Below are 45,435 nucleotides of genomic sequence, written 5' to 3'. Positions count from 1 at the left end.
ACCACGCCCCAGTACAGTACTCTACCTTTGTTTGGGCTGTGAAAAACAAGAAGAAATCCCCTACCAAGTGGTAAGGGATTTTGATAAGCAAGATTATACAAGGGATCTAAGCTACCCACCACAGTTTAGTTGTGAATCTTGCGGTGGGGTAATGCATCCACGTTATTACAAAGGGGTTCATGGATTTGAGTACCGACTTTCGGATGTGCTCAATACCAAAGGACCGCGTTAGCGGTTTTTCTTAATGTGGAATATTAGCTAACTTGACCGTATGGCGTATTCAGGGCAAACGTGAAGGCAAGCACCGCAGGTAGTACATAGGTCTAAGTCAATGAAAGCTTTATTATCATTTTCGTAGCTTATCGCTTCTGATGGACATACCAGGATGCACTTGCTACAAGTTCTACAGAGATACTTTAATACTGTTATTTTTTTTCGATGAGAAGGCGTTTGACTCTGCATAATATCACGTCCTAAGTTAAAACAATTATAATAATAGAAAGACAGTTCGATAGATTCGGGCGTTTCTCCTGTTGGAAACCCATTACTGACTATAAAAGGGTTTCTGATCCCTACATCCACACCAATGGTTCAACATTTGAAAATTAACAGTAACACACATGATATCAGAAGTATGATATAATATACAGACGAAGGTAGAACATTAGCCTCTCTGCAGTCATACTGCAGAAAATACAATAGAAAATCCCTAAGAGCACAGTTGGAATCTAGTCTTATATCATGCGGGTGTAGCTCAGTTGGTAGAGCATTAGCTTCCCAAGCTAAGGGTCGCGAGTTCGAATCTCGTCGTCCGCTCCATAAAAAAACCAGATTCCCAATAGGGACATCTGGTTTTTTTCCTGATAGAAAGTATAACTTTCTCCTGGATAAGGGCAACATCGGCTTCCGCTTTCGCCAAAGGCTCGGTGCAAGCCGTGTTTTCTTTATTAACTTTACACGAAAGCGGGCGTAGAATCGACGTGTTAAACAAGGTTTTTGTTTATGGAACTTTGAAACAAGGCTTCTGCAATCACGGCAAGATTCAGCCTTTCTGCAAAAGTATCCAAAGCGCAGTACTGCAAGGAATTCTATATGATTTACCATTTGGCTATCCAGGGGCGGTAGATGGTAATGGGCAAATTATTGGAGAAGTAATTGAATTAATTAACGCTGAACTCGCTTTGGTGGAGCTAGATCGACTTGAGGACTATTTTGGTCCGGGATGCGCTGATAATCTATATGAGCGGGTTGTTCGCGGAGTAAGCTTAGCCAATGGAGATATTGTTTCTACTTATGTTTACCTATGGAGTAAACCACAAGCCTTGATGCAATTAGGAAGGCTTAATCCTCAGGGTGAGTGGAGGTAATAGAACGGGACCAAAGATCTATTGACTATTATAGAATAATGGTTATTATTAGAGTATCTGATAAATGGAGGGAATACATATGATTATCGAAGGAGTCAAAGTTGTAGCAGAACCAGGAATTACAGAAGAAGAAATTCGGTCTATTGTTGAAGAAGAAATCCAGTTATGGGACCGGAAGGGAAAAGAGCTAGGAGAAGTACAGTTAAAGGTAGAGGGTGATGAGATCGTTGTTAAAGCGGCTGAGCGTTCACCTATCAAGCGGGTGCGCCGGATAACCGGTTATCTTAGTACGGAAGACCGGTTTAACTCGGCTAAGCAGGCAGAGTTGTCTGACAGACGTTCACATCTTTAAAAGATTAATGGTAGGATTAACCGTTAGATTTTAAATTTAAGTGTTGACTGCGTGAGCGATTCATTATAAAGTTAAACATATATATAAATATCGGATCTATTATTCCGCGGCAATAGAAGTGTAGGTTATTGCCGCGGATAGTTTGTTTCATATAGGGAGCGGAGAGTATGCTATTTAATATCCACCCTAGTAATTTAGTGAGTGCTTTATCCATTGCGTTGGAATTGTCAACAGACGGTTTATCCCGGCACCATTGGCGGACCGCGCTTATTGCCAACCGGATTGCCGAACAAATTAAGTTGGATGACTCTCAGCGTCAGGTACTAATATATGCCGCATTACTGCATGATATTGGTGCTGCGTCCAGCTGGTCTGAAAAAAAGAAGCTGCATATGTTCAAAGCCGGCGATGATATCTATCAGCACGCTGAAGCCGGCGACCTGCTGCTAAAAGACTCACCGCAATTCAGCATGCTGGCTGAAACCATCCGTCACCATCATGATAACTGGGATGGTTCTAATCCGCATAGACTTGCTGGCAAAGAGATTCCGCTAACCAGCCGGATCATAAACTTGGCAGACCGTTTGGAAATTCTGCTTAGGGATAAAGTTTACATATTTGAACAGCGTCCAGATATCTTATCAGCCATTAGAGAGTTGAGCGGCAGCTACTTCGATCCGGATTTGGTCAAGGCATTGCATGAGTTTGCCCGCCAAGAGAGCTTTTGGCTAGATTTGACTAATCCGCATTATTATCAAAATTTCTTTCGGCAGATTGATACTTATGGTCGCATGGTGTTTAATATTGATGATATTGTCAATATTGGTGAAATTTTCGCCACAATCATTGACCGGACTAGCCGCTTTACAGGCATGCATTCCCGGAGTGTCGCCTTGGTATCCGCGTTCTTGGCAAAGGCCAAAGGCTATGGCTCGGAAGAAGTAAAGTTGGTGAAAATCGCAGGCTTATTTCACGATTTAGGCAAACTATCTATACCTAATGATATACTGGAAAAGCCCGAAAAACTTACCGAAAGAGAGTTCTCAATAATCAAGCAGCATCCCTATTATACGTACAGGATACTTGAACAAATTGACGGCTTTTCTACGGTAGCCGAATGGGCGGCTTTTCACCATGAAACCATAGATGGTGCGGGATATCCCTTCCGCGTACCTGAGGCGTCGTTACGGTTAGGATCTAGGATAGTCAGCGTAGCAGATGTTTTTGTTGCTTTGAGTGAAAACAGGCCTTACCGCCGGCCACTCGCCGTGCGGGAGATTGAAAAGATTATGCGGGGAATGGTTGATAATCGTAAGATTGACGGCTGTGTTGTTACCGACTTATTTAGTGACAGAGCCGGCTTGGGGACACTAACTGATCGAATTGGCGAAATGAGCTGGTCAGCGGTGGGACCCAGCTAAAATTTCCCGATATATACAATGGCAAAGTCCGGATGAAACTCTGGGCTTTTTTTGTGCTGTTTTTTATCGGAAGCTGCAATTTTCCTGTGTTTCGGGTCGAGTTATTGGGAGGTTAAATTATAATGTTTTTTAGGCTGCTTTTTGGGAATTAGTAAGTGTATACTATTTATATAATTACCTAATGGAAGCTCTGTGTTATAATAAGAGAAACCAATTTTGGGAGAGATTGCTATGGATTCTATGGAACCCATTAGTTTAACGAAGGGAATGCCGGGCCAGCCTTGCCCCATAGCTAAGACACTTGATGTTATTGGTACTAAGTGGACATTTTTGATTATCAGAGATTTACTGATCGAAGGGACGATGCGGTTTAGGGATTTGCAGAAATCAATGGCTGGGATTAGTACGAAGACACTCTCATTACGGCTACGTGAATTGGAAGAGCAAGGTATTATAGTGAGAAGAGTGTACGCGGAAGTTCCTCCAAGGGTTGAATATTCGCTCACAGAGAAAGGCAAATGTTTAGAAAGTATTTTTATAGAACTAAAACGTTTTGGGTTGACACTATAGATTAATAAATCACAAAAAGGGCCTTGGGGCCTTTTTTGTTTATATCAACTTATTTCTCTGAAACATGTGCCAGAAAATACAATGCTTTATAATAGGTAACTATATGAAGTTTTTTACACTACTTTACATCGGAAAGTAATGGAGATACAATGACATCATCAGCTTAAAGCTGAAATAAAAACCTAAAAGATGTGGAGGAAGACAGATGAAAGTAGTTGGTATTAATGCTAGCCCGAGAAAAGATGGTAATACAGCAATTCTTATCAAAGCGGTGTTTGTGGAGTTGGAAAAGGCGGGAATAGAAACCGAGTTAATACAGTTTGCGGGACATTCTATTCGGGGCTGTACAGGGTGCGGAGCCTGTTATAAGAGTCAAGACAGGCAATGTGTCATAAAAGATGATGCCTTTAACGAATATATGAAAAAGCTAATAGATGCTGATGGCATAATATTGGGGTCACCAGTATATTTCTCTGACGTTACTGCCGAAATGAAAGCACTGATTGATCGTGCAGGAATGGTATCTAACGCAAATGGAGGACTGCTAAAACACAAGGCTGGTGCCGCAGTTATGGCAGTGCGCCGCGGGGGTGCTACCCATGCCTTTGATACAATGAATCACTTCTTGCACTACATGCAGATGTTTTTGGTGGGAGCCAGTTATTGGAACATGGTCTATGGGCGGGGCGTGGGTGAAGTAAACAATGATGAGGAAGGCATGCGCAACATGCAGGTTCTTGGAGAGAATATGGCTTGGCTTTTGGAACGAATAGGAAAGTAAAGGGAAATGGGCAGATATGGCTTGAGAACTGATCAGATATTAATTCGTAAATTTGGGTTAACATTCCGCATTACTAGTGATTAGTTCTCATAACATTATCTGTAGTATTTATGCTGTTTTATACACACTGCTTCGCTGCCTCTGTAGCCAAGGAAAAGAATAAATTAAAAGTGTTTACAAAGTCAATAATAGTGAGTGAGTGTTCAAGTGAGTTTCTTGACATTGTGCCAGTAGTAAGATAGAATAAAATTGTCAAAATTGCCGGTATAGCTCAGCTGGTAGAGCAACGCTTTCGTAAAGCGTGGGTCACAGGTTCGAATCCTGCTATCGGCTCCAGTGAATATCAAGGCTTTGCGGGTTTTTCCCGCAAGGCCTTTTTTCATGACTTCTAACATTCTTCTAACAAGCGCTACACCACGGAAGCAGAGGGCGATACTAACGTTATTAAGGAATAAATAAGAATAGGGCGCTCGCTACAAAGCGGCGCCCCATCTTACTAGGATGTATGGTATGGATGTAGTACAGATTGTGGGACAGGTCGGGTTTCCGATTGCCGTTGCCGCATACTTATTAGTCAAGTTTGAGGCCAAGCTAGAGGCCTTTGAACGCGCGGCCACAACATTATCGACACGGCTAGAGGTTCATACCGACCGGTGCATTAAATGCCGGGAGGGAAAGCCATGCAATACTGCGACAGGGAATAGTGAAAGGTGGTTTTGTATGGAGGTTCGTGAGTTGGCCATGGTGGTCGCCGCCCTCGAAGCTATTATGGCGGTGGCTCAAGGTAGTACCCCTGACCATCAGTATGACATACTTGTTAAGTCTCGGAACGCAATTAGCTTTTTTATTGGTATGAAAGTAAGTAGCTAGGATGCTGGCGGTGGCCAGTGTCCTTTTTATTTTAGAAAGCAGGGGTGTCTTTATGGCTTTATAGCTAGAAGTAGGGGAAATCTCTAATCATAAAAGTTTATTATTATAATAATAACAGATCGTAATTTCCTTCACCCCCTAAATGCCTATTATAATAATAGTTAGACTATAGGGGGGAAAACAATGAGAGCTTGTAGTCTAGTATGTATCATAGGCATAATGTTTTTACTCATTAACCAATTCTACAGCGGACTTGATTGGGGACAACTCTTTATAGGCGGTTTTGTTGTCGTTGCTATCTGGACCGATTGTGAACGATGGTTTCGCTACAAGATTAGAAGAAGAAAACATGGCTAAGCTGCATAGGACAAAAAAAGTATGGTATGCTGATAGTGGATAGGTAAAGACAGTTAGCCTTCCAAAACGCATTTGAGGAGGACTAATGGATATTCAATTATTCCGGACTTTCCTTTTGGTAGCTGAACTAAGAAACATCACTCAAGCTGCCGAGCAATTAAATTTTACTCAACCGGCAGTTACTGCCCAGATTCGGATGTTAGAAGAACAGTATGGAATTGCCCTATTCGAGCGGATTGGTAAAAAGCTTTATATTACTGAAGCCGGGCGTGAGCTAACCACACACGCGGAAAAGCTGCTGACTGCTTTCTACAACCTTAATACTGCAATGGAGAGTTTTTCTGATTCCAACACACCCATAAAATTAGGTGCATCGACTACAGCTGCTAGCTACTTCCTTTCTCTAGCACTATTAGAATTCCAAAATCGGGGCATAAAAGGCTCTGTCATTGTTGATATTTGCCCGAATCTACCTGCAACCGTAAAAGGACTTTTGGATAATAATTTTGATATAGCCATTGTGCATGACAAGATTAACAATAGTCAAATCATACAATTTGACTTATCACATGAAAAGTTAGTATGGGTAGTTAAGCGTGAATTGTTTGTAATGAATCATGATCATCAAGACATTAGCCATTATCCTTTCATAAATTTTAGGCCAGGCTGTGTGTACCGAAGTATATTTGAAGAAACATTGAAAGAAAGAGATGTTCACACCATTATCGAATATAGCGATGCAGAAGCTATTAAGCGAGCCGTATTGGATGGAGTTGGCGCAAGTATACTTCCATATGTACTAGTAGAATCACATTTAAGAGATGGATCTCTAATCGAATTAACTAATGCACCAGAACTCACATTTGTAATGTCGGTCGCCTTTCATAAAAATAAAATTATAACCCCGGCCATGAAAACGCTCCTTCTGATTTTTGCTGAACACGGTAATATCAAAAGCAATCTTTTAGACTATATCGGTGCCACTAAATAAAAGTTCATTATCAATACAATAAATACCTATAATTTCCATATTCCTTATAGGCGCGTTATGATATTAGCAGAGCATTTAAGATAAGGCGCCGAAAAGGAGGGAGCTAGAGTGGAAATGCTCGCATTTTTTATCGTTGCTATTCTTTTGCACAGATATGGGAGTGACTAACTTAATTTGCTTAAAATAAATATCGTAAAGACAGGATTAATTAAAGGTATAAGAGTGGTCTTGCGGTTAGCTAAAGTTGTTATTCCGACCATTATCTTCGTATCTTTTTTGCAGACGACAACTTTATTAAACACTATTGGCAAGCTATTTACCCCACTCATGCAGATGGTTGGTTTACCCGGCGAAGCAGCCATTCCATTCGTCATTGGTGTATTTACCAGTATTTATGGTGGTATTGGAGCCATGTTAGCTATACCCTTATCACCGGGAGAGTTAACCATCTTAAGTATCATGATTTCGATTTGTCATAGCGCCTTTTTGGAGTCCGCAGTGGTAACCGAGGGAGGTGTTAGTGCCACGCTAGTATTCGGCTTGCGTTTTATAGGTGCTTTTTTTGCTGCATGGCTAATTCATGTGTTGGGGGTTATTTAGGAGGATGCAAGCCCATTGTTATTTTTAGAAATTTTATATCAAGGGCTGATTGGCGGTCTCATAATTGTGGGCAAATTAGCTCTTAATTTTGCCACTAATGGTTCTGGTTGAGTTTGCCGACCATAATGGTTGGTTAGAAATGATTTCAAAAAGGTCAAAGTGGTTTACTAAATTCTTTCGTCTGCCGAGTTCTGCAGCTTTGCCAGCTTTTGCTGGCCTATTTATTGGAATAGTGTCTGGTAGTGGTGTTATTCTTCAAATATCTAAGGAAAACCATTATTCGCGTGCTACGCTTACCATTCTTTTTGTAATGGTTGGGATTTGTCACTCTTTGTTTGAGGAAACGGCCCTCTTTGTAGGGATAGGAGCAAATATATTTCTGATAGCAGGGGCCCGAATCTTTATAGCTCTGTTATTCGCTTTTGTCATTGGATGGCTAGTAGACCGCCAGCGGAACGGAGTTATGACGGAAAAAATAGTAGTGCGTCAACAATCCCAGGTAGGTGCGGGGTTAAAACAATAAATTTAATATGTGTGTTTTATGTTCGCCTAGACTTGTTTAGGGGGCATCAGTAATCTTGTACGGAAATATTTAATACAACTAGTGGGAATAACGGAAGACAACGGGGACGGTCCTTTTTTGTCGTAGAAATCGTGACAAAAAAAGGACCGTTCCTAAGTGGCTTCAAGTAGCAGTGTCTAGATGCTAAAGCTAGCTTATAAATTACGATATGGTGTAGGAATCAAGCATGCGGCCTCATCAATCAATCTTGAGTCGAAACCATAGAAAGTCCAATACCTTCCAGTCCATCTATAACCCGTAACTGCGCCATACTCTATGCTTGTTGGATAAAACCAAAATTGTCTTCCATTCTTCAACCATACATACGTGTAGTAGTACAAGCAATCAATGATATAAGAATATGATGGCTTTGGGGGAATAACTGTTGGTGGCGGAGAGGTCGGAGGTCCGTATTGTCTCATAAATAATAGCCCCCTTTCTTAAGCTCTATATAACATAATATGATGGAAAGTTAATTAATGCTCATCAGTCCTTCCATATCTATTCCTCTCCTTGAAATGTCCGAATAGGATATGAGATTTTGTGGGGCTTTTAGCATTGGAAGACAACGGTGGAAGACAACGGGGACGTTCCTTTTTTGTCATAGAAATCGTGACGAAAAGGGAACGTCCCTAAGTGTCTTCTATAGAAATCGTGACGAAAAAGGAACGTCCCTAAGTGCCTTCTAAGGAAGCTGCTTTGAAAGAGCGGGAACAGCGTTTGCAATGTGCTGTTGAAGCGTGTCTTCTAACTGGATGTAGATCCGGTTGCTCCGGTGCGTGATTTGTCACATTTAAATAGGCATTTTAAAAAAGTCTATGGAATAACGGCGTTAGAATTTATATCGCATTTAAATTAGGAGATAGCCATGAAAAAAACGGCAGTAGAAGCACTGCCGTTAAAACAAAATCCCTGAGTGACGTAACGGTTAAGTTACGTCGCTTTTATTTTGTATGGTTGTAATGTATTGAGGGTCGCGGCCAAGCGCGAAATAAGTGCCGCTATAAAGCCTTAAAATGGGTAGCACTAAAATCTTTAACGAACTTGATCAGAGCCCGTGATGCGTAGGAAAGATACTTATCCTGGCGCCAAGCTAAACCGACATTAACTATAAATGGTTCGGTCATAGGGCGAGTGACAACATCGGGAGTATTGAGGACTGCTGCGTCCAGCAGAAAGGAAAGGCCTACTCCCTTGGCCACTAGATCAATGTTTGTTTGTATTTGATTAGATGACAGTACGATATTAGGAGAAAAATTGCGTTTTGCGCATTCTTGCAAGATATGACGACGGTGATAGGAATCGTTTTTCATTAAGATTAAGGGTTCATGCCGCAAATCTTCCAAGTCAATCGTTTCCTTCTGTACCAAGTGGTGATTGCTTGGCATACAGAGTAAGTGTTGGCAGGTTACCAATGGCGATATTTCCAGCATGGGTGATGCATTGTCGGTTATGACAATGCCTAGATCAAGTTCCCCGGCCATCAGCCTAGAACGAATGCCCAAAGATCCTTCTTCAATGATAGCTAATTCCCTTTGGGGGTATAAGGTGCGAAAGTGTTTTAATATAGGGGCAAATATGAAGGAGCTAATCATGGGAGGGATTCCAAGAACAATTGTGCCACTGGTTTGCTGTTGACTGTCCTTAACTTCAGAGGTAGCATTGCGGATCATCCAGAGGGCTGGTTCTATGCGCTCAAGGTATAGCTTGCCTTCCGCGGTTAAGGAAAATTGCTTTTGCTTGCGTTCAAACAATTGGATCCCTAGTTCTTGCTCAAGTTTGCGTATAGACATTGTGATGTTGGGCTGCGAAACGAAGAGCTGCTCTGCTGCGCGTGTGATGTTTTCCAGTCGTCCGGTTGTCACGAAATATTCTAATTGTCGCAGATCCACATAAGTCACCACCATAAGTATTATTTATAGCGGCATCATTATAACATATTTCTGAATCTTGTACAAAACTGATATCATCTAGATAGACCCAAGAAATTAAGGAGGCCAGACAATGAGTAGAATCCTAAACACTGAAGTCCTTGTTCCCGTATTAGAAAGACTTGTCAAGAAAGCATGCTACGAACTGAATGACAATGTAATGGACGCATTGCGTGCTGCGTATGAAGTAGAAGAATCGCCGATCGGCAAAGAAACGATTAAAATCCTAGTTGAAAATGGAGATTTTGCCAAGAAAGAGCAGTTGCCATGCTGTCACGATACCGGTGCTGCCGTGGTCTTTATGGAAATTGGTCAAGATGTCTGCTGGGAAGGCAAACCGCTAAAAGAGCAGATTAATGAAGGCGTTCGCCAAGGATATGATAAAGGATACCTGAGAAAATCCATGGTTGCTGATCCGCTGGAACGTGTCAACACAGGTGACAATACGCCTGCTATTGTGCATACGGAAATTATCCCGGGAGACAAAGTGACTATTCACGTTATGCCCAAGGGCGGCGGCAGTGAAAACATGGGTGCATTTAAAGTCCTGTTACCAGGAGACGGATTGCAGGGAGTCAAAGATTTTGTACTGGAAACGGTCAGACGTGTTGGCGGTAACCCTTGTCCGCCTTACATTATTGGCGTCGGTGTTGGCGGAACGATGGATCATTGCGCTTGGATGGCGAAAAGAGCGCTGTTCCGCCCAATTGGCGAGCGGAACGCCAAACCACTGTATGCCGAGCTGGAAAAAGACATTCTTAAGGCTGTCAATGACACCGGTGTAGGGCCGCTTGGCATGGGTGGTCGCGTGACCGCACTTGACGTGCATATCGATTATTATCCTGTTCATATTACAGCTCTGCCGGTTGCGATCAATTTTGCATGTAATTCGGCCCGTCAAGCGACGGAAACCATCTAATATAAGGATAAGGAGTGGAAAACATGGAAATGGAAATAACACTGCCATTGACGAAAGAGAAGGCCAAAACACTAAGGGTCGGAGATGTACTATACTTGACAGGCTACATTTATACCTGCCGCGATGCCGCTCATAAATTGATTGAGGAAGCGTTGGAACGGGGAGAAGAATCGCCAATTGACTGGAAGGATCAAATTACTTACTATGCGGGTCCCTGTCCGGCGCGCCCGGGTATGGTGTTTGGTGCCAATGGACCGACGACAGCAGCGCGAATGGATCCGTTTGTTGAAATGATGTTTAAACTTGGCATGACCGGGATGCTAGGAAAAGGAGACCGTGCGGACTACATTGCTGATTTGTGCAAAAAGTATGGCGGCGTCTCCTTGCTGGGCATTGGCGGCGCATCGGCAATCAATGCAGATCGCGTCAAGTCGGTAGAAATTGTTGCATATCCGGAATTGGGAACAGAGTCCATTAAGAAATTGTATTTTGATCGTTTCCGAGTAATTGTTGGCACTGATTCGGAAGGTAACGTGCTGCAAAAACAGGAAGTGGCAAAGTATAAAAGATAAGTAATGTAATCTTTGAGGGACGTCCGCTTATAGCGGCCGTTCCGTTCCTTATAGCTTCCATACATCACATTATAAGGAGGCACCATCATGAATGACAAAGTCATGAAGGGGTTAGGCGTTCTAGTTGTCGGAGCTGCCATATGGTTTATTCCCGTTCCTATTGGACTTAAACCAGTGGCATGGAAATTATTCGCTATTTTCGTGGCAACTATTTTAGGATTTATTTTACAGCCTTTACCTATCGGTTCAATTGCTTTTATCAGTATAACCTTTACGGCATTAGCTGGTGTTCTGAAGCCGGCAGAAGCATTGTCAGGCTTTAGCAATGGCACCATTTGGCTTATAGTGTCTGCATTCCTGTTTGCCAAAGGCTTTATCAAGACTGGTTTGGGTCGACGGATAGCTTATATGCTTATCAAAAAGATGGGCGATAGTACCCTTAAATTGGGTTATACCATCGTCCTTAGCGACCTTATTATTAGCCCTGCTACACCGTCAAATGCTGCCCGGGCCGGCGGCATCATCTTTCCTATTGTACGTAGTTTAGCTTCCGCATTTGACTCGGAGCCGGGCCCGTCAGCTCGGCGTGTGGGTTCTTTCTTAATGCAGGTTGGCTATCAAGGAAATACCATTACTTCTGCAATGTTCATGACGTCTATGGCGGGGAATCCTCTGATTGCCTTATTAGCACTCCAGGCACTTAATATCAATATTACCTGGGGACAATGGGCTCTTGCCGCTCTTGCTCCTGGTCTGTTATCACTCCTCGTTATTCCATATTTCCTTTATAAAGTTTATCCGCCGGAACTTAAAGAGACACCTGAAGCGAAAGTGCTTGCAACAAAAGAGCTGGAAACCATGGGTGCTATGTCCATTGGTGAGAAGATCGTGGCCGGAATATTTGTAGGGGCATTAGTATTATGGAGTACATCACAGTACACAAAACTTGATGCCACTGTTGTCGCCATGCTTGCTGTATCCGTCATGATGATTGCCAGAGTTTTGGAATGGAAGGATGTCTTAGAAGAAAAAGGCGCTTGGGATACCTTGATCTGGATGGGGGCATTGGTTGGCTTGGCTGACTACCTGTCTAAGCTCGGTTTTATCCCCTGGTTTTCCAAGGTAGTTAGCGCCAGCATAGTGGGAATTCCATGGCTTCAAGCCTTTATGGTGTTGCTAGTCATCTACATGTATGCACATTACGGCTTTGCCAGCCTGACCGCTCACATTACCGCGATGTACTCGGCCTTTGTCACGGTGGCGGCGGCAGCGGGAGCCCCAGTGTATCTGGCGGCCCTGGCGTTGGCCTTCATGTCCAATCTTTGCATGTCCCTTACTCATTACGCTGCGGCGCCTGCACCCATTTACTTCGGCGCAGGCTATATAAGCCAGGGAACATGGTGGAAACTTGGCTTTTGGATTTCTGTTATCAACATGATTATTTGGGTAGGACTGGGTTCTCTATGGTGGAAAGTCCTCGGCCTGTGGTAAGCAAGAAGGTCGAGATACCAGAAGGTTAGATTGGCCAGGATAGTGTTCTAGTGATTGGCCGTGTTGCACCGATACGGATTTTATAAAATCAATAATTGAATAGTTTTTTAGATACGGATTACGGATCGCCTCCACCATACAAATCTCGATTTTTTTTTGGAAATAATTTAAAGACAGGGAAATCGCTATTTATCTGCACATTTACGGATGAATAGCGGTTTTTTATTTGGATTTTTCTTCATAATGTAATTCTGATTAGTATAATAGAGTTAAACAGATTGTTGGAGAGTGGAGGATTTATGAAACTTTTTGTCTGGGTCCATGATCGCACCTTTCACAGTTGGAGCATGATAGACGAACCATGCTTGCATACGTCCATGTATGGCAAGGCAACTGCCATGGTATTGGCTGAGACGGAAGAGCAGGCCATTTCGTTATTGGTAGAAAAAGACGAGGGCTGGCGGCAGGAAGACCTTCAACAGCTGCGACCCAGGGTATTTGATTTACATAGCCCGTCGGTTGTCTATCATGACATACAGTCCTTATAAAGTTAACACTACAGCCTCAAATTGGACATGGTCACTGGTAATAACCAGTGGCTTTTTGCATTTCAAAACTTGTTTCATTTCGCTGGGATGCAACTTTTTAAAACAAGATGTAAAAACCCGCCTAAAACTTGTGTTTTAAACGGGTTTTTTGGGGCTAGTTTTCAAATTATCTTCCTAAGAGGTGTATTCTCATACTCTATCCAATTCTAAATCGATAAATTTTATAGAATAGCCGAAAAAGTATCCAGACGATAGCATAAGCGATGCTTATGCTTCACTTTTGTCTGGCGTGACACTCTTTTGCTGTTTTTGTTTTAAACTTTTTGCCGCTTGTTTGGCAATAAAGAATTGGGAACTTTTGACCGCGGTTTTCATGTTTTTGTAGCTACTCTTATCAGAAATCTTCCCCATACAATCACCTCCATATGTAAAGTATTTCCCTGCACCGATTTGATTAATCTATAAATGTGCCGTTGGTTTCATTTAGGATACTATGTTACTATACTACGATACTAGGTAAGGTTGCTACTTATATCTGAGAGAAAGGTACTAATATCTGAGGGAGAGGTACTAATATCCCAATCAGTGGAGAGCCACGTGTGCCGTGGATAAACTATATAAGGAACCCGTAAACCCACTAAGGTTAGGATTTACGGGTTCCTTACTTATTCTTCCGTCACTTCTGAAAAGTGGATCACAGTAACGGTATCGTCAACATGGATTTGTTTCTCATATACCGATTCGAATATACGAATTAGTTCGTCTACCGTTGTGATATCGGGATTTTGATGAGTCAACTCTTTGGTAGTTAAGTCACAGAATTTCTTAGTGAGTGCTCTGTCTACTATCGCTTTATACAGTTTTCTTTTCGGGCCATATTTACTTCCAAATGTAATCCAGACAATGGAATTCTCGGGATAAGTATCCCTTATATCTCCTAAACGAATCGTAGCGCTTTTCTGACGAGCAATCAATAATTTTTCATTATGCGGCGATATAAAGTTAAGTGCAAACATAGTAACCCCTCCTCGTTTTCCGGTTGTGTGGATCACACCTACTTCACATGTTCTGTATCTTATATACAAAATCCTGCAAGTTCTGTACTAATAACTGGTAGGAATGCTCTGGAGTTTTATTCTCGCTAGGTCCTGTCGGTGTTGAAGCGACAAGAAAACCTATCCATATATTCAAAATATTGGGTTAATTTCTACATGGACACGCATACAAACAGCCAATATGAATATAGATTAGTGAAAAACCGGTGGTTCGGAACAGACTTAGTCCTTCGAACTAGATGAGAGTTACGGGTACGGGGGTGTCTGTTATGCAGGATAGCAACAGTCTTAAGGACGCGTGCACGACACGGGAATTCGATAAGGCTCAGGAGAGTTACCGGGCGAAGTACATACTATATGAGTGGCTTGGGAAAGTCAAATGGTGCTACCTATGCGGAATCTATTTAGTTGACCCCAAATATGAGGGAGATTTTATTAAGGAACACAGGGTTAATTAACCCTGTGTTTTTTTGTATCTTTTTATAAATTCTATAGCCTGTTCTAATTCCTCAGGGCTAATGTTAGCCTCGACTGCTTTGTCCACTACGACGAAATAGTTTAGGTATTTTCCATCAGTTAACATTGTTTTCAACTTATCATTGATCTCAATTTCTTCTAATGTTTCCACATCATCGCGCAGAAAAAACTCCACGGGGATATTCAGTTCTTTAGCTAATACAACAATTTTGTCTCTACCTAGCTGGCGGCGGTTGTTTTCAACATGTGATATGTATGATTGGGTTACATTTAACAGTTTGGCTAGTTGCTCGGTAGTTAGAGAGAATTTTTCGCGCACGCATCTTACTTTATCACCAAACTTCATTTGTATTCCTCCTGGCCCCGTAGAATGATCTCATAAAACATTATTACATAATATTGGAAAATATTCTACTGACATATTGTCATAGATTTAACAGGACAAGAGAAAAAACCAGTAATATATATGACTGGGTGTCATATATATTGAACTAGGACGATAGCGGCACTGGTTTAAGGGGTCATTCACTAGGGGGGAATAAAACAAAAGGTGGGATGGCTAAGGCCGCATGTATGAGAAACTATGAGCTTAAGGTTAGAACCATGTTGGCGCAGCTTGCACTGATTGGAACAATTCTATGCCCGCTTGCTTACATTTATAGTACAGTACAGACGACGACCGGATTACTTATCGGGTTAATAACAGGCTCAATTTACTTTCTGTATCTTTATCGCCAGGTTGAGAATGTTCAGGTGTTATCCAAGAAGCAAGCAATTGAACACATCCGGGGGGGTTGGGTTATTCGGCTCGGGGCGATGGTTTTGGTACTTGTAGTTATCAGTCATGTTTTAAAAGTCAATGTGTTGGCATTTGTGGCAGGATTCTTTACTATGCCGGTTATCCTGTTCTTAAACGGGATGCTACTTGTTGTTAAGCAAATAGCAGACGCAAAAAAGACGTGAACCAAGGAGGTGTAAAAACATATGGGCCACGGCGGGGCCGAGATAGGTGGGCATAAACTGGCAGTTCTGGCAGGATTGACGTTCAATCTTGATACTTTGTATATGACTTGGCTGACGATGGCTATTCTTGTCTTTGGTTCGTTGCTGGTCCGGAGAAGCTGGACTCTTGTTCCCGGTGGCTGGCAGAACTTCGTGGAACTTGTTATTGAAGGTCTGCTAGCCCAGATTGATTCGACTATCGGGCCTAACGGCCGCAAGGTTGCGCCACTTATAATTACGCTATTTCTATTCTTATTAATTGCCAACTGGTTAGGGTTGATACCGGGTTTTACTTCGCCAACCAACGATATCAATACAACCTTAGGCTTGGCATTAATGATTGTAATTATTGTTCATGGCTGTGGCGTTAAGACCAAAGGTTTCCTAACCCATTTCAAACATTTTATTCAGCCGAATATCTTATTTTTACCAATCAACATTATTGAGGAATTAGCTAAACCAGTTACTCTATCGTTCCGTCTATTTGGTAACATCCTGGCAGGCGAGATCCTAATCGTAATTTTAGGTATTCTGGTGCCCTACGTCGCGCCGACATTGTGGCTTGCATTCAGTGTATTTGTCGGTATCATTCAAGCACTGATCTTTACTATGCTTTCGATGTCCTATCTGAGTAATTCCTTGGAAGAACATCATCATGAGGAAAAGGAGGGGTGACAGTGGAACACGCGATTATTATTGCTGCTTCGGTTATTGCCGCCGCCTTGGTTGTGGGTTTGGCCGCCTTTGGCGCGGCGACAGGCGATGGGCAGGTGACGGCCAAAGCAATTGAAAGTATTGCCCGTCAGCCAGAGGCAAAGAACTCGATAATGGTTACCATGCTTATTTCAGTTGGTCTGATCGAGTCCATTCCAATCATTGCAGCAGTTATAGCGATTGTATTGATATTTACCAATCCCTTTTTAAAATGAAGAAGAAGAGGCGCCTGGTAGATAATCTCTACCAGACGCCTGCTCCACATACCGGAAGGGGGGGATGTACTTGATCGACCTTAATGCAACATTAGTAGCTCAGATTATTAATTTTCTGATACTTGTTGCTATTTTAACAAAGATTGCCTATCGGCCAATCCTGGCGGCATTGGAAGAACGACGGGCTTTTATAGAGAAGAACCTGGAGGATGCCGAGCGTGAGCGGTCGTTGGCAAATACAATGAAACAAGAGAGTGAAGAGCAGATTATCGAGGCCCGGATTCAGGCCCGGTCTATTATTGATGAAGCGATTAGACTGGGGGAGAAATCCCGGGAAACTATTTTACAGAAGGCCTGGGAAGAGAACGCGCGGCTGTTAAAGGAGACTCAGGAGGAGATTGAACGCGACTACCAGCAAGCTATGAATAGACTACGTGCAGAAGTGGCGGTTATGGCTGTGGCTGCCGCAGAAAAAATCATAGAAAAAAATCTGGATATAGAAACCAATACACGTCTAGTGCAGAATTTCATCAAAGATTTTACTAAAGAAAAGTATGGTGAGCTAGCATGAAGGTACGCTTAGCAAGAAGGTATGCCCAGGCGTTTTTCCGGCTTGCAGTTGAGCAGAAGATTCTATATGAAGCAGAGAAAGAGTTGTCGCTTATAGAACAGGCTTTAGCCGAAACTGAGGTTCATGCGTTTTTTGCTAATCCCGGCGTGGCAACTGCGGCTAAGAAAGAGACGATAGTGCGTGTATTCGGACCCTATGTGTCGGACTTTGTCCAGAACTTCTTGTGTCATCTGATTGATAAGCGGCGCACTGATATGTTGCCTGAGATTATCAAGGCCTATCGGGTTCTGGTGAAACAGGCAAGCAATATACTGGAGGTCGAGATCGTAACAGCTATCCCGTTAGCAGATTTGGATAGGGAGCAACTGACAGCACAGCTTGCCAATGTAACCGGGAGTGCAATTGAATTGCGCTCGCGTGTGGATCACCGGATTTTAGGAGGCTTGATCATTCAAATCGGCGATAAACGGATTGATAACAGTGTGGTAGCCAAACTGGGAAATATGAAAAAACATATCCTGCAGCAAATAGTTAATCGAAAGTGAGGTGACTAACTCACTATGAAAATAAGGCCTGAAGAGATTTCGGCAATTATTCAAGAGCAAATACAGCAATATCAGGTTCAAAGTAATGTGGATGAAATCGGGATCGTCATTGAGGTTGGCGACGGTATTGCCCGGTTACATGGCTTGGACAAGGCTATGGCTGGAGAACTCCTGGACTTCGGGGACGGAGTGTATGGAATGGCCCTAAATCTAGAGGAGGATAATGTCGGCGCAGTTTTGCTGGGGGATGAAGTGCGTGTCCATGAGGGCTGCATCGTCAGGCGAACTGACAGGATTATGGAGGTACCAACCGGAGAGGCGCTCATTGGCAGAGTCGTGGATGCCTTAGGGCGTCCCATTGACGGGAAGGGACCGATACATACGACGGTGTCCAGGCCGATTGAATGGAGAGCGCCTGGCATTGCCGATCGCCAGCCAGTAAAAGAACCACTACAAACAGGTATTAAAGCAATTGATTGCATGGTGCCTATTGGTCGGGGGCAAAGGGAACTCATTATCGGGGATAGAGGCACAGGTAAAACGGCGATTGCTATTGATACCATCTTAAACCAAAAGGGTGGCGATGTAATTTGTATTTATGTCGCCGTCGGTCAAAAGGCTTCAACAGTTGCCCGGGTTGTAAAGACACTGGAAGACCATGGAGCAATGGAGCATACTATCGTCGTTGTGGCGACTGCCTCAGACAGTGCGCCACTGCAGTATATGGCACCCTATACCGGTGTAGCTATTGGCGAGTATTTTATGTATCAGGGGCGGCACGTTCTATGTGTCTATGATGATTTATCCAAACATGCAGCAGCTTATAGGGCCATGTCCCTGCTCCTTAGGCGTCCGCCCGGACGCGAAGCCTATCCTGGTGATGTTTTCTATCTGCATTCCCGCCTGCTTGAACGGGCTGCCAAATTATCACCTGAGTTAGGTGGCGGGTCACTGACTGCCCTGCCTGTTATTGAAACTTTGGCCGGCGATGTTGCTGCGTACATCCCCACAAATGTAATATCAATTACCGATGGCCAGATTATCCTGGAAAGTGAGCTGTTTTATGCAGGTACCCGCCCTGCTATCAACGTGGGGCTTTCGGTGTCGAGGGTAGGCGGTTCGGCCCAGGTAAAGGCTACCAAACAAGTAGCCGGCCGGCTTCGCCTGGATTTGGCTCAGTATCGCGAATTGGCGGCATTTGCCCAGTTTGGATCTGATCTAGATAAAGGAACTAAGGACCTGCTGGAACGAGGCAAAAGAATGACTGAACTTCTTAAGCAGCCGCAGTACAAACCTATGCCGATTGAGGAACAGGTAATCGCTATATATCTAGGTGTTAATGGACACCTGGACGATATACCTATCATTCTTGTTAATAAGTTTGAACAGGAATTTCTTCAATATATCCGTGCTTATCCGTCAATCTGCGGCGGGATAAAAGAGAAAAAACTCATTGAAGCTGTCGTGGAAGAACTGTTGAAGAAGACGATCGCGCAGTTTAAAGATTCATTTATGGCGAGGTGAGGCCATGCCTAACGCATTGGATTTACGCCGCCGGATTAAGGGTGTAAAGAACATCCAGAAAATAACTCAGGCAATGAAAATGGTTGCTGCCGTACGTCTGCGCAAAGCGCAGGAACGGGTTAAAGAAAGCGCGCCTTACTATGAAGGGCTAGAGGCCGCCATGAGCGATATCCTGATCAGTGGTGAAGATATAAGCAGTTCTCTGTTCTTAGAACGGGACGTAACCCGAACCGGATATATCGTCATTGGTGCCGATAAGGGGCTGGCAGGATCATATAGCAGTAATTTGGTCAAAGCGGTACAAAGACATATGGGCGACAATAACGTTGGCTTAATTGTTGTAGGTAGAAAGGTAAGAGACTACTTCCAGCGCCGCAAGGTTGGCATTGACCAGGCCTATATCGGTATCTCTGAGAAGCCGGATTATCAGTCCGCGATAGATATTACAGCAAAGGTTATAGACTTGTACGTTACCGGGAAATATGACAGGGTTTACTTGGTATATACCAAGTTTTGTTCTCCGGCTGTCCAACAAGTGATGGCCGAACGCATCCTGCCGGTTGGTTTAGAGACGCAAGCTGCCTCAAATTGCCGGGTGACACCTCAAATATACGAACCGTCGTTAGCTAGTGTGCTTGAAGAAGTAGCGACAAAATGGATTGAGGCTTCGGTCTACAGAGGGTTTGTTAATTCAGCGGCAAGTGAAGTTGCGGCACGGTTAAATGCCATGAGCCTGGCGACAGACAATGCCCAAGACCTTATCAGTCATCTGGTTCTTGAATACAACAAAGTACGCCAGGCAAACATCACGCGGGAGATATCCGAGATTGTCGGTGGTGCGGAAGCGCTACGGTGAGAGGAGGGAGCCCATGGCTAGCGGACAGGTAAAACAAGTGATTGGACCTGTTGTGGACATCGAGTTTCCGCAGGAGCAATTGCCGTCAGTAAATAACGCAGTAAAGATTACCGGGAAAGCCGCAGGTCATGACATCAATCTGACAGTAGAGGTTATGCAGCACTTGGGAGATAATGTTGTCCGCTGTGTAGCTATGTCATCTACTGACGGGCTGGTTCGTGGTATGACCGCTGCAGATACAGGAGCGTCAATTACTGTACCTGTGGGAGAAGGTACACTAGGCCGGATATTTAACGTGTTGGGAGAAACGGTCGACAATAATTCGGCGCCAGTGAAAGCAAGTGAATATTGGCCGATTCACCGTCCTGCCCCCGCGTTTGTGGAGCAAGAGACAGCTACAGAGATATTGGAAACAGGGATTAAAGTGGTTGACCTCATTGCACCGTATGCGCGAGGGGGGAAAATCGGATTATTCGGTGGTGCTGGGGTTGGTAAGACTGTTTTAATTATGGAATTAATTCGCAACATCGCGACAGAACATGGTGGTTTTTCTGTTTTCGCAGGCGTAGGTGAGCGCACCCGCGAAGGCAATGAATTGTGGCGAGAAATGATGGAGTCAGGTGTTATCAATAAAACAGCTTTAGTGTATGGGCAAATGAATGAACCGCCTGGAGCCAGAATGCGGGTGGGTTTGGCCGGATTGACTATGGCTGAGTACTTTCGCGATGTGGCCGGGCAAGATGTGTTGCTCTTTATTGATAATATATTCCGATTCATCCAGGCCGGGTCTGAGGTTTCAGCATTATTAGGGCGTATGCCTTCGGCGGTAGGCTACCAGCCTACTCTGGGAACCGATGTAGGAGCACTTCAGGAGCGTATTACCTCCACCAAAAAAGGCTCGGTAACATCAGTGCAGGCTGTTTATGTCCCGGCCGATGACTTAACAGATCCGGCGCCGGCAGCTACATTTGCTCATCTTGACGCAACTACGGTATTATCCAGACAAATCGCAGAGTTAGGGATTTATCCGGCAGTAGATCCGCTTGACTCTACCTCCCGTATCCTTGACCCATTTGTTATTGGCGATGAACATTACAGTATCGCCCGCGCTGTCCAGGAAATTCTGCAGCGATACAAAGAACTCCAGGATATTATTGCAATTCTTGGTATGGAGGAGTTGTCCGAAGAGGACAAGGTTGTTGTGGCCCGTGCCAGAAAAGTACAGCGTTTCCTGAGCCAGCCATTTTTCGTCGCTGAGGCATTCACTGGAACTGCCGGTAAATACGTACCACTCAAGGAAACCGTACGTGGCTTCAAGGAAATACTAAGCGGAAAGTATGACGACTTACCTGAGAATACGTTTTATATGGTAGGAACCATTGACGAAGTTGTAGAAAAAGCTGCAGCCGTAAGGGGGAACGGGCAGTGAGCAAGACGTTCCGCTTGGAGATCGTTGGCCCTGAACGTAGGGTATATGGGAAAGAGGTCAATATGATAATCGCCCGGGCTACAACAGGTGAAATGGGTGTTCTGCCGGGGCACGCTCCCTTGGTTGCACTGCTTGATGCCAGGCCGGTGAGAATTCTAAATGAGGAGGGAGAACTGCAGATTTCTTTGACAGGAGGAATTATGCTGGTTAAACCTGATCAGGTTACTATATTAACAGTTCCTTAGGTTATGTTGGCAGGCTTAACTCTGAATTAGGGAGGAGTTAAGCCTTTTCTTGTTTATTTGGCAGATTGAGTCGGCTAATTATAGCTAACACCTTAAAATGATGGTTATTCCAGTTCAATGCGGCTATATGATCGACAGTGAAATTTACATAACAAAAATAAAGGTTTATAATTAACTCCATATGTTATCGCAGAAGGGAATATTCTATGTTACGTCCTATAAAAGTACCACTAAAACGCTACTGTTCCAGGCATTTTCAAAAAGATTTAATGTCCGGGCTTACTGTCGGTGTAATCTCACTGCCGTTAGCCATGGCTTTTGCCATTGCATCAGGGGTTAAGCCTGAGTATGGGATTTACACGACAATTATTGCCGCCGTCTTGGCCTCCTTGTTTGGTGGGAGCCGGTACCAGGTTACAGGTCCAACCGGTGCCTTTATCCCAATTCTATTATCGATTGTGCTGATCTATGGGTATGAAAACCTGCTGCTTGCCGGCCTGATGGCAGGCGTAATCCTAGTCGTTATGGGGCTCTTGAAAATGGGTACGCTGATAAAGTTCATCCCCCGCCCGGTCACAATCGGATTTACGGCAGGTATTGCCGTAAATATTTTTACAGGGCAGATCGCCAATTTCCTCGGTTTGACTGGATTGCAGCGGCATGAAGGCTTTATCGACAGTATGCGGGAAATCATTCTTCATCTTGATACAATTAATCCGTATAGTATCTTGACGGCTGTAGTCTGTCTTGCAATTATTATTTTAACGCCACGCTTCTTTCCAAAAGTGCCGGGTTCGCTTGTCGGATTACTAGCCTCAACGGCACTGGCAGCGCTCGTTTATCCGGGTCAAGTGGCTACTATCTCTACGGCTTTCGGTGGTATACCTGACAGTTTGCCACAGTTTTCGCTTCCTGCTATTACTGTTGAGAAGCTGCAGCAGCTAGCCCGTCCGGCATTTACCATCGCGATGCTTGGGGCAATTGAATCGCTGCTTTCGGCCGTGGTGGCCGACGGCATGACCGGGACACGCCATAATAGCAACCGCGAGCTGATTGGACAGGGAGTTGCTAATATAGTGACGCCGCTATTTGGCGGTATTCCGGCCACCGGGGCCATTGCCCGGACTGCTACCAATATTAAGAGCGGGGCGGTTACCCGCTATTCGGTCGTAATATCGGCCCTGTTTGTGCTGGCGACACTCATCGTTCTGGCTCCCTATGCCGGTACCATACCACTTGCCAGCATGGCACCGGTACTGATGATTGTTGCTTATAATATGAGTGAACATCATGCCTTTGTTGCTATTTTGAAAACCTGGTCAAATAGTGCCGGAGTGCTTGTTGTTACCTTTCTTCTTACCGTACTGGCTAATCTGACTGTGGCCGTCGAGGTCGGCCTGTTATTGGCCATGGTCATTTTTGTTAAACGCATGAGTGATATTCTTGTTGTGACTAAAGTTCTGCCTGACCCGGAAAACCATTTAACCAGGGTCTCGGCCCAGGATCGAATGGATACCCATGATTGCCCGCAGATAAGCATTTTTAGTATTGAAGGGCCCCTCTTCTTCGGAGCAGCCCAGATGTTCTCCCAGAGCATTATCGATACGATTCAATATAGTCCTAAAATTGTCATCCTCCGCCTTAGCAAGGTGCCGTTCATGGACTTGACCGGCGAAGACCACCTGCGTACCATTGTGAAGAGTCTGCAGAAGCGCGGGGTGATGGTACTGATTTCCGGTCTTAACGAGCAACCGGAGAAAACCCTGAACATGACAGGCCTGTATGAGAAAATCGGGCGGGACCGGTTTTTTGTGCATACAGAGTATGCCATTGCTTATGCGTTACAGCATACCGATAGAGACGGCTGCTTGAGGTGCCGTGAACGGATTTTTGACCGCTGTATCTCTCAAAGTGAGGCTGCGGCGACTGCCAAAGAAGTTCCGGCCTAGAGGAGTCGGCTCGCTTTCTCACGAAATAGTAAGAAAAAGGAGGCCGGAAGTATGTGTGGAATGAATTGGTACCGGGAACAAATGGAAATGGCTGATGACGACGTAAAGCGGCTAAGTCAATTGCTCAACATGATGGAAGAGCGGTACAAGCTGTCGCTGCTTGCGCCGGGCGAACTAGAGCAGATTAATCCTACTATCATTAACGTATACCGGGAGATTGTTTCCCGGAAAAACAGGTTGCTTGTGCAAAAATCCCCGCAGGTCTAACGCCTGCAGGGATTTTTTACTATCGCTATCTTAGTGAATCATCAAGTCCTTCTTCCATTGCATCACGATAAGATGCTTCATTGGCAGTCGCTTTAGAGACAATCGAGGAATTGATTTCGGCACCGGACAGGCTGTTGTCACCGCCATTGTCGCTAAACTTATCTGTTTCGTTTTCGGGTGCATCGTCATCATAGCCGCTGGTGGCAAGGATCAATTCGGCATCAGTCACACTGGAAAACATCCCCGGAATAAGTTTTCTCATCCAATCCCTCCTCGTTTTTAAGGTTATTTATAGTTTCTCCAAACTTTTGATTTCAATGAAAAAAACCTTGCAGCTAGCTTGCTGCAAGGTTTTACCTGATATGTACGGTTATTTGTGACCGTGACTTTTGCTGTGACCAGTGTGTTTTTCCTCTTTTTCTTCTTTTTCATGTTTGGATACTTTAACATAATCATAATCTTCGGGTTCTTCAGTGACAACAATTCTGGATTTTTCGATTACAGTATAATTGCGTTGTTTGAGGTCTGCGACTTTTACACCATATAGTTTGGCAATCTCGCCCCAGCCCATTTTTTGCTGTCTTAGCTCAATGATTTTATCAGTCGGCTTGCTTGCCAGTGTAGACGTGGTATAAATCATGCCAATTTCCCGGTAGCCCAGATTGTATTCAACCTTAAGACGAACAATGTCTTGAGCGGTAACGGAAATGTGGTAGCTGGTTGATAGTGTTTCAGCAAATCTAATATTGAGGGCGGAGAGGCTAAAGCCATCATCGGATATAGTAGCTGAGACGCTGGTAGTCGATACGGCAGCCTGCACCGGATAGGGCTGAACTACAGGTATACCAAGCATCAGCAGCATTGCTGCTGAGAGAACTGTTTTTTTAATCATTGTGGAATCTCCTCCCCGAACTGAGTATGCTATTATTGTACAATATTAGGTTATGACTAAACAAGGCCATAAGTCCTGTTTTTACGAAAATAATAACAGAGCGGCATAAGTCGCTCTGTTATTATAAGGGGGTTTATTGGGAAGGTTTGGTGTTGGTTAGAGATTCCTGTTTTTGAAGGACATCGCTAGAAGCCGGAGCTTGCTGAGCTGTGGTTTTGTCAGCGGCGGATTGACCTTGCTTGGCGCTTGAGCCGCCTGGTAGATCTTTAAAACCCATTCCACTCACCTCCAATTCTAGTATTCCCAATTTTGGATAAATATACCACAAATTTTAAATCAACTATTTAACAAAATAAAAAGGGTGGATTATTCCACCCTGTAATATTATTTGCAACTTTTTTCTTCTTTTTTGCCTTCTTTTGCGTTCGGGCAGATTTCCTTACCGAACTCTACACTAGCTTTGCTGCTCTTGCAATCTTTGTTGCAACGCTCTTGTTTTTTAGACATAGTATCACCTCCTTAAATGAATATTGGGAGGGGTTGAACTAGTCTTCAGTCATTTCGTGAATCATGAATTTGGCAGCCTGGTAAATAACTGCGCCGAAAGCCACAGCTTTAAGAACCGAGGTTACATCCATATCCATGTCCATATCCATGCCCAGCATCGACTTGCGTTTCTTTTTCTGAAACATATTTACCACCTCCTCATTCGATAGTGTAACCAAGCTGCAAAAGAGCAACTCGAAGTAAGAAATGGATGAAGAACCATAAAAAAACCGGTCGCTTAAGAATATATCAGAATAATACGATAAAATAGATAGAAGGAATTATCTTACGCCAAGGAGGGCGGTTAAGATGGTGACAAAAATATTGGCTATTCAGCGTATCGACCTTAGTAACCGTAACCATCGTGGTGCCACGGACGGCGCCAAAAAGAAATCTGAGTATGGTGCGTCTTTTAAGGAAATACTTAGAAGGGAGCTGGCGGTCGCTGCCCAAGCTCCTGGTAACAGAGTCTAGAGCCAAATAGATCATCAACCATATATTATTAACAGATGTCGCTGGGTTACATAATATTGTAAATAATTGGAGACACAATTTTGTATGAGTTAGCTGTCTTTAATCAGGATATAATATAGCTAGAATTAATAAATAATGGTGATGAGTATGGTGAAAAGTAAAACAGGCCTGGAAATCGTTAGAATGCACCAGGAGTATGTAGATAAAATCAATGAACTTGATGCTGCGGTGCATAGGCTTGAAGAATTTGGTTATACAAAAACAGTACTTAAAGAGGAACTTGTCAAGTTAACCAATGAGTTGCAGGCACTGGAAAGCACCCGTTTTCAGCCGCTTGAGCCGGTGATCATTACAACCTCGCTGCTTGGCGGCCGGTAATAATCTGGGAATAAAAAATCCGCGCATCGTTTGCGCGGATTTTTTTGTTTTTAAAGGTCATCAGCACAGACGGTTTCGGTGCCCTCTACGCATTTGAACTCGCACTGGCTGCAACCATCCCCGCTGCCGCGGTAGTCAAAGTATTCGTTGCTGCCTTTTAAATTCTTGCCATTCCAAAAGCTATAAATGTTGCAATCTTCTTTGCTGGACAAACTATCACCTCCTGCTTGCGTGGTGGTGTTAGTCTACCCCGATGTATGCGGCAAAATCCTCGAAACCGAGGCGGCTTACTGTTTGTCCAAGGCGTTCGCCAGCATGTCCATAGGTTCGATAATAATCAAGGATCTTGTTGACGCAAGGCAGTACTGCCTCAGGCGGAATTTTCTGAGCTACAATACGGCCGGGCTGAGCCTGACGGCCGGAGTTGCCGCCCACGACAAGGGTATAACCATGTGCTACGCCATAAAGGCCAATGTCTTTGACAAAACTTTCCGCACAGCAATTCGGACAACCGCTTACACCCATACGCAGCTTGCCAGGCAGCTCTGTGCCATAAAATTTATTATCAAGTGCAAGACCGAGCGCCGTACTATCCTGGACAGCGCGTGGACAGTGCGGCTTGCCGGCGCAGACAGCTACACCGCGTACGGCCTTGGCGGAGAGGGACTGGCTGTTGCCGCCAAGCTCGGCTAATGCTTGAGCCCGGTTTTCGGGATTTAAACCTAATATGAGGATGGTGTTGCCGGAAATTTTTATTGAGCCGTCGTACTTTTCGGCAATGGCGGCCAATTGGCGAAGCAGGGCAGGTGTGGCCAGGCCGGCCGGCAGCCGTGGTGCCAGCGGCACATTGGTGGGTCGAGACATCGGTATCCCCCTCGTTTTTTTGCTTATTATAGCACTGATGGGTGGTTAGCGCGGTGATTTATCTCACGTAAAATAATTGGTTGCTAATCCCATATATTTCTGGTACGATAAATATGGAAACTACAGAAACGAAATTAGTTTCCTGCGAATTTACATAAGTGAAAAGCGAGGCAATGCTATTGAAAGAACAAATTTTATTTGCTGCAGCCCAGGAAATGAACGAAAGGGGCATAAAATTCACCATCGATAGTGTAGCAGCCCGGCTAGGTATCAGCAAAAAAACCATCTATCAGTATTATCCATCGAAAGATGTACTCATATCTAGTATTATCGATGCTGCGCTGGCGGATGTTGAGCAGCAGCGCTTCCAGGCCATGCATAACAATGCGGACTTCGTTAGCAAGCTGACAACCATCGTAACCTTGGAACCTAAACTGTTCGGCAAAATAAACTACTGGGTTTTGGATGACATCAAACGCTCCCGGCCGGATGAGTGGGAGCGAATTACCCGGTTTCGCCAGGCGAAGACGCACGTGATTGCCCGCATCCTGGAAGAGGGAATCGCATCAGGCCATGTCCGTCCGATCAATGCGCGTGTGGCCGCACAAATGCTGCTGAGTACCTGTGCGGATTTTCTGGATTATCGGTTTTTGGATGAAAACAACCTAACATTTACTGATGCGCTGAAGGCGCTTAATGATATTTTTCAATTCGGGGTGCTGGCTAAGCCTGCGGCCTGCCGGAACGAAAATACAACACAGGCGGGCATATAAGATTGCTCGCAGGGAGGGAAGAGGATGAAGGGATTTAAACTCAAATACTGGGCTGTGCCGATCCTATTAGCTGCTGTCGTGACGGCGGCTGCTCAGACTGGGCTACTGACTCCGGGCAATGCCCAAAAACAAGTGATGGCTACGCAGGCAACCAGCGTAACGGCTGCAAGCACACAAAGCGTAAATAAGATTCCCAAGCTTAGCCTGACTGGTTCGGTTGAGGGGGAAACCTCGGCGGTTATTAGCGCCAAGATCTCTGGACGTATAGAGCAAATTATGGTGGAAGACGGTCAGCCGGTAGTTGCCGGGCAGTCTTTGATCCGGCTCGAAAGCGTAGAGCTTAGTAACGGCGTTCGTACTGGCAATGATGCAGTCCTGAGGGCCATGGCAAACTACGACAATGTGGCAACAGACTATAAGCGCTATCAGGCGTTATATGCGCAGAGTGCCATCTCCAAACAGGTCCTTGACGGGATAGAAACCAAGCTTAAAGTGGCCGAGGCTGATTTATCGAGTGCCCAGGCTGCGCTGAGCACGGCTCAGCAGCAACAGGCCTATGCAGCGGTCACCGCGCCTGTGAGCGGGGTTGTCGCCAACCGGGCGGCGGTAATCGGCCAGGTGGTTGCGGCCGGCGTGCCGCTTATGTCGGTGGAAAATCTTGATCAAGTGTATGCTGTTGTTAATGTTGAACAAAAGGATTTGGGTGTTGTTAAGCAAGGCATGGCAGCTGAAATTACTGTTGATGCCTATCCGGACAAGGTATTTACTGGAAAAATCGAGATTATCAATCCGGCTGCCGTTGTGGCCAACCGGATGTACAGGACTAAAATTAAAATTGACAACAGCCAAGCTCTTTTGAAACCAGGCATGTTTGTTAAGGTTAGCATTATCACCGGCAACCCGGTTCCTGTACTGGCAGTGCCGCAGGCGGCGATCTTCCAGAAGCAGGGCATCTATCATGTTTATGTGCTGGAAAACGGCAAAGCTGTCCGCCGGCAGGTTGAAGTAGGCAGTGTAATCGGTGATTTTGTTGAAATTAAAAGTGGGTTAGCCGAGAAAGAGCAGGTCATTACCAGCAACGTAAATAAGCTCAAAGACGGCGATCCTGTGCAGGTTGGTAAGCCATGATTCTTACAAGCGTTAGTTTAAAAAGGCCGGTTTTTGCCACGGTAACTATCCTGGCCTTAATTACCCTTGGGCTAGTTAGCTACCTATCCCTAAATATTGACGAATGGCCGGACTTGGAATTCCCATTTGTTACGGTAAAGGTAGTTTACAAGGGTGCTAGCCCTGAGCAAGTGGACAGTAAGATAACCCAAAAGGTGGAAGAAGCCATAAGTTCGGTCTCCGGGGTTAAGCATATCATGTCATCGGCCCGTGAGGGGGTATCGATTACCACTATTGAATTTACATTGGAAACATCAGCCGCAACGGCAGCCCAGGATGTGCGCGACAAGCTTGGCCGCATCAGAGGCGACCTGCCGCAGGATGCTGACGAACCGGTCATTATGCGCTTTGATCCGTCCGAGTCCCCCATTGTTTCAATCGCGCTTACCGGAAATATGAGCATCAGGGAAATGACCAGCCTGGTTGATGATGTCATCAAACGCCGGCTGGAAACTATTAACGGTGTAGGCTCTATTGAAATCATGGGTAAATTGGAGCGCGAGATACATATTGACCTTGATAAGGATAAGGTGGCGGCCTACGGCCTGACGATTCCTGAAATTGTTGAGAGCCTGAAGGCCGAAAACATGGAAGTGCCTGGTGGCAAACTGATCAAAGGTGAACGGGAAATCAGTATGCGGACAATGGGTAATGTGCAGGCTCCTACCGAGTTATTGAACGCCCCGCTGGCCCGCCGGGAAGGTATCCAGCTGTATGTCGGCCATGTCGCTACGGTGCGCGATGTTACTGAAGAACCTATCGAGATTACCAAGGTTAACGGCAAACAGGCCGTTGGTCTTGACGTAATGAAGCAGTCTGGGACTAATACTGTTAAAGTCGCCGGCGATGTGAAAAAGGCTGTTGAAGTACTTAGGAAAGAGCTGCCGCCTGGAGTAGAACTGACTGTTGTGCGGGATAGCTCGATCAATATTAAAGAATCTGTCGGCGATGTGCTCTTTAATCTGGTGCTTGGCGGTGCACTGGCTGTTGTTATTGTGTTTGTGTTCCTTGGCAATTGGCGCAGTACCGTTATTTCCGCCATTGCCATACCTGCTTCTATTATCGCGACTTTTTTTACCATGAAAATTCTGGGCTTTAGTATTAACACGATGTCGCTATTAGCGCTGTCGCTGGCCGTAGGGCTGCTAATCGACGATGCCATTGTTGTTATTGAAAATATAGTGCGCCATATGGAGATGGGTAAAAGCAAATACCAGGCGGCGCTTGAGGGAACAGCCGAAATTGGCCTGGCGGTTACAGCTACCACGCTCACGCTTGTTGCTGTGTTTGTGCCTGTGGGTATGATGACAGGCATTGTCGGGCAGTTCTTTAAGCAATTTGGCATCACGGTAGCATTTGCCGTCCTGGTATCGCTGTTTATCGCCTTTACGTTAACGCCTATGCTGGCCGCTAATTATCTTGAGGTAGCCCATGGTCAGCAGCAAAACCTGCTGGGGCGGGCGCTCACGTGGTGGAATACGCGCTTTGACCGCGTGACCGGCCTATATGGCGGATTCCTCAGGGTAGCCTTACGGCATCGTCTAAAAGTAGTGGCTGCTGCCGTGGTTCTGTTTATCGGCAGTTTGGCGATTACGCCGCTGTTAGGCTCCAGCTTTGTCGGACGTACAGATAATGGCGAATTTATGATTATGGCTGATGTTGAGCCAGGCACCAGTGTAGCCGGCAGCGGGGCCTTGGCTGACCGTATGGCCGCTGAGCTTAAGACCCTGCCGGAAGTGGTCCTGGTGTACAGTTCGGCTGATGTTGATACAATTGAGATGTTTGTTAAACTAACAGACAAACGTGACCGCCAGCGGGGAATGGCGGCAATCCTCACAGACGTTCGCGCAAAACTGAACGCCATCCCTGGCGTCAAAGTAAGTATCTTGCAGAAAGCCGGCTTAAAAGAAGAGAAGCCCGTGGCGCTGGTTATTCGCGGCGAATCACTCGATGTTCTGGATGGCATTGCAGAAGAGGCCCAGCGGATTATGGAAAACACCAAAGGCGCTGTGGACGTTGTTTCAACCTATAAACCAGGCAAGCCAGACCTGCAGATTGATGTCAAACGCGACCGCGCGGCCGATCTTGGCGTGTCCACCGGGTATATTGCCGATACGCTTAGAACCATGTTTAACGGTTTGACTGTCAGTCAGTACAAAGACGGTGATGACCAATATGATGTAAGAGTTAGACTAAGAGAGGACAACCGCGCCACAATTGAAGATATGTCAGGCATCTTCCTGTCAAGCAAGTACAAAGACAAGAATGACCGGACTGTCATGGTGCCGCTGTCGCAGGTAACAGAGTCTGTCTATGCTACGAGTCCCAGTCAGATTAACCGGTATGACCGCCAGCGGGAAATCCGCTTGACGGCAAACCTTGACGGAACTTCGCTAGGTGAATTCAACAAAGCTTTCTTTACCGAAATCAAGAAAATGCAATTGCCAACAGGCTATACCGCAGGGGCTATCGGCGAATCGGAACGGATGGGCGAGACCTTTACCAGTATGGTGATGGCGCTCTTTCTGGCGGTTGCGTTTATCTTCTTTGTGTTGGCCGCTCAGTTTGAGAGCTACATCGATCCGTTTGCTATTATGCTGTCGCTGCCACTGGCCATTATCGGCGCTATTTTAGGGTTACTGGTTATGAAAAGCGATCTGAGTATTATGTCGATGATCGGTATTGTCATGCTTATGGGTCTTGTTACCAAAAATGCAATTCTCCTCATTGACTTTGCCAAACAGCGACAGGCCGAAGGCGCTGACCGGGATGCCTCACTGGTAGACGCCGCTGTCATCAGGATGCGGCCAATCATGATGACAACAGCAGCCATGATATTTGGTATGCTGCCGCTGGCGGTCGGAATCGGACCAGGGGCCGAAGCCCGCGCCCCTATGGCCCACGCCATTATTGGCGGCCTGATCACCTCGACCATACTGACACTGGTAGTTGTACCTGTGGTTTACTCACTCATTGATGATCTCAAAAAGCGGCGGCTTGGGTTAAAATTAAGCGGTAAAAAAGTGCAAACTTTGTAAATAATAGAGGGATTTTAGCCCAAATCGAGAATAAGAGTAAATATTGTACAATGCTTTTCGTCAACAGAGAGTAATTTTAAAAATACGGAGTGGTTATTATGAAAGGAACTGTAGTTGGCACATGGGTCAATACAGCCCGTAAGGTATGGGGCGACGCCTTGACCACTGACGCAATGCGGCATGTTGGCTGGCAGAGTGATAAAATGTTCTTGCCAACCGAAGAGGTAGAGGATGCTAAGCCTAAAGCCTTTGTCGCCTACTTGTCTGAACGAACAGGCAAAAGCCAGGATGAGATTTGGCTTAATATCGGTAAAGACAATGTTCTGACCTTCGCGCAGGCCTATCCTGCTTTCTTTCGTCAGGAAAGTCTGTACTCTTTCCTCAGATCTATGTATGATGTTCATGTTGTCATGGTAAAACGGATACCAGGCGCCAAGCCGCCGGAGCTTCTGATAGATCCGGTGTCTGAGTATGGAGCGGTTTTGAGCTATCGTTCCAAGCGAGGGATGTTTGGCTATATGAAAGGTCTCTTAGCGGGCGCTGCCGATTATTTTAAAGAAGACATCAAGACAGAGATCATTGAGTCTTCGGCAGAGCATCTTAAGATGGCCATTACTTTTCCTAAGCCGATTACCCATACCGCTGTTTACCGGCTTAATAAATTACTATCTTTTGGCATGATAAAAAGCATTCCAGCTAAAATCGGCGTAGCCGTTACCGCTCTTTCGCTATTAGTAGACGGGCTGCTGGCGGCAGTGGGGGTGGCTGTACCGCTGTGGACGGCATTATTAAACGGTGCGGTGGCTGCCGGAGGTGCTGCGCTACTACTTGGGCCATTTGCAATGATTCGTGAGGAAATAGCCAGTATTCAGGAGCGTAAATACTTCACTGAGACCAAGCTGGAGTCAAGCGATGAGTTTGAAGAGATAATAAAGATGCTTGCCCAGTATAAGCTGCGGGTTAAGAGCGAGTTCATTGGGTTTAAAGGCATTACAGATGAGATGAATAAATACGGCGACGATTTTAACGTTCTGGCCGGACGCATGAAAGACACCTCAGACGAAATATCAGGGGTAGTGCATGATGTCGCTACCGCTGCTACTAACCAGGCCATGGAAACAGCGAGCGCCGTAGGCATCTTAAATGGCAACCTTGAAACGTTGAGTACTGTAGTGACTGAGCAAAGCCGTAATAAACAGCAGCTTGAAGCGGCGGTGGAGGAAATCAATAAAGGCTTCGCCGAAGTACAGTCTTCGACCGCTAAACTAGAACACAGCCTTGATAAGTTTTCCGAAGTCAAGCGTTCAGCCGAACACCTGCAGACACAGGCTACGAAAATTAATGAGATTACCGGCATGGTAGCCGCCATTGCCGGACAAACCAACCTCTTGGCGCTTAACGCCGCTATTGAGGCAGCCCGGGCCGGCGAGCAGGGCCGAGGTTTTGCCGTAGTGGCCGAGGAAGTCCGAAAGCTGGCTGAACAGTCTCATCATCACTCTGAAAGTATCTCAAGTGACTTAAAAGTTCTCATGGATATTATTGGAAACGTTGTCCGGATGATTGAGGATGAATTCGACATCCTTGCCTCCGAAAGCCGCCAACTGAACGCGGTTGTGACAGGTAGTGCCAAGAATGTTGGCTACATCGACGTGGTAGCTGAAAACATTGTTGATATGATTACCAAGCTTGAACAGGAAATGACCGGCCTTAACCAAGTATATGGAAAGATTGAGTCATTGGCTGCTATTTCTGAAGAAAATTCAGCAGCTAGTGAGGAAGTTAGCGCCTCGGTGCATGTGTACAACGAGAAGCTGCATGATATGATGGAAAAGATCACTGAATTTAAGACTGTTATCCAGCACTTCAGTGAAGATATCAATACCTACCGTACTTAGTCATCAAGCTAGCATCAGGCGGGGATAAAACCCCGCCTTACGTCTGTGTATATTACTCTCACCTGCACGGTTATTTCCTCAGAGGAACTTAACCATCTTGAAGTTTCTAAGTAGGTTTGAATGGAAAGAATAGAATGAAATACCCGTATTTTTGTGATATTATTCTTATAGAATTGTATGGAGGTACATAATGATTCGTGAACGCCGCAATAAAGCCAAACTAGAGCAGTATTACGATAAATTTATTAATGAGGGAGTTATTGATCCGAACGTCCATCCCTGGATCGGAGAGTCCTGGCAGCGCAGCAAGGACCTGGGGGTAGAGCGTGATACATTCCGCCTTGATGTGAAGCTGTCAAGAGATGAACTGAGCAAACGCTGTGAACGCTATACTCCTGCTATCAGCTTTCTTGATGGTCTTTATGATGAGATCAAGGAACACTTTACTACGTATAACCTGAGCATGTTGCTTATGGATCAGGACTTATATGTGCTAAAGAATTATGCAATGCCGTTTTATCAAAAAACAGCCGGCGAGCTTGAGGGTGCCCGGATGCAGGAAGAAGATATTGGTACATCAAGTGTTGGCATTGCTCACCGAAGTAAAGTTCCATTTCTCATGTTTGGTCCTGAGATGTGGATTAAGGACTGCCAGAATGGCGACGCCTGCTCTGCTCCTATTATCGTGGATAATCAAGTGAAGTTCGTTATAACCGTGGTGTCTATTCAGCAGGAGGAATTGCCCTATAGTGCCATGGTAGCCATGGTACTCAGCATTAAATATGCAATGGAGCAGCATCTAACAATGGTAGCCAGCTTAAATGCCAAACATACCATCCTGGACGCGGTACCGCTAGCTGTATATCATATCCTGCCTGGAGGCGAGGTAGCCTACGCTAATAAGCTTGGAAACAGCCGTCTGTCAGGAATTGTACCGCCTGGGAGTGAGGATAAAGGGGAGGGGCCAAACCTGAGCGATGTGCTCTTAAACTATCGGCATACCCCGATTTATAAAGGATTTCTTGGCGTACCGTCTTATAATAGGGAAGTGACCTGGATAACCCCCCGTAAAACCTATGAGGATATTACTACTGTTGTGCCGCTTTCAGGAGATGACGGTGATGTAGAGAGTATTGTCGCCGTATCGCTGCCCATCGAAGATTTGCGTACACTGGTAGCACATACGGCAGGTTATACGGCCCGCTACAGCTTGTCAAGCATGGTGGGAGCCAGTCAGGTATTTACTACTATGCAGGATAAAGCCAGCCGCACGGCCAGACATGACTACCACTTCCTGTTGCAAGGCGAGCCGGGCACTGGCAAACAGCGGTTGGCGCATGGTATTCATCAGGCCAGCTCGCGGGCAGCCGGCCCCTTGATTGCCGTTAAATGTGGCGATCTGCCGCCGGAAATCCTGGAAGTGGAGTTGTTTGGACGCGGGGGCAGCGAAGCGGAAGGGCGCCCGGGTAAATTAGAGTTGGCTAGCGGCGGCACGCTGTTTCTTGATGAGATTGAGAAGCTTTCTGCTGTACTGCAGGATAAGCTGGCTGAAGCGCTTGAAGGGGGCAAGTTGTCCCGCGCCGGAGAAAATGTTCACCGGCCTATCGATGTTAGAATTATAGCAGCCTGCGACACTGACCTTAAACGACTGGTAGAAAAAGGCGTGTTTTCAGCCGGGTTATACGAACTTATCTCCCGTTCTGTTGTACGGGTACCGCCGCTTAGGGTACGACGGGAGGATGTTCCCGGTTTGGCCGCACATATTGTTGAGGAATTGGCAGCCTTGCATGGTCTGCCGATTAAACAGCTATCCCCTGAGGCAGCAGACGTCATCATGGGTTATGATTGGCCTGGTAATATTAAGCAGCTTCAGGGAGTCATCGAGCAGGCTTTTTTCCGTACCACTGGTGATACCATTACGGCGAACGATATTGCTATGCCTGGTGAACAGGGGCTAAGTAAAGCCTGGAAGGAAGATAAAGAGGCCTTTGTAGAAGCCTGGAAAGCAGCCGGGGGCAATATTAGCCGGTTGGCCAATATGCTTGATGTCAGCCGGGTAACACTGTATCGTTACTTAAAAAAATATGGTTTGGACAAGGAGTAAGGAGGAGACCGTTTGCGACTGAGAAAAAAGCCGTGGATCGCTGAGGCGCTAACAGGCTTTAAGAATATAGTATTGCAGAACCCTGGCGAAGAGCTCAAAGGTAAGTGGGCTGACTTGTTTGGCAATCACCTGCCGCTGCATGTAGAACTAGGTACCGGTAGGGGCAATTTCATCACAGGCATGGGTGAACGATATCAGGATAAAGCCAATTTTATTGGTATTGAAGCCCAAAAGGATGTTCTTTACAATGCGGCTCTGAAAGCCAGGGAAAAAGAGTTGAGCAATGTACGCCTACTGGTGTTTAATGTAAATGATCTGTTAACTATTTTTGCACCAGGGGAGATTGACCGCCTGTACATTAACTTCTGCGATCCTTGGCACAAGAACCGCCATGCCAAACGGCGCCTGACGCATGCCGGCTTTTTAGAGAAATATCGCACTGTTTTGAAGCCGGGCGGACAGCTGTGGTTCAAAACAGATAACAGACCGTTGTTTGATTTTTCATTAGAGCAGTTTAGCCAATTTGGTCTCACGCTTGATAATATAACCTATGATCTTCACAAAAGTGATTTTGCCGATAATATTATGACCGAATATGAAACCAGATTCAGCATGCTAGGGCAGCCTATCTGTCGCTGTGAGGCTACCTTTATGCTGGTATAAACTGAACACATTACCGCTATACTCGGCATACAATACACTAAAATCCGTTTTTGTTGGGAGTGTGTTGCTATGCCGCGTCACTCGTCTCGTACAGGCAATGTTTCGCCGGTGCCGCCGCTTGATATCGAAGAAGTCAAGTTTTGGCTGCAAATTATGGAAGACCATGCTCTTTTTATTAAGACCGGTTTGCCCTTTGATAAGCCTGATTTGATTGAAGAAGCCAGCACCTTTGAACGGGAGTTTAAGACTTTGCGTGTGCGGGCTGAAAAATCTCTAAGCGAGAAAAAATTTGCTGAATTAATTACTGATACAATGGCGTCCCTTAAAGAGTTTATTAGGTATAAAACCCTCTTGCTAGGCTTATCGCTGACCAATAAGCTGGGCAGCGCATTACCGCCACTCTTTTTTGACCATATTATCCGCGAAGCCGAGTATTTTATGGCCATTCTGGAGAAGATTCGAGCCGGTAAGAAATTGGCTGTGGTTAAAGCCCTGGAAGCTGATTTTTGGCTAAGAATTATGGCCGAACATACTAAGTTTATCGGTTGCAGGCTGGACCCATCTGAGCGCAGTCTGCGAGGTGTTGTCGAGGGTTATGAAGTCGAGTTTGATGACTTGTCGATGCAGAGCAGGGACTATGTAAGCTTCTTTGAACATAAGCCCATGGAGTTGCCTGCTTTTGACCGCTTCCTGCAGGACAGCCGGGTGGCTACTATGCGGCTCCGGGACTTTGAACAAGCGGCCTATGACATGATTATCACAAATAGGATGCTAAGTACCATTCCGGCAGCTTTAGCCGACCATGTCCGTCGTGAAGCAGATCACTTCCTCTTGGTGTTGGCTATGATTGATAAAGGCGTAATCAAGATAGAAAAAGACTGTGTTGATGCTAAATTTAAGCATCACAGCAAATTCGGCCTAATTGCTGATGAGGAAGTTGCCGACATTGCAGAGGATGTCGAAGATGTCGACGACGTTGATTGTGTTGAGGTTGAGGAGTTTGACGAACGTGACCAAGTATTTGAAGAAGAGGCTATTGATGATATTGAACTAGATTACACACCCGGTATTGAGCGTGAGAAAATGCCGCCTGACGCTGTCTCTGTAGGAGGAACGGTTAATTTAAAAGAAGCCACAAATATTGAGACGAAAGCAAAATATCAGATCAAGGCTGAAATGGATACAGAGGTAGAAGTTCCAGTCCCAGTCTCACCTAAGCCGGCTGTTGCTCCTAAAACCGAGAAAAAGGGTAAATTTAAATGGGGCGAAAACTGGCCGCGGCAGTTAGGGAAGATAAAAGTATAATATATTGAAAAATAACCCCTCTCGCTTACGCGGGAGGGGTTTAGCCTATATATAGCGAATTATTAGGGGAGAATGGCAATGCTTGATAGAAGCTGCCGCTTAGTATTTGTAACAGCCAGAAGTGGACCGCCGGCTAAATCAATCAGACATAAATCGGCAAATAAATTACTGGTGCCAATAGCTAGTTGGGTGTCCGGGATTAAGTACAAGCGGGAAAGCGACCGGCCAATGGCCAGTCGATCAACAATCTGAGCCGTGTGGAGGTTAATGACAAAGATGGAGGCCCCATCTTCGTTGACGATGTATGCGGTCTGATTATCTGCTGCCACAGCGGCATGACAGGGATAAGCTGCAAGGCTGCTGGGGCAGCTGGGACATTGAATGGTCACTACCGCCGGTGATTTGCGTTTTTTGCTTAAATTAAACAGGGCAACACCCTCACCGGTAAAAGCGGTATTCGTAAATGGCACAATCAGGCGACTGCCGGCGAGAATAATATTTGTGGGAATACCGGCAATATCATACTCCCAGGAGATATTGCCACTAGTGTCTAGTTCCATGACAGTGCCGCCGGCATGGTGCTCCCAAGCGGTATAGATTCTTTCTGTATCAGCCGCTAGCCCTACGCAACTCGCCTTAACTGCAGGAGCTCCCAGGGTCTGGCTGGACATAGTTATCAAGTCCAGGCGGTGCAGCGCGCCGCAAGGCTCGGCAAGGTAGGCTGTTGTTGCGCTGGTTTCCGGCAAGACAAACTGGGCAGGGTAGGGAATCGTCATTGGCAGGCTATAGAGCGTCAAGCTGGTTAAGTTTACTGCCAAAATCGCGTTTTTACCATTGGTATTGGCACAGGGCAGGTAAGCTTTGGTATAATCCGGGGTTACAGCAAGTTCGGTGGGACTTAATTCGGGGGAAAAGGCCAGTTCGGTCAGAATTTCCCCGCTGGGGCCATCTGCAATAATTATAGTATGGGTGGTAGCGTCGACAGCCAATAATTTATATGGCGTTACCCCATGCGATCACCTCTTTTTTTATCCGTAGTTTTGAGTCTTGGAAGTTATTCAGTATATAATATGGCCTGACGGCCATTTGGTTAACGTGTTTTTGAAGGGAGCGCCAGCGCGTGAGAGAGAAAAAGATCCGAAAGGTCCCCAAGCTGTGGGTCAGTCCGGCCGAAGCCGTATTTTTTATTACCGGAATCCTGTTCTTAGTTGGTACATTGAATGTATTTAGCGCTAGCTTTGTTCTGGGAGGGCAGTTATTTCACGATGGCTACTTTTTTGTAACCCGTCATCTGCTATCCTTTGGTGTAGGGTTTGTGGCTATGGTAGTAGCTGCTATAATAGATTACCGCAAGATTAGCCGTGGCTGGTTACTGATAACAGTACTTGCGGCCATTAGTTTGCTGCTGGCTGTTCATTTTGGCGGAGAGTATGCCAACGGTGCCAGACGCTGGCTTAAGCTTGGCAGCTTTCAGTTTCAGCCTTCCGAGATTGCCAAGCTCACTGCCATTGTGATCACGTCCGCTTACTTAGGAGCGCGGCTTGACCGGGGGCTGCCTGTGTCGCTGTACTCCTGGCCGATAGGGGTAACGCTGGTTATGGGTGTGCTTGTGCTTAAACAGCCTGATATGGGTACAGCTGCCGTTATTGTCGGCTTGAGTCTGGTACTTTATATTTTGGCAGGTATTCCTCGACAAGAACTTACCTATTTGGGCATGACAGCCGTAGGTATGACTATATATCTAGTATATGCCGCTGCCTACCGGGCTGAGCGGATTTGGGCCTGGCTTGATCCTTGGGCCTATCAGCAGACGTCAGGCTATCAGACAGTGCAGTCGCTCTTGGCGATTGGCTCTGGCGGCGTATTTGGTTCTGGGCTAGGAATGGGAGCCAGCAAGTTTCACTATTTGCCTGAAGCGCATACAGACTTTGCTTTTGCAGTATTGTGCCAGGAAATGGGTTTTGTGGGGGCTGTCCTCGTCTTGGTGCTGCTAGGCGCTTTGGCCTGGTATGGATTGCAGATTGCCCGCCGTGCCCCTGACGGCTATGGTTTTATGCTGGCAGCCGGTGTGACAACGCTAGTTGTAGGGCAGGCAGTCGGAAATATTGCCATGGTATCGGGCGTGTTCCCGGTCACTGGTGTACCGCTTCCATTCATTAGTTTTGGTGGTACTTCCCTTATTATCAATTGTGCTGCCATCGGTCTCTTAATTAGTATTGGCCGCCGGGCAAGCGCCAAAGCCTTTACGCCAGGTCAAGCGCCGCCAACGCCTACACGTTCAAAGCTGAAGCTGGTCAAAAAGGACGGACGCCCGGCCGGCGCCTAATCTAGTGTTTAAAGGCCACCCTTTACGGTAATAATTACTAATGAAATGATATTTATATTCATTCATTAGTAATTGAAATTGACTTATAATGCCCAGATGCTGCCATATACGGTACAAAGCAGAGGGGCGCTAGAAGGCAATTTCTAAAGGGAGGCCTTCTCTTATGATTTGGTTAATCCGGGCAGGCGCATACCTTTTCAGCGGTTTGACAGTGTGGCAGTTTATTCAGGGAGCCGGTACACCGGAGACCGTCGGCATCCACCACCATCTGGCGCTTGACCAGCCGCATGGGATGATATTTGGTGTATGCGCCGGTTTTAGCGCATATACTGGCTTAGATGTTACATTAATCCGTTTGGCATGGGCGCTGTCTGTGTTGTATCGTGGGGCAGGGATTGCGCTGTATATTCTGGCATTCTTAATTATGCCTGTTTCTTAGTGTTTATAATAGATTCGGTAGGCTTTCGGGCCTGCCGATTTTTTTTATGCCAGTGGGGTGACGTTTCCTGCTGGATTCACATAAAATACACTAGGTTAATTGAGAGGAGGATTTCTTTGTGAGGAAAAAGATCAGGCATCAAATGTATACTCCTGGAAAAAGCAAAGCCATGAAAATGAAGGATGACCTTCACAACATGGATGATATGTGCGAGATGGATGATATGGAAGACATGGAAGATATGTGCGATATGGATGACATGGATGACATGGAAGACATGTGCGATATGGATGACATGGAAGACATGGAAGATATGTGCGATATGGGTGACATGTGCGACATGGACGACATGAATGGTTATGACAAACCCATGGGAAGCAAGAAGGGCATGAAAAAAATGAAAGGCATGAAGGGCATGGATAAAGGCATGGCCGGCATGATGCCGGACTGTATTATGCTGGCTCATTCGTATGTTCCGTGGCAATATTACGAAAAAGCGTTTACTCCGTCTGAGGCGCTCATGAAGGGTACGCTGTTCCCTGAACTTTGGGGCGTCTACAAAATACCGAAATAGATGAGTGTGGAGGTGTAGAGTAAGTGAAATATGACAAACAACTAGCGATGCTTAGGAAAATTCAGGAGATGGAGTTTGTAGCTATCGAACTTAATCTTTATCTTGATACCCATCCCTGTGATCGAGATGCAATTAATGATTTTAACTGTGCAGCAGAAATGCTGAAAAAGCATAAAGAAAGATATGAATCTGAATTTGGGCCGCTCCTGAACTTTGGTTTTGGCGGCATGTCTCAAGAGCCCTGGCAATGGGTCAAAGGCCCTTGGCCGTGGGAACTATAATTATGTGATAGGGGAGCAGTGGATATGTGGATATATGAAAAGAAACTTGAACATCCCGTGCGCGTCACCTGCCCGGACGTAAAATTTGCCAAAATGGTTATAACCCAGTACGGTGGTCCCGATGGCGAGCTGGGTGCATCGTTACGATATTTGAACCAACGGTATAGTATGCCGACTGATAAGGCGAAAGCTATTCTTACAGATATAGGCACAGAAGAACTGGCCCATATGGAAATGATAGCTGCCTTAGTATATAAGCTTGTTGATGGCGCTACTTGCGAAGACTTCAAGGCAGCTGGGTGGGAAGGTCAGTATGTTCAGCATAATCATGGGCTTTTTTGGACAGACGCCAACGGTGTACCGTGGTGTGCCTCTTATATCGCCTGCCTGGGCGATCCGATTGCCGACTTGACCGAGAATATGGCAGCCGAGCAAAAGGCGAGGGTAACATATGAGCATTTAATCGCCTGCACCGAGGACCCTTGTGTTAAGGATACTCTGCGCTTTCTGTGGCAACGCGAAGTTGTCCACTTCCAGCGCTTTGGCGAGACCTTGAATGATGTGCAGGAGTGGATGTGCAAGAGTAAGCATGCATGGAACGGGCATAAGTGTGGGTGCGAGTAAGTGAACTAAGTAATACAGATATATATCTGTATTGTATTATTGTGTAGGCTATTAGCCCCCTGACAGAAATGTCAGGGGGCTAATATTTTTTGAACCGCTAGACAAAAACTACTTAAGGGGGCGCAGGAGGCAATTTAGTCGCTGGAAATGAAGAAATGCAACTGCGACACGATCCGTACCAGACTTGGGAGGTGGAGGAGCTAGTGCTACTCAAGCTATATGGGGATTCTTTTAGGGAAAAATCGTTTTTTGACACAAAAATGCTAACTTGCTACAATAGACAAGAGCTACCTATACTGTTTGAGATGAAAACGGTTCAACCATTTTCCTAGTATAAGAAAACCGCTATAAAAAGACTTATTGGTTTTTCACAGGAAGAAGAAAGTCAGTGCTTTCTCGCTTTGCCGAGGTGAAGGCTAGCGGGGGGATTTACAGAGGATACTCTTAAAGGTTTTTCCTGAATCATAAACTTTCAAAGAGAACTTCAGACTCGCTTCAAAAATCGTAAAGTAAATGTAGGATTTATCTATAATATTTTAATGACAAGTACTTGGAGGAGCTATGGAGTTTCGTAATCTTATATATTTCGTCATGCTAGCGGAAGAATTGCATTTTGGGAAAGCAGCTAAGAGGCTTAATATGTCTCAACCGCCCCTAAGTCAACAGATACAAAAGTTTGAAGAAGAGTTAGGTGCCAAACTTTTTGAGCGTACTCATAAAGAAGTGAAGTTGACTTTTGTTGGACGAACATTGCTTCCCGAAGCAAAAAAAATATTAAAACAGACAGAGAATGCTATAAGCATTGTAAAAAAGGCATCCCGTGGGGAATATGGGGAAATTCGTGTAAGCTATGGGGAAACGGCTAGTTTTCGCTTGTTATCAGAAGTAATGAAGAGGTTTCATGATAAGTATCCTTTTGTTGAAATTATTTTGTCCGAGATGTCAACAGATCAACAAGTAGCTTCTCTAAAAGAAGGTACAATTGATATTGGATTAATTCATCCGCCAAAACGGCTTTCTGGGTTAGAGCACCAATACGTTTTAACGGACCCATTGATCGTTATTTTACCGGAAAGTCACCAGTTGGCCATTTATAAAGAGATTCCTCTTAGTGCTCTTAAAAACGAGATTTTTGTAATTCCGCGTCGGGAATCAGGACCATTAGCAGAATATATTATGGAAGTTTGTCAAAATGAAGGATTTGTACCTAAAATAACTCGTCATGATGTCATGCGGTTAACTGTAAGTACATTGGTCGCAGGTGGGGCGGGTATAGCTCTTCTCCCTGAATCCAGTACGCAGGTTATTACACATGGCACTGTATGCTTAAAATTATCACCGGGCACTTTAGGTATTGAACTCCATGCAGCATTTAGAAAAGATGAAAACAATGCGGTTGTTACTAATTTTCTCGATACCATTAGTCAGCTTATGCGGGGGGAGTAGAGGCGTTTATTTTTAGATCTTCTTGATATGTTTTTTATATCAAGTTATGTCGAAAAATGTATTGGACGAGCGGTTGTTTGTGGTCTATATTAGTTACAAGATTGCAATCTTACTATACTAGGAAAGAAGGATGCACTTGTGAAAAATATTCTAATATTCATAAATCAACTTTTTTCTACTCGTCGTGATTATGGCCTTCTTATATTCAGATTAGGAATAGGTTGTATGTTCATGTGGCATGGTTTTCCCAAAATAATCGGTGGAGAGCATAAGTGGCTTGAAGTCGGATCTGCTATGGGCACATTAGGGATACATTTTGCCCCTGCTTTTTGGGGGTTGCTAGCGGGGTCAACAGAATTCTTTGGAGGGTTGTTTTTTGCCCTAGGACTATTCTATAGGCCGGTTAGTTTTTTACTTATTGGTAATATGGGGATCGCTTTTGTAAGTCAGATGTTAGAAGGAAAAGGTTTAATGAAAGCGGCGCAATCACTAGAAGATGGATTTAGCTTCTTAGGGGCATTATTTGTTGGCCCTGGCAGGTATAGTTTGGACTATTACTTAGGATTCATCAACTCGAAAGCTGAGTCCACGACTCAACTAACAGAAGCTAGTTCCGTAAGTTAACTTTAATCAAATTGTCCAGAAAGCCGAAAAGATTGGATTTTTAGCCGTGTCCTTCGGGGTACGGTTTTTTTATTTATAAACGGTCAAAGTTTAGCTAAACCTATAGTGAGTGGAGGTGAGCACATGACAGAGAATCGAGACTTAAAAGCTTCCAAGGGTATACCTGCCAAAAATCAAGTAGTATCAGAGATTTCGGTTAATAACGAAAAAATTCTTAGTCATTCTGATATCGGACACACCGAAAAAGACAATAGTAAACGGAGCGATAGGCGTTGATGGACTGCATAAATAAAGCGCTGCAACGGATTGAGAACGCCTTGGAAAGAAAGTAGGTGTAGTTTGGTTAGCTAGCCCGCGGGAAACCGGGGGCTATTTATTTTGTTCTAAATAAATTCTAAAAATTGGTGTTTATTATAGAGATATAGGCTGTTGATGTGAAAAATGTAGGGAGGCGAAAAGCCTCTCTGTTGATATAAATACTCTTTAAGTTAATTAAGCGCGGGGGAGGTTGTTCAGATGTACGGTCATTTTCCTTACGGCATAGCTGTTTTCAGTGTGCTCCATGTAGTTGTAGTAGGTGGTGGATTATACTTACTGTATAGCATAGCTAAGTCGTTAAAACGTATTGCGGATAGACTGGAAAAAATCGATCATAGTTAATTCGATTTTAAGCTGCCTGCCCTTCGGGACGGGCGGTTTTTTTAATGTATCAGAATTTATAAGTTTAGAGAGGCTACGGCAGGAGAAATGGCGCGGGTTTGCGGAAATACGGAGGCATGAAGAAGAACATCTTATGGCAGATCTTTTTTGATGCAAAACAGAATTGGAAGCGGTTCGTCGA

General features: G+C 45.2%; 57 protein-coding genes and 2 tRNA genes. 46 read left to right on the top strand and 13 right to left on the bottom strand.

All coding sequences use genetic code 11. The annotated features are described in order from the left end of the window. A partial coding sequence (locus VN447_RS02970; RefSeq protein ID WP_325522654.1) for a hypothetical protein occupies positions 1-232 on the top strand: 232 nt, incomplete at its 5' end. Between the two features lie 26 nt (positions 233-258). Here VN447_RS02970 and VN447_RS23230 read toward each other — a convergent pair. Then, a complete protein-coding gene (locus VN447_RS23230; protein ID WP_414714871.1) occupies positions 259-462 on the bottom strand; it encodes an ATP-binding protein in 204 nt (67 codons plus the stop codon). Positions 463-743: 281 nt separating this feature from the next. Between VN447_RS23230 and VN447_RS02965 the strand changes: the two genes are divergently transcribed. From VN447_RS02965 to VN447_RS02910, 12 genes are all read left to right on the top strand, one after another. Then, positions 744-819 (top strand) — tRNA-Gly (locus tag VN447_RS02965). 161 nt (positions 820-980) lie between these two features. Then, the gene (locus VN447_RS02960; RefSeq protein ID WP_325522652.1) at positions 981-1,367 is read left to right on the top strand and encodes a gamma-glutamylcyclotransferase family protein; all 387 of its coding nucleotides are present in this window, start codon (positions 981-983) and stop codon (positions 1,365-1,367) included. A gap of 79 nt (positions 1,368-1,446) precedes the next feature. Then, entirely contained in the window at positions 1,447-1,719 is a 273-nt protein-coding gene (nrdD, locus tag VN447_RS02955) for an anaerobic ribonucleoside-triphosphate reductase (RefSeq protein WP_325522650.1), read from the top strand. A 167-nt stretch (positions 1,720-1,886) separates the two neighbouring features. Beyond that, on the top strand, positions 1,887-3,140 hold the full coding sequence (locus VN447_RS02950; RefSeq protein WP_325522649.1) for an HD domain-containing phosphohydrolase: 1,254 nt from the start codon (positions 1,887-1,889) through the stop codon (positions 3,138-3,140). A gap of 231 nt (positions 3,141-3,371) precedes the next feature. Further along, positions 3,372-3,710, top strand: coding sequence for a helix-turn-helix domain-containing protein (locus tag VN447_RS02945; protein ID WP_325522647.1), 339 nt, complete (start codon positions 3,372-3,374; stop codon positions 3,708-3,710). 205 nt (positions 3,711-3,915) lie between these two features. After that, positions 3,916-4,491: a flavodoxin family protein gene (locus VN447_RS02940; RefSeq protein WP_325522645.1), complete on the top strand. Its 576-nt coding sequence runs from the start codon at positions 3,916-3,918 to the stop codon at positions 4,489-4,491. A 260-nt stretch (positions 4,492-4,751) separates the two neighbouring features. Continuing rightward, positions 4,752-4,827, top strand: a tRNA-Thr gene (locus VN447_RS02935). Between the two features lie 174 nt (positions 4,828-5,001). After that, a complete protein-coding gene (locus VN447_RS02930) occupies positions 5,002-5,361 on the top strand; it encodes a YvrJ family protein (protein ID WP_325522643.1) in 360 nt (119 codons plus the stop codon). A gap of 183 nt (positions 5,362-5,544) precedes the next feature. Further along, the gene (locus VN447_RS02925; RefSeq protein WP_325522641.1) at positions 5,545-5,718 is read left to right on the top strand and encodes a hypothetical protein; all 174 of its coding nucleotides are present in this window, start codon (positions 5,545-5,547) and stop codon (positions 5,716-5,718) included. Between the two features lie 85 nt (positions 5,719-5,803). Continuing rightward, positions 5,804-6,709, top strand: coding sequence for a LysR family transcriptional regulator (locus tag VN447_RS02920; RefSeq protein ID WP_325522639.1), 906 nt, complete (start codon positions 5,804-5,806; stop codon positions 6,707-6,709). A gap of 174 nt (positions 6,710-6,883) precedes the next feature. Next, complete coding sequence (locus VN447_RS02915) at positions 6,884-7,309, top strand: nucleoside recognition domain-containing protein (RefSeq protein ID WP_325522637.1); 426 nt, start codon at positions 6,884-6,886, stop codon at positions 7,307-7,309. An 88-nt stretch (positions 7,310-7,397) separates the two neighbouring features. Next, positions 7,398-7,832: a hypothetical protein gene (locus VN447_RS02910; protein WP_325522636.1), complete on the top strand. Its 435-nt coding sequence runs from the start codon at positions 7,398-7,400 to the stop codon at positions 7,830-7,832. A 1,040-nt stretch (positions 7,833-8,872) separates the two neighbouring features. On the opposite strand, the gene VN447_RS02905 is transcribed toward VN447_RS02910, so the two are convergent. After that, entirely contained in the window at positions 8,873-9,763 is an 891-nt protein-coding gene (locus VN447_RS02905; RefSeq protein ID WP_325522634.1) for a LysR family transcriptional regulator, read from the bottom strand. 112 nt (positions 9,764-9,875) lie between these two features. Here VN447_RS02905 and VN447_RS02900 point away from each other — a divergent pair, with 112 nt between their 5' ends. The 4 genes from VN447_RS02900 (at position 9,876) to VN447_RS02885 (ending at position 13,332) form a co-directional block, all read left to right on the top strand. Continuing rightward, positions 9,876-10,721 (top strand): fumarate hydratase, encoded by an 846-nt coding sequence (locus tag VN447_RS02900; protein ID WP_325522632.1) that lies wholly within the window; start codon positions 9,876-9,878, stop codon positions 10,719-10,721. A 23-nt stretch (positions 10,722-10,744) separates the two neighbouring features. Then, positions 10,745-11,293: a FumA C-terminus/TtdB family hydratase beta subunit gene (locus tag VN447_RS02895; RefSeq protein WP_325522630.1), complete on the top strand. Its 549-nt coding sequence runs from the start codon at positions 10,745-10,747 to the stop codon at positions 11,291-11,293. A gap of 87 nt (positions 11,294-11,380) precedes the next feature. Beyond that, positions 11,381-12,784, top strand: a complete 1,404-nt coding sequence (locus tag VN447_RS02890) for an anion permease (protein ID WP_325522628.1) — start codon at positions 11,381-11,383, stop codon at positions 12,782-12,784. A 299-nt stretch (positions 12,785-13,083) separates the two neighbouring features. After that, the gene (locus VN447_RS02885; RefSeq protein WP_325522626.1) at positions 13,084-13,332 is read left to right on the top strand and encodes a hypothetical protein; all 249 of its coding nucleotides are present in this window, start codon (positions 13,084-13,086) and stop codon (positions 13,330-13,332) included. A 267-nt stretch (positions 13,333-13,599) separates the two neighbouring features. On the opposite strand, the gene VN447_RS02880 is transcribed toward VN447_RS02885, so the two are convergent. The 3 genes from VN447_RS02880 to VN447_RS02870 form a co-directional block, all read right to left on the bottom strand. Further along, positions 13,600-13,743, bottom strand: coding sequence for a hypothetical protein (locus VN447_RS02880; protein WP_325522624.1), 144 nt, complete (start codon positions 13,741-13,743; stop codon positions 13,600-13,602). 254 nt (positions 13,744-13,997) lie between these two features. Next, entirely contained in the window at positions 13,998-14,348 is a 351-nt protein-coding gene (locus tag VN447_RS02875; RefSeq protein WP_325522623.1) for an ASCH domain-containing protein, read from the bottom strand. A gap of 493 nt (positions 14,349-14,841) precedes the next feature. Further along, positions 14,842-15,210 (bottom strand): helix-turn-helix transcriptional regulator, encoded by a 369-nt coding sequence (locus tag VN447_RS02870; protein WP_325522621.1) that lies wholly within the window; start codon positions 15,208-15,210, stop codon positions 14,842-14,844. A gap of 209 nt (positions 15,211-15,419) precedes the next feature. Between VN447_RS02870 and VN447_RS02865 the strand changes: the two genes are divergently transcribed. The 11 genes from VN447_RS02865 (at position 15,420) to VN447_RS02815 (ending at position 24,181) form a co-directional block, all read left to right on the top strand. Further along, positions 15,420-15,827 (top strand): ATP synthase subunit I, encoded by a 408-nt coding sequence (locus tag VN447_RS02865; protein WP_325522619.1) that lies wholly within the window; start codon positions 15,420-15,422, stop codon positions 15,825-15,827. Positions 15,828-15,848: 21 nt separating this feature from the next. Then, positions 15,849-16,541, top strand: coding sequence for a F0F1 ATP synthase subunit A (gene atpB, locus VN447_RS02860; protein ID WP_325522617.1), 693 nt, complete (start codon positions 15,849-15,851; stop codon positions 16,539-16,541). A gap of 2 nt (positions 16,542-16,543) precedes the next feature. Beyond that, entirely contained in the window at positions 16,544-16,795 is a 252-nt protein-coding gene (gene atpE, locus VN447_RS02855) for a F0F1 ATP synthase subunit C (RefSeq protein WP_325522615.1), read from the top strand. A gap of 70 nt (positions 16,796-16,865) precedes the next feature. Next, on the top strand, positions 16,866-17,366 hold the full coding sequence (gene atpF, locus VN447_RS02850; protein ID WP_325522613.1) for a F0F1 ATP synthase subunit B: 501 nt from the start codon (positions 16,866-16,868) through the stop codon (positions 17,364-17,366). Then, entirely contained in the window at positions 17,363-17,911 is a 549-nt protein-coding gene (gene atpH, locus VN447_RS02845; protein ID WP_325522611.1) for an ATP synthase F1 subunit delta, read from the top strand. The genes atpF and atpH overlap by 4 nt, the downstream gene beginning before the upstream one ends. A gap of 15 nt (positions 17,912-17,926) precedes the next feature. Further along, positions 17,927-19,435, top strand: a complete 1,509-nt coding sequence (gene atpA / locus VN447_RS02840; RefSeq protein ID WP_325522609.1) for a F0F1 ATP synthase subunit alpha — start codon at positions 17,927-17,929, stop codon at positions 19,433-19,435. Positions 19,436-19,439: 4 nt separating this feature from the next. Beyond that, positions 19,440-20,291: an ATP synthase F1 subunit gamma gene (atpG, locus tag VN447_RS02835; RefSeq protein WP_325522607.1), complete on the top strand. Its 852-nt coding sequence runs from the start codon at positions 19,440-19,442 to the stop codon at positions 20,289-20,291. Between the two features lie 13 nt (positions 20,292-20,304). After that, positions 20,305-21,720, top strand: coding sequence for a F0F1 ATP synthase subunit beta (atpD, locus tag VN447_RS02830; protein ID WP_325522605.1), 1,416 nt, complete (start codon positions 20,305-20,307; stop codon positions 21,718-21,720). Then, positions 21,717-21,965, top strand: coding sequence for an ATP synthase F1 subunit epsilon (gene atpC / locus VN447_RS02825; protein WP_325522603.1), 249 nt, complete (start codon positions 21,717-21,719; stop codon positions 21,963-21,965). The genes atpD and atpC overlap by 4 nt, the downstream gene beginning before the upstream one ends. Positions 21,966-22,171: 206 nt before the next feature. Further along, a complete protein-coding gene (locus VN447_RS02820; protein WP_325522601.1) occupies positions 22,172-23,914 on the top strand; it encodes a SulP family inorganic anion transporter in 1,743 nt (580 codons plus the stop codon). Between the two features lie 51 nt (positions 23,915-23,965). Then, positions 23,966-24,181 carry a hypothetical protein gene (locus tag VN447_RS02815; RefSeq protein ID WP_325522599.1) on the top strand — a complete coding sequence of 72 codons (216 nt, stop codon included), beginning with the start codon at positions 23,966-23,968 and terminating at the stop codon, positions 24,179-24,181. A 25-nt stretch (positions 24,182-24,206) separates the two neighbouring features. On the opposite strand, the gene VN447_RS02810 is transcribed toward VN447_RS02815, so the two are convergent. The 5 genes from VN447_RS02810 to VN447_RS02790 all read right to left on the bottom strand — a co-directional run bounded on the left by VN447_RS02810 (position 24,207) and on the right by VN447_RS02790 (position 25,765). Continuing rightward, a complete protein-coding gene (locus VN447_RS02810; RefSeq protein ID WP_325522597.1) occupies positions 24,207-24,443 on the bottom strand; it encodes a hypothetical protein in 237 nt (78 codons plus the stop codon). 108 nt (positions 24,444-24,551) lie between these two features. Next, positions 24,552-25,073, bottom strand: coding sequence for a hypothetical protein (locus tag VN447_RS02805; protein ID WP_325522595.1), 522 nt, complete (start codon positions 25,071-25,073; stop codon positions 24,552-24,554). Positions 25,074-25,206: 133 nt separating this feature from the next. Then, a complete protein-coding gene (locus VN447_RS02800; RefSeq protein WP_325522594.1) occupies positions 25,207-25,350 on the bottom strand; it encodes a hypothetical protein in 144 nt (47 codons plus the stop codon). Between the two features lie 107 nt (positions 25,351-25,457). Beyond that, complete coding sequence (locus tag VN447_RS02795; RefSeq protein ID WP_325522592.1) at positions 25,458-25,580, bottom strand: hypothetical protein; 123 nt, start codon at positions 25,578-25,580, stop codon at positions 25,458-25,460. A 38-nt stretch (positions 25,581-25,618) separates the two neighbouring features. Continuing rightward, positions 25,619-25,765 (bottom strand): hypothetical protein, encoded by a 147-nt coding sequence (locus tag VN447_RS02790; protein ID WP_325522590.1) that lies wholly within the window; start codon positions 25,763-25,765, stop codon positions 25,619-25,621. A 163-nt stretch (positions 25,766-25,928) separates the two neighbouring features. Between VN447_RS02790 and VN447_RS02785 the strand changes: the two genes are divergently transcribed. Together VN447_RS02785 and VN447_RS02780 are read left to right on the top strand one after the other, a co-directional pair. Continuing rightward, complete coding sequence (locus VN447_RS02785) at positions 25,929-26,093, top strand: hypothetical protein (protein WP_325522588.1); 165 nt, start codon at positions 25,929-25,931, stop codon at positions 26,091-26,093. Between the two features lie 147 nt (positions 26,094-26,240). Then, a complete protein-coding gene (locus VN447_RS02780) occupies positions 26,241-26,471 on the top strand; it encodes a hypothetical protein (RefSeq protein ID WP_325522586.1) in 231 nt (76 codons plus the stop codon). 50 nt (positions 26,472-26,521) lie between these two features. Here VN447_RS02780 and VN447_RS02775 read toward each other — a convergent pair whose 3' ends face one another. After that, the gene (locus VN447_RS02775; RefSeq protein WP_325522584.1) at positions 26,522-26,683 is read right to left on the bottom strand and encodes a hypothetical protein; all 162 of its coding nucleotides are present in this window, start codon (positions 26,681-26,683) and stop codon (positions 26,522-26,524) included. 28 nt (positions 26,684-26,711) lie between these two features. Then, complete coding sequence (locus tag VN447_RS02770) at positions 26,712-27,335, bottom strand: nitrite reductase (RefSeq protein ID WP_325522582.1); 624 nt, start codon at positions 27,333-27,335, stop codon at positions 26,712-26,714. 173 nt (positions 27,336-27,508) lie between these two features. On the opposite strand from VN447_RS02770, the gene VN447_RS02765 reads away from it, so the two are divergent. The 7 genes from VN447_RS02765 (at position 27,509) to VN447_RS02735 (ending at position 38,280) form a co-directional block, all read left to right on the top strand. Next, on the top strand, positions 27,509-28,108 hold the full coding sequence (locus VN447_RS02765) for a TetR/AcrR family transcriptional regulator (RefSeq protein ID WP_325522580.1): 600 nt from the start codon (positions 27,509-27,511) through the stop codon (positions 28,106-28,108). A 24-nt stretch (positions 28,109-28,132) separates the two neighbouring features. After that, positions 28,133-29,236 carry an efflux RND transporter periplasmic adaptor subunit gene (locus tag VN447_RS02760; protein WP_325522578.1) on the top strand — a complete coding sequence of 368 codons (1,104 nt, stop codon included), beginning with the start codon at positions 28,133-28,135 and terminating at the stop codon, positions 29,234-29,236. Continuing rightward, a complete protein-coding gene (locus VN447_RS02755; protein WP_325522576.1) occupies positions 29,233-32,313 on the top strand; it encodes an efflux RND transporter permease subunit in 3,081 nt (1,026 codons plus the stop codon). Before VN447_RS02760 ends, VN447_RS02755 begins: the two co-directional genes overlap by 4 nt. A 98-nt stretch (positions 32,314-32,411) precedes the next feature. Then, positions 32,412-34,208 (top strand): heme NO-binding domain-containing protein, encoded by a 1,797-nt coding sequence (locus tag VN447_RS02750; protein WP_325522574.1) that lies wholly within the window; start codon positions 32,412-32,414, stop codon positions 34,206-34,208. Between the two features lie 190 nt (positions 34,209-34,398). Beyond that, a complete protein-coding gene (locus VN447_RS02745) occupies positions 34,399-36,312 on the top strand; it encodes a sigma-54-dependent Fis family transcriptional regulator (RefSeq protein ID WP_325522572.1) in 1,914 nt (637 codons plus the stop codon). 12 nt (positions 36,313-36,324) lie between these two features. Beyond that, positions 36,325-36,975: a tRNA (guanosine(46)-N7)-methyltransferase TrmB gene (gene trmB, locus VN447_RS02740; RefSeq protein WP_325522570.1), complete on the top strand. Its 651-nt coding sequence runs from the start codon at positions 36,325-36,327 to the stop codon at positions 36,973-36,975. A 69-nt stretch (positions 36,976-37,044) separates the two neighbouring features. Continuing rightward, the gene (locus tag VN447_RS02735) at positions 37,045-38,280 is read left to right on the top strand and encodes a DUF2935 domain-containing protein (RefSeq protein WP_325522568.1); all 1,236 of its coding nucleotides are present in this window, start codon (positions 37,045-37,047) and stop codon (positions 38,278-38,280) included. A 62-nt stretch (positions 38,281-38,342) separates the two neighbouring features. Here VN447_RS02735 and VN447_RS02730 read toward each other — a convergent pair whose 3' ends face one another. After that, positions 38,343-39,269 (bottom strand): hypothetical protein, encoded by a 927-nt coding sequence (locus VN447_RS02730; RefSeq protein WP_325522566.1) that lies wholly within the window; start codon positions 39,267-39,269, stop codon positions 38,343-38,345. Between the two features lie 131 nt (positions 39,270-39,400). On the opposite strand from VN447_RS02730, the gene VN447_RS02725 reads away from it, so the two are divergent. From VN447_RS02725 to VN447_RS02685, 9 genes are all read left to right on the top strand, one after another. Then, positions 39,401-40,606 carry a putative peptidoglycan glycosyltransferase FtsW gene (locus tag VN447_RS02725; protein ID WP_325522564.1) on the top strand — a complete coding sequence of 402 codons (1,206 nt, stop codon included), beginning with the start codon at positions 39,401-39,403 and terminating at the stop codon, positions 40,604-40,606. 163 nt (positions 40,607-40,769) lie between these two features. Then, positions 40,770-41,045: a PspC domain-containing protein gene (locus VN447_RS02720; RefSeq protein ID WP_325522562.1), complete on the top strand. Its 276-nt coding sequence runs from the start codon at positions 40,770-40,772 to the stop codon at positions 41,043-41,045. Positions 41,046-41,163: 118 nt separating this feature from the next. After that, the gene (locus VN447_RS02715; RefSeq protein ID WP_325522560.1) at positions 41,164-41,619 is read left to right on the top strand and encodes a spore coat associated protein CotJA; all 456 of its coding nucleotides are present in this window, start codon (positions 41,164-41,166) and stop codon (positions 41,617-41,619) included. A 23-nt stretch (positions 41,620-41,642) separates the two neighbouring features. Then, a complete protein-coding gene (locus VN447_RS02710) occupies positions 41,643-41,900 on the top strand; it encodes a spore coat protein CotJB (protein ID WP_325522558.1) in 258 nt (85 codons plus the stop codon). A 24-nt stretch (positions 41,901-41,924) separates the two neighbouring features. After that, a complete protein-coding gene (locus VN447_RS02705; RefSeq protein ID WP_325522556.1) occupies positions 41,925-42,524 on the top strand; it encodes a manganese catalase family protein in 600 nt (199 codons plus the stop codon). A 561-nt stretch (positions 42,525-43,085) separates the two neighbouring features. After that, positions 43,086-43,970, top strand: coding sequence for a LysR substrate-binding domain-containing protein (locus VN447_RS02700; protein ID WP_325522554.1), 885 nt, complete (start codon positions 43,086-43,088; stop codon positions 43,968-43,970). Between the two features lie 138 nt (positions 43,971-44,108). Then, positions 44,109-44,594 (top strand): DoxX family protein, encoded by a 486-nt coding sequence (locus VN447_RS02695; protein ID WP_325522552.1) that lies wholly within the window; start codon positions 44,109-44,111, stop codon positions 44,592-44,594. A 123-nt stretch (positions 44,595-44,717) separates the two neighbouring features. Continuing rightward, on the top strand, positions 44,718-44,870 hold the full coding sequence (locus VN447_RS02690) for a hypothetical protein (RefSeq protein WP_325522550.1): 153 nt from the start codon (positions 44,718-44,720) through the stop codon (positions 44,868-44,870). 240 nt (positions 44,871-45,110) lie between these two features. Then, positions 45,111-45,254: a hypothetical protein gene (locus VN447_RS02685; protein ID WP_325522548.1), complete on the top strand. Its 144-nt coding sequence runs from the start codon at positions 45,111-45,113 to the stop codon at positions 45,252-45,254. Positions 45,255-45,435: the final 181 nt, after the last annotated feature.

Origin of the sequence: Sporomusa sp. (assembly GCF_035561155.1) — a bacterium.
Classification (GTDB): Bacteria; Bacillota; Negativicutes; order Sporomusales; family Sporomusaceae; genus Sporomusa.
This window is presented reverse-complemented; position numbering and strand designations above follow the sequence as displayed.

Coding starts and splice junctions, on each gene's coding strand:
- VN447_RS23230 (WP_414714871.1), bottom strand. CDS start 462: ATGCAGAGTCAAACGCCTTCTCATCGAAAAAAAATAACAGTATTAAAG.
- nrdD (WP_325522650.1), top strand. CDS start 1,447: ATGATTATCGAAGGAGTCAAAGTTGTAGCAGAACCAGGAATTACAGAA.
- VN447_RS02950 (WP_325522649.1), top strand. CDS start 1,887: ATGCTATTTAATATCCACCCTAGTAATTTAGTGAGTGCTTTATCCATT.
- VN447_RS02945 (WP_325522647.1), top strand. CDS start 3,372: ATGGATTCTATGGAACCCATTAGTTTAACGAAGGGAATGCCGGGCCAG.
- VN447_RS02940 (WP_325522645.1), top strand. CDS start 3,916: ATGAAAGTAGTTGGTATTAATGCTAGCCCGAGAAAAGATGGTAATACA.
- VN447_RS02930 (WP_325522643.1), top strand. CDS start 5,002: ATGGATGTAGTACAGATTGTGGGACAGGTCGGGTTTCCGATTGCCGTT.
- VN447_RS02925 (WP_325522641.1), top strand. CDS start 5,545: ATGAGAGCTTGTAGTCTAGTATGTATCATAGGCATAATGTTTTTACTC.
- VN447_RS02920 (WP_325522639.1), top strand. CDS start 5,804: ATGGATATTCAATTATTCCGGACTTTCCTTTTGGTAGCTGAACTAAGA.
- VN447_RS02900 (WP_325522632.1), top strand. CDS start 9,876: ATGAGTAGAATCCTAAACACTGAAGTCCTTGTTCCCGTATTAGAAAGA.
- VN447_RS02895 (WP_325522630.1), top strand. CDS start 10,745: ATGGAAATGGAAATAACACTGCCATTGACGAAAGAGAAGGCCAAAACA.
- VN447_RS02890 (WP_325522628.1), top strand. CDS start 11,381: ATGAATGACAAAGTCATGAAGGGGTTAGGCGTTCTAGTTGTCGGAGCT.
- VN447_RS02885 (WP_325522626.1), top strand. CDS start 13,084: ATGAAACTTTTTGTCTGGGTCCATGATCGCACCTTTCACAGTTGGAGC.
- VN447_RS02880 (WP_325522624.1), bottom strand. CDS start 13,743: ATGGGGAAGATTTCTGATAAGAGTAGCTACAAAAACATGAAAACCGCG.
- VN447_RS02875 (WP_325522623.1), bottom strand. CDS start 14,348: ATGTTTGCACTTAACTTTATATCGCCGCATAATGAAAAATTATTGATT.
- VN447_RS02870 (WP_325522621.1), bottom strand. CDS start 15,210: ATGAAGTTTGGTGATAAAGTAAGATGCGTGCGCGAAAAATTCTCTCTA.
- VN447_RS02865 (WP_325522619.1), top strand. CDS start 15,420: ATGGCTAAGGCCGCATGTATGAGAAACTATGAGCTTAAGGTTAGAACC.
- atpB (WP_325522617.1), top strand. CDS start 15,849: ATGGGCCACGGCGGGGCCGAGATAGGTGGGCATAAACTGGCAGTTCTG.
- atpH (WP_325522611.1), top strand. CDS start 17,363: ATGAAGGTACGCTTAGCAAGAAGGTATGCCCAGGCGTTTTTCCGGCTT.
- atpA (WP_325522609.1), top strand. CDS start 17,927: ATGAAAATAAGGCCTGAAGAGATTTCGGCAATTATTCAAGAGCAAATA.
- atpG (WP_325522607.1), top strand. CDS start 19,440: ATGCCTAACGCATTGGATTTACGCCGCCGGATTAAGGGTGTAAAGAAC.
- atpD (WP_325522605.1), top strand. CDS start 20,305: ATGGCTAGCGGACAGGTAAAACAAGTGATTGGACCTGTTGTGGACATC.
- VN447_RS02820 (WP_325522601.1), top strand. CDS start 22,172: ATGTTACGTCCTATAAAAGTACCACTAAAACGCTACTGTTCCAGGCAT.
- VN447_RS02815 (WP_325522599.1), top strand. CDS start 23,966: ATGTGTGGAATGAATTGGTACCGGGAACAAATGGAAATGGCTGATGAC.
- VN447_RS02810 (WP_325522597.1), bottom strand. CDS start 24,443: ATGAGAAAACTTATTCCGGGGATGTTTTCCAGTGTGACTGATGCCGAA.
- VN447_RS02805 (WP_325522595.1), bottom strand. CDS start 25,073: ATGATTAAAAAAACAGTTCTCTCAGCAGCAATGCTGCTGATGCTTGGT.
- VN447_RS02800 (WP_325522594.1), bottom strand. CDS start 25,350: ATGGGTTTTAAAGATCTACCAGGCGGCTCAAGCGCCAAGCAAGGTCAA.
- VN447_RS02795 (WP_325522592.1), bottom strand. CDS start 25,580: ATGTCTAAAAAACAAGAGCGTTGCAACAAAGATTGCAAGAGCAGCAAA.
- VN447_RS02790 (WP_325522590.1), bottom strand. CDS start 25,765: ATGTTTCAGAAAAAGAAACGCAAGTCGATGCTGGGCATGGATATGGAC.
- VN447_RS02785 (WP_325522588.1), top strand. CDS start 25,929: ATGGTGACAAAAATATTGGCTATTCAGCGTATCGACCTTAGTAACCGT.
- VN447_RS02780 (WP_325522586.1), top strand. CDS start 26,241: ATGGTGAAAAGTAAAACAGGCCTGGAAATCGTTAGAATGCACCAGGAG.
- VN447_RS02770 (WP_325522582.1), bottom strand. CDS start 27,335: ATGTCTCGACCCACCAATGTGCCGCTGGCACCACGGCTGCCGGCCGGC.
- VN447_RS02765 (WP_325522580.1), top strand. CDS start 27,509: ATGCTATTGAAAGAACAAATTTTATTTGCTGCAGCCCAGGAAATGAAC.
- VN447_RS02760 (WP_325522578.1), top strand. CDS start 28,133: ATGAAGGGATTTAAACTCAAATACTGGGCTGTGCCGATCCTATTAGCT.
- VN447_RS02755 (WP_325522576.1), top strand. CDS start 29,233: ATGATTCTTACAAGCGTTAGTTTAAAAAGGCCGGTTTTTGCCACGGTA.
- VN447_RS02750 (WP_325522574.1), top strand. CDS start 32,412: ATGAAAGGAACTGTAGTTGGCACATGGGTCAATACAGCCCGTAAGGTA.
- VN447_RS02745 (WP_325522572.1), top strand. CDS start 34,399: ATGATTCGTGAACGCCGCAATAAAGCCAAACTAGAGCAGTATTACGAT.
- VN447_RS02735 (WP_325522568.1), top strand. CDS start 37,045: ATGCCGCGTCACTCGTCTCGTACAGGCAATGTTTCGCCGGTGCCGCCG.
- VN447_RS02720 (WP_325522562.1), top strand. CDS start 40,770: ATGATTTGGTTAATCCGGGCAGGCGCATACCTTTTCAGCGGTTTGACA.
- VN447_RS02705 (WP_325522556.1), top strand. CDS start 41,925: ATGTGGATATATGAAAAGAAACTTGAACATCCCGTGCGCGTCACCTGC.
- VN447_RS02700 (WP_325522554.1), top strand. CDS start 43,086: ATGGAGTTTCGTAATCTTATATATTTCGTCATGCTAGCGGAAGAATTG.
- VN447_RS02690 (WP_325522550.1), top strand. CDS start 44,718: ATGACAGAGAATCGAGACTTAAAAGCTTCCAAGGGTATACCTGCCAAA.
- VN447_RS02685 (WP_325522548.1), top strand. CDS start 45,111: ATGTACGGTCATTTTCCTTACGGCATAGCTGTTTTCAGTGTGCTCCAT.